50 protein-coding genes (1 of these 50 running past the window's edge) are annotated in these 57671 nt (G+C 70.2%); 29 read left to right on the top strand and 21 right to left on the bottom strand.

Annotated features, from left to right (window positions below; translation table 11 throughout):
* The 5 genes from SSP08S_RS22440 to SSP08S_RS22420 form a co-directional block, all read right to left on the bottom strand.
* A protein-coding gene (locus SSP08S_RS22440) for an MMPL family transporter (protein WP_019069879.1) crosses the window boundary here: on the bottom strand, positions 1-1723 show its 5' portion. 377 nt of this gene lie to the left of the window's left edge; the window shows 1723 of its 2100 coding nt (coding positions 1-1723); it begins with the start codon at positions 1721-1723; its stop codon lies off the left edge, out of view.
* 142 nt (positions 1724-1865) lie between these two features.
* Positions 1866-2537 (bottom strand): response regulator, encoded by a 672-nt coding sequence (locus SSP08S_RS22435; RefSeq protein WP_026178731.1) that lies wholly within the window; start codon positions 2535-2537, stop codon positions 1866-1868.
* Positions 2534-3727, bottom strand: a complete 1194-nt coding sequence (locus SSP08S_RS22430) for a sensor histidine kinase (RefSeq protein WP_019069877.1) — start codon at positions 3725-3727, stop codon at positions 2534-2536. The genes SSP08S_RS22435 and SSP08S_RS22430 overlap by 4 nt, the downstream gene beginning before the upstream one ends.
* A gap of 100 nt (positions 3728-3827) precedes the next feature.
* Complete coding sequence (locus SSP08S_RS55680) at positions 3828-4625, bottom strand: IclR family transcriptional regulator (RefSeq protein WP_019069876.1); 798 nt, start codon at positions 4623-4625, stop codon at positions 3828-3830.
* 22 nt (positions 4626-4647) lie between these two features.
* Positions 4648-5073, bottom strand: coding sequence for a MarR family winged helix-turn-helix transcriptional regulator (locus SSP08S_RS22420; protein WP_019069875.1), 426 nt, complete (start codon positions 5071-5073; stop codon positions 4648-4650).
* Between the two features lie 231 nt (positions 5074-5304).
* Here SSP08S_RS22420 and SSP08S_RS22415 point away from each other — a divergent pair, with 231 nt between their 5' ends.
* From SSP08S_RS22415 to SSP08S_RS22400, 4 genes are read left to right on the top strand one after another with little or no spacing between them, the layout of a single operon-like run.
* The gene (locus SSP08S_RS22415; protein WP_019069874.1) at positions 5305-6222 is read left to right on the top strand and encodes an SDR family NAD(P)-dependent oxidoreductase; all 918 of its coding nucleotides are present in this window, start codon (positions 5305-5307) and stop codon (positions 6220-6222) included.
* Between the two features lie 20 nt (positions 6223-6242).
* Positions 6243-7112: a 4-hydroxyphenyl-beta-ketoacyl-CoA hydrolase gene (locus tag SSP08S_RS22410; protein WP_019069873.1), complete on the top strand. Its 870-nt coding sequence runs from the start codon at positions 6243-6245 to the stop codon at positions 7110-7112.
* A 10-nt stretch (positions 7113-7122) separates the two neighbouring features.
* On the top strand, positions 7123-8691 hold the full coding sequence (locus SSP08S_RS22405) for an acyl-CoA synthetase (protein WP_019069872.1): 1569 nt from the start codon (positions 7123-7125) through the stop codon (positions 8689-8691).
* Positions 8692-8705: 14 nt separating this feature from the next.
* Positions 8706-9161 carry a MaoC family dehydratase gene (locus tag SSP08S_RS22400; RefSeq protein WP_019069871.1) on the top strand — a complete coding sequence of 152 codons (456 nt, stop codon included), beginning with the start codon at positions 8706-8708 and terminating at the stop codon, positions 9159-9161.
* 24 nt (positions 9162-9185) lie between these two features.
* Here SSP08S_RS22400 and SSP08S_RS22395 read toward each other — a convergent pair whose 3' ends face one another.
* From SSP08S_RS22395 to SSP08S_RS22360, 8 genes are all read right to left on the bottom strand, one after another.
* On the bottom strand, positions 9186-10028 hold the full coding sequence (locus tag SSP08S_RS22395; RefSeq protein ID WP_019069870.1) for a hypothetical protein: 843 nt from the start codon (positions 10026-10028) through the stop codon (positions 9186-9188).
* Positions 10028-11701 carry a PHP domain-containing protein gene (locus SSP08S_RS22390; protein WP_019069869.1) on the bottom strand — a complete coding sequence of 558 codons (1674 nt, stop codon included), beginning with the start codon at positions 11699-11701 and terminating at the stop codon, positions 10028-10030. The genes SSP08S_RS22395 and SSP08S_RS22390 overlap by 1 nt, the downstream gene beginning before the upstream one ends.
* A 27-nt stretch (positions 11702-11728) precedes the next feature.
* On the bottom strand, positions 11729-13582 hold the full coding sequence (locus tag SSP08S_RS22385) for a LamG-like jellyroll fold domain-containing protein (RefSeq protein WP_019069868.1): 1854 nt from the start codon (positions 13580-13582) through the stop codon (positions 11729-11731).
* A gap of 69 nt (positions 13583-13651) precedes the next feature.
* Positions 13652-16576 carry a glycoside hydrolase family 2 TIM barrel-domain containing protein gene (locus SSP08S_RS22380; protein ID WP_019069867.1) on the bottom strand — a complete coding sequence of 975 codons (2925 nt, stop codon included), beginning with the start codon at positions 16574-16576 and terminating at the stop codon, positions 13652-13654.
* Positions 16576-17439 (bottom strand): carbohydrate ABC transporter permease, encoded by an 864-nt coding sequence (locus tag SSP08S_RS22375; RefSeq protein ID WP_019069866.1) that lies wholly within the window; start codon positions 17437-17439, stop codon positions 16576-16578. The genes SSP08S_RS22380 and SSP08S_RS22375 overlap by 1 nt, the downstream gene beginning before the upstream one ends.
* A gap of 14 nt (positions 17440-17453) precedes the next feature.
* Positions 17454-18413 carry a carbohydrate ABC transporter permease gene (locus tag SSP08S_RS22370; RefSeq protein WP_019069865.1) on the bottom strand — a complete coding sequence of 320 codons (960 nt, stop codon included), beginning with the start codon at positions 18411-18413 and terminating at the stop codon, positions 17454-17456.
* Positions 18413-19699 (bottom strand): ABC transporter substrate-binding protein, encoded by a 1287-nt coding sequence (locus SSP08S_RS22365; protein ID WP_019069864.1) that lies wholly within the window; start codon positions 19697-19699, stop codon positions 18413-18415. Before SSP08S_RS22365 ends, SSP08S_RS22370 begins: the two co-directional genes overlap by 1 nt.
* Before the next feature lie 99 nt (positions 19700-19798).
* Positions 19799-20815: a carbohydrate kinase family protein gene (locus tag SSP08S_RS22360; RefSeq protein ID WP_019069863.1), complete on the bottom strand. Its 1017-nt coding sequence runs from the start codon at positions 20813-20815 to the stop codon at positions 19799-19801.
* A 149-nt stretch (positions 20816-20964) separates the two neighbouring features.
* Between SSP08S_RS22360 and SSP08S_RS22355 the strand changes: the two genes are divergently transcribed.
* The 4 genes from SSP08S_RS22355 to SSP08S_RS22340 all read left to right on the top strand — a co-directional run bounded on the left by SSP08S_RS22355 (position 20965) and on the right by SSP08S_RS22340 (position 27564).
* On the top strand, positions 20965-21729 hold the full coding sequence (locus SSP08S_RS22355; RefSeq protein ID WP_019069862.1) for a DeoR/GlpR family DNA-binding transcription regulator: 765 nt from the start codon (positions 20965-20967) through the stop codon (positions 21727-21729).
* Entirely contained in the window at positions 21726-23063 is a 1338-nt protein-coding gene (locus SSP08S_RS22350) for a 6-phospho-beta-glucosidase (RefSeq protein WP_019069861.1), read from the top strand. The genes SSP08S_RS22355 and SSP08S_RS22350 overlap by 4 nt, the downstream gene beginning before the upstream one ends.
* A 102-nt stretch (positions 23064-23165) precedes the next feature.
* Positions 23166-26225: an alpha-mannosidase gene (locus SSP08S_RS22345; protein WP_019069860.1), complete on the top strand. Its 3060-nt coding sequence runs from the start codon at positions 23166-23168 to the stop codon at positions 26223-26225.
* A gap of 88 nt (positions 26226-26313) precedes the next feature.
* Complete coding sequence (locus tag SSP08S_RS22340) at positions 26314-27564, top strand: alpha-L-fucosidase (protein WP_026178730.1); 1251 nt, start codon at positions 26314-26316, stop codon at positions 27562-27564.
* 7 nt (positions 27565-27571) lie between these two features.
* Here the strand turns inward: SSP08S_RS22340 and SSP08S_RS22335 are convergent, their stop codons facing one another.
* The 3 genes from SSP08S_RS22335 to SSP08S_RS22325 all read right to left on the bottom strand — a co-directional run bounded on the left by SSP08S_RS22335 (position 27572) and on the right by SSP08S_RS22325 (position 31687).
* Positions 27572-28312 carry a hypothetical protein gene (locus SSP08S_RS22335; protein ID WP_019069858.1) on the bottom strand — a complete coding sequence of 247 codons (741 nt, stop codon included), beginning with the start codon at positions 28310-28312 and terminating at the stop codon, positions 27572-27574.
* Positions 28313-28450: 138 nt separating this feature from the next.
* The gene (locus SSP08S_RS22330) at positions 28451-30136 is read right to left on the bottom strand and encodes a carbohydrate binding domain-containing protein (protein WP_019069857.1); all 1686 of its coding nucleotides are present in this window, start codon (positions 30134-30136) and stop codon (positions 28451-28453) included.
* A 402-nt stretch (positions 30137-30538) separates the two neighbouring features.
* Complete coding sequence (locus SSP08S_RS22325) at positions 30539-31687, bottom strand: ATP-grasp domain-containing protein (RefSeq protein ID WP_019069856.1); 1149 nt, start codon at positions 31685-31687, stop codon at positions 30539-30541.
* Positions 31688-32006: 319 nt separating this feature from the next.
* Between SSP08S_RS22325 and SSP08S_RS22320 the strand changes: the two genes are divergently transcribed.
* Positions 32007-32915 carry a metallophosphoesterase family protein gene (locus SSP08S_RS22320; protein ID WP_019069855.1) on the top strand — a complete coding sequence of 303 codons (909 nt, stop codon included), beginning with the start codon at positions 32007-32009 and terminating at the stop codon, positions 32913-32915.
* Positions 32863-33543 (top strand): 4'-phosphopantetheinyl transferase family protein, encoded by a 681-nt coding sequence (locus SSP08S_RS22315; RefSeq protein ID WP_019069854.1) that lies wholly within the window; start codon positions 32863-32865, stop codon positions 33541-33543. The genes SSP08S_RS22320 and SSP08S_RS22315 overlap by 53 nt, the downstream gene beginning before the upstream one ends.
* 7 nt (positions 33544-33550) lie before the next feature.
* On the opposite strand, the gene SSP08S_RS22310 is transcribed toward SSP08S_RS22315, so the two are convergent.
* Positions 33551-33778 carry a hypothetical protein gene (locus SSP08S_RS22310; protein WP_019069853.1) on the bottom strand — a complete coding sequence of 76 codons (228 nt, stop codon included), beginning with the start codon at positions 33776-33778 and terminating at the stop codon, positions 33551-33553.
* A 218-nt stretch (positions 33779-33996) separates the two neighbouring features.
* Here SSP08S_RS22310 and SSP08S_RS22305 point away from each other — a divergent pair, with 218 nt between their 5' ends.
* A complete protein-coding gene (locus tag SSP08S_RS22305) occupies positions 33997-35022 on the top strand; it encodes an alpha/beta fold hydrolase (RefSeq protein ID WP_019069852.1) in 1026 nt (341 codons plus the stop codon).
* Between the two features lie 33 nt (positions 35023-35055).
* Here SSP08S_RS22305 and SSP08S_RS22300 read toward each other — a convergent pair whose 3' ends face one another.
* Positions 35056-35712 (bottom strand): helix-turn-helix domain-containing protein, encoded by a 657-nt coding sequence (locus tag SSP08S_RS22300; RefSeq protein ID WP_019069851.1) that lies wholly within the window; start codon positions 35710-35712, stop codon positions 35056-35058.
* A 223-nt stretch (positions 35713-35935) separates the two neighbouring features.
* Here SSP08S_RS22300 and SSP08S_RS22295 point away from each other — a divergent pair, with 223 nt between their 5' ends.
* On the top strand, positions 35936-36598 hold the full coding sequence (locus SSP08S_RS22295) for an MmyB family transcriptional regulator (protein WP_019069850.1): 663 nt from the start codon (positions 35936-35938) through the stop codon (positions 36596-36598).
* 76 nt (positions 36599-36674) lie between these two features.
* Here SSP08S_RS22295 and SSP08S_RS22290 read toward each other — a convergent pair whose 3' ends face one another.
* Together SSP08S_RS22290 and SSP08S_RS22285 are read right to left on the bottom strand one after the other, a co-directional pair.
* A complete protein-coding gene (locus SSP08S_RS22290) occupies positions 36675-37436 on the bottom strand; it encodes a cache domain-containing protein (RefSeq protein WP_019069849.1) in 762 nt (253 codons plus the stop codon).
* A gap of 39 nt (positions 37437-37475) precedes the next feature.
* Positions 37476-38219 carry a FadR/GntR family transcriptional regulator gene (locus SSP08S_RS22285; protein WP_019069848.1) on the bottom strand — a complete coding sequence of 248 codons (744 nt, stop codon included), beginning with the start codon at positions 38217-38219 and terminating at the stop codon, positions 37476-37478.
* A gap of 113 nt (positions 38220-38332) precedes the next feature.
* Between SSP08S_RS22285 and SSP08S_RS22280 the strand changes: the two genes are divergently transcribed.
* From SSP08S_RS22280 to SSP08S_RS22200, 17 genes are all read left to right on the top strand, one after another.
* The gene (locus SSP08S_RS22280) at positions 38333-39370 is read left to right on the top strand and encodes an ABC transporter ATP-binding protein (protein ID WP_019069847.1); all 1038 of its coding nucleotides are present in this window, start codon (positions 38333-38335) and stop codon (positions 39368-39370) included.
* Between the two features lie 58 nt (positions 39371-39428).
* Entirely contained in the window at positions 39429-40625 is a 1197-nt protein-coding gene (locus tag SSP08S_RS22275; protein WP_019069846.1) for an ABC transporter substrate-binding protein, read from the top strand.
* A gap of 3 nt (positions 40626-40628) precedes the next feature.
* Positions 40629-41492 (top strand): ABC transporter permease, encoded by an 864-nt coding sequence (locus tag SSP08S_RS22270; RefSeq protein ID WP_019069845.1) that lies wholly within the window; start codon positions 40629-40631, stop codon positions 41490-41492.
* 47 nt (positions 41493-41539) lie between these two features.
* Positions 41540-42355, top strand: a complete 816-nt coding sequence (locus SSP08S_RS22265; RefSeq protein ID WP_019069844.1) for an ABC transporter permease — start codon at positions 41540-41542, stop codon at positions 42353-42355.
* 49 nt (positions 42356-42404) lie between these two features.
* Positions 42405-42758 carry a VOC family protein gene (locus tag SSP08S_RS22260; RefSeq protein WP_019069843.1) on the top strand — a complete coding sequence of 118 codons (354 nt, stop codon included), beginning with the start codon at positions 42405-42407 and terminating at the stop codon, positions 42756-42758.
* 109 nt (positions 42759-42867) lie between these two features.
* Positions 42868-44022 (top strand): NAD(P)/FAD-dependent oxidoreductase, encoded by a 1155-nt coding sequence (locus SSP08S_RS22255; protein ID WP_026178729.1) that lies wholly within the window; start codon positions 42868-42870, stop codon positions 44020-44022.
* Entirely contained in the window at positions 44019-44327 is a 309-nt protein-coding gene (locus SSP08S_RS22250) for a (2Fe-2S)-binding protein (protein ID WP_019069841.1), read from the top strand. The genes SSP08S_RS22255 and SSP08S_RS22250 overlap by 4 nt, the downstream gene beginning before the upstream one ends.
* A complete protein-coding gene (locus SSP08S_RS22245; RefSeq protein ID WP_019069840.1) occupies positions 44320-45726 on the top strand; it encodes an NAD(P)/FAD-dependent oxidoreductase in 1407 nt (468 codons plus the stop codon). Before SSP08S_RS22250 ends, SSP08S_RS22245 begins: the two co-directional genes overlap by 8 nt.
* Positions 45727-45757: 31 nt before the next feature.
* On the top strand, positions 45758-46654 hold the full coding sequence (locus tag SSP08S_RS22240) for a dihydrodipicolinate synthase family protein (protein ID WP_019069839.1): 897 nt from the start codon (positions 45758-45760) through the stop codon (positions 46652-46654).
* Between the two features lie 36 nt (positions 46655-46690).
* The gene (locus SSP08S_RS22235; protein WP_019069838.1) at positions 46691-47692 is read left to right on the top strand and encodes a proline racemase family protein; all 1002 of its coding nucleotides are present in this window, start codon (positions 46691-46693) and stop codon (positions 47690-47692) included.
* Positions 47693-47750: 58 nt separating this feature from the next.
* On the top strand, positions 47751-48443 hold the full coding sequence (locus SSP08S_RS22230; RefSeq protein ID WP_019069837.1) for a GntR family transcriptional regulator: 693 nt from the start codon (positions 47751-47753) through the stop codon (positions 48441-48443).
* Positions 48444-48529: 86 nt separating this feature from the next.
* Complete coding sequence (locus tag SSP08S_RS22225) at positions 48530-49528, top strand: LacI family DNA-binding transcriptional regulator (RefSeq protein WP_174479404.1); 999 nt, start codon at positions 48530-48532, stop codon at positions 49526-49528.
* Positions 49529-49637: 109 nt separating this feature from the next.
* Complete coding sequence (locus SSP08S_RS22220; RefSeq protein ID WP_019069835.1) at positions 49638-50984, top strand: ABC transporter substrate-binding protein; 1347 nt, start codon at positions 49638-49640, stop codon at positions 50982-50984.
* A 4-nt stretch (positions 50985-50988) separates the two neighbouring features.
* Positions 50989-51945 carry a carbohydrate ABC transporter permease gene (locus tag SSP08S_RS22215; RefSeq protein ID WP_019069834.1) on the top strand — a complete coding sequence of 319 codons (957 nt, stop codon included), beginning with the start codon at positions 50989-50991 and terminating at the stop codon, positions 51943-51945.
* Positions 51942-52817, top strand: coding sequence for a carbohydrate ABC transporter permease (locus tag SSP08S_RS22210; RefSeq protein ID WP_019069833.1), 876 nt, complete (start codon positions 51942-51944; stop codon positions 52815-52817). Before SSP08S_RS22215 ends, SSP08S_RS22210 begins: the two co-directional genes overlap by 4 nt.
* A 39-nt stretch (positions 52818-52856) precedes the next feature.
* Entirely contained in the window at positions 52857-54458 is a 1602-nt protein-coding gene (locus SSP08S_RS22205; RefSeq protein ID WP_019069832.1) for a glycoside hydrolase family 13 protein, read from the top strand.
* 205 nt (positions 54459-54663) lie between these two features.
* On the top strand, positions 54664-56844 hold the full coding sequence (locus SSP08S_RS22200) for a discoidin domain-containing protein (RefSeq protein ID WP_019069831.1): 2181 nt from the start codon (positions 54664-54666) through the stop codon (positions 56842-56844).
* Here SSP08S_RS22200 and SSP08S_RS22195 read toward each other — a convergent pair.
* A complete protein-coding gene (locus SSP08S_RS22195) occupies positions 56813-57640 on the bottom strand; it encodes an ABC transporter ATP-binding protein (protein ID WP_026178728.1) in 828 nt (275 codons plus the stop codon). The two genes, SSP08S_RS22200 and SSP08S_RS22195, sit on opposite strands and share 32 nt — an antisense overlap.
* Positions 57641-57671: the final 31 nt, after the last annotated feature.

The raw sequence follows: 57671 nt of genomic DNA, 5'->3' as shown, positions 1-57671 counted from the left end.
AGGCGATCGCAACGATCAGCGGCGGCGCCGTCAGGCTCAACGCGCCCAGCCCCTGCACCCCGAGGGCGCCCGCGAGATGGCCGTCCTGGAAGACCCACACCACCGCGCCGAGCGCGGCCCCCAGGCTGAGGAGGGTGGTCGCGATCGTCCGCAGCGGGATCAGCACCGAGCCGGTGAAGGCGAACAGGAGGAGGAAGATTCCGGCCAGGACGGTCGCGGCGGCCCACGGGGCGCGGTCGGCGAGCATCGTACGGAAGTCGACCAACCGGGCGGCGGTACCGGTGACTTGGACCGGTCCACTGCCCCGCGTCTCCCGGACCTGGCGGACGAGGTCGGTGGCCGCGCTGCCGTCGGCGCTGCCGGGCGGTTGCAGGGACACGACCGTGCCGCCGCCGGGCAGGGCACGGGACGTGGCGTTCGGGGAGAGGGCGCGGATACGGTCGGCGGTCGCGGCGTCCGTGCCCGGTCGCAGGACGACCGTCACGGGGGAGACCCCGGTCCCGGCCGGGAAGTGCGCGTCGACCGTGTCGTACAACTGCCGTGCCTCGGTGTTCTTCGGGAGTTGCCGGGCGTCGCCGATGCTGATCCGCAGGCCGGTGACGGGCAGCGCGAGGACGAGCAGGGCCGGGACGACGACGGCCAGGACGGCGATGCGGCGGCGCGTCGCGAAGCGGGCCAGCCGGGCGAAGACCCGCCCCTCCTCGGCCTCGGGCCTGGCCCGTGCCGGCGCGATCCCGGCGCCGAACCGGGCCAGCAGCGCGGGGAGCAGCGTGAGCGCGGCCAGCATGTCGACGACGACCACGGCCGCCACCGCGAGGCCCATGCTGCGCAGGAACGTGCTCGGGAAGACGAGCAGACCGGTCAGGCTGACGGCGACGGTCAGCCCGGAGAACAGCACGGTACGGCCCGCCCGGGCCACCGTGCGGTGCACGGCCTCCACCACGTCCGCCGTGTCCCGGCGTTCCTCGCGGAAGCGGACCAGCATCAACAGGGCGTAGTCCACGGCGAGTCCGAGTCCCAGCATGGTGGTCACCTGGATCGCGTACACCGAGATGTCGGTGACCTGGCTGAAGGCGAACAGCGCCAGGAACGCCCCCGCGATCCCGCTGACCGCGATCACCAGTGGCAGCGCGGCGGCCCGCAGACCGCCGAACACGACCAGCAGCAGGGCGAGTACGACCGGCAGCGAGACCAACTCGGCGCGTTGCACGTCCTGTTGGGCCCGCTCACCGAGCTGCTTGCCCAGCAACGGACCGCCGCTGACATGGACTTCGGGCGCGTCGATCTCCCGGATGCGGTCGGCCGCCGCGTCCACCGCGTGCTCCTCGGCGTCGTCGCCCAGCCCGCCCTTGAGCGTGACGGGGATCAGCAGCGCCCGCCCGTCCCGCGAGGTGAGGCCGGGTGTGGTGTACGGGTCCGGTACGGCGGCGATTCCGGCGAGGGCGCGGACGTCGGCCACGGCCCGCTCGACCCGGTGGCGCAGGGCGGGGTCGGAGACCGCGACGCCCGCCACGACACCGGTCATGGTCTCGCCGGTCGGATCGACCCGGTCGAGATACTGCGCGGCCGACTCGGACTCGGTGCCCGGGACTTCGGGCACATTGTCGGACAGCCGCCCGAACACGCCCGTCCCGAGCCCGAACCCGAGCAGCAGGAAGAGCACCCAGACGGTGATCACGGTCAGCGGACGGCGGGTCGCCGCCCGGGCGAGTGAGACGAGCACGGTCCCTCCCGGCGGGGCATCGGATGACATGCCTCCCAGGCTGCTGCGGGAGGGGGTGCCGCCGGATCGCCGGGACGTGCGGTTTCGGGGACTCGGTCGTACGGGGGAGGAGGGGGCCGTTCCTCGCCCGTGCGGGGGAGGACTAGGAGGCCGCCCCCGGCGTCACCAGCCCCGTCTCGTACGCGCAGATCACCGCCTGCACCCGGTCCCGCAGCCCCAACTTGCCCAGCACATTGCTGACATGGGTCTTCACGGTGTGCTCGCTGACGAACAGGGTGGTCGCGATCTCGGCGTTGGACAGGCCCCGGGCGAGCAGCCGCAGCGTCTCCTCCTCGCGGGCGGTCAGGACCTCCAGGCGGCGGGGCGCGACCTCGGCGGCGGCCTCCGCGCGGCGGCGCCGCACGATGTCCGCGACCAGCCGCCGGGTCACCGCCGGAGCGAGCAGCGAGTCGCCGGCCGCGACCACCCGCACCGCGTGCACGAGGTCGTCTCGGCGAACGTCCTTGAGGAGAAAGCCACTTGCGCCCGCGTACAGCGCCTCGTACACGTACTCGTCCAGGTCGAACGTGGTCAGCATGACCACCCGGCACGCGGACTGCGCGCACACCCGACGGGCCGCCTCCAGGCCGTCCATCACCGGCATCCGGATGTCCAGCAGCAGTACGTCGGGCGCGTGCCGGCGCACCGCGGCGACCGCCTCGGCACCGTCCCCGGCCTCCGCGACCACCTCGATGTCCTTCTGCGCCTCCAGGATCATGCTGAAGCCGCTGCGCACCAGCTCCTGGTCGTCGGCCACCACCACCCGGATGCTCACCCCAGCGCCGCCTGCCGGTCGGTGGCCACGGGCAGACGTACGACGACCCGGAAGCCGCCGTCGGGTCCGCGCCCGGTCTCCGCCGTGCCCCCGCAGGCGGCCGCCCGCTCCCGCAGTCCGATCAGCCCGTGCCCGCCCACGGTGCCTGCGGGCCCTCTTCCGTCGTCCGTCACCGTCAGCACCAACTCGTCCTCCGTCCAGTCGAGTTCGACCGTAGCGGCGGAGGCGTGCGCGTGCTTGACGGTGTTGGTGAGCGCCTCCTGCACGACGCGGTAGACGGCGACCTCGGTGTCCGGGGGCAGCGGGCGCGGCTGCCCGACCGTTCTCAACTCGACGCGCAGACCGGCCGATTCGCCGACCTGGTGCACCAGACCGGGCAGCGCGGCGACCCCCGGCTGCGGCCGGTGCCCCGAACTCCCGTCCCGCTGCTCCTCCTTGAGCACCCCGAGGATGCGCCGGAGTTGGGCCATCGCGTCCCGTCCCGCCCCCGCGATCGCGTCGAACGCGGCCTCGGCCCGCTCGGGATCACTGCGGACGACCACCGGACCGGCCTCCGCCTGCACCACCATCAGACTCACGGCGTGGGCCAGGATGTCGTGCATGTCCCGCGCGATCCGGGCCCGTTCCTGTGCCATGGCCCGCGCGGTGTCGGCGGCCCGCTCGCGTTCCAGGCGCCGGGCGCGGTCCTCCAGGGCCGCGGTGTAGGCGCGTTGGACCCGGGCGAGGGACCCGAAGCCGTAGGCGCACAGCAGGCTCAGCAGATGGAAGGCGTACTCGAAGGGCTGGGCGTGCTCCTTGTGCTGCATGACCACGGACACGCCGGCCAGCCAGCCCGCGAGCATCAGCCGCCGCTGCCAGGGAAGGCACCGCGCGGCGACGGTGTACAGGACGACGAGACCGCCGTACATCACGTCCGGCGGCGGGGAGTGATACACCGCCATCGCCGGGGTGGCCGCCGACACCACCCACGCCGTCGCGAACGGCGCCGCCCGCCGCCACACCAGCGGCACCGCCGTACCGGCCCCGAGCAGCCAGCCCTGCCAACTGAGCGGATCGCCGCCCTCGTCGGGGAAGAGCCACTGCAACGACACCGCGAACAGGACCAGCGCGGCCAGCGCCGAGTCGACGGCGTACGGATTGGCGGTCCTGAACCGGGCGACGACCGGCGCGAACCAGTGCTGCACACGCATGAGCGGCTCCTCGGGGCAAGGGCCGTTCCAGTATCGCGACGTCACACCGGCGGGGCCTCGCCGGTACGGGGGATATCCGCGCCGGACACGGCGGACCCCGTCACGGCTCCGGCCGCCACCCCAGCGCCCGCGAGATCCCCCGTGCGGCGAGCCGCACCGCCGGGATCAACGCCGGTACCTGGGCGCCGACTTGGGGCACCACGACCGACACGGCCGCCACCACGGCACCGCCCGGCCCGCGCACCGGAGCCGCCACCGACAGCGCGTCGTCCGTTACCTGACGGTCGCTCACCGCCATACCGGTGCGCCGCACTTCGGCCAGCACCCGCCGCAGCCGTACCGGATCGGTGATCGTGTACGGCGTGAAGGACGTCAACTCGCCCGCGCAGTAGGCCTCTTGGAGGTCCGGTCGGTCGTGGGCCAGCAGGGCGAGGCCGACACCGGTGGCGTGCAGCGGCCAGCGGGCGCCCACCCGGATGTGCACGCCGACCGCCGAACGGCCCGAGATCCACTCGGTGTAGACGACCTCCGTGCCGTCCCGCACCGCCAACTGCACGTTCTCGTGCGTCGATTCGTACAGGTCCTCCAGGTACGGCAGGGCCAGCTGGCGCAGGGCGAGGCCGCGGGGCGCCAGCGCCGCGATCTCCCACAGCCGCAGTCCCACGTGGTAGACGCCGGACGCGTCCCGCTCCAGCGCGCCCCACTCGGTGAGGGCGCCCGCGAGCCGGTGCGCGGTGGTCAGGGTGAGGCCGGCCCGGCGGCCGATGTCGGACAGCGACAGGGCCGTGTGCTCGTGGTCGAAGGCGGCGAGCACGGCGAGCAGCCGGTCGGGAGCGGAGCGGGCGGTGCGCTCGGTGTGTGTGGACCGCGCGGTCGTCTCCGGCCGGGTGCTGGTCATCGCCGTATCTCCTTGTCCGGCGTCAGGCGAGTCCGTCCTCGGCGACCCGCTGCAACAGCGTGTGCAGGGTCTCCCGCTGGGCGGCGTCCAGCGGGCCGAGGAGTTCGTTCGTCACGCGCAGGCCGGCCTCGTCCGTGTCGCGCAGGAAGCCGCGGCCGTCCTGTGTCAGGACCACGATGCGGCTTCGCCGGTCGTCGGGGGAAGGGCGGCGCTCGGCGAATCCCAGCTTCTCCAGGTCGTCGACCAGGCCGACGATCGCGCTCGGGTCGTAGCCCAGCCGCGTGCTCAGCTCGCGCTGGAGGGCGCCCTCGGACGTGGCCAGGAAGCGGAGCAGCGCGTAGTGGCGCAGGCGCAGGCCCGACTCCTGGAGGAACGTGTTGAAGAGCTGGCCGGAACGCAGGCCCAGCCGGTACAGGAGGTAACCGGTGTCCGCGTGCAGCCCGCGCATCCACGGCTCGTGCGCGTCGATCGGGGGGTTCGCGGCGTGCTGCTGGCGGGCGATGGCGGGCTCCCTGGGTCGAGGCCCCGGGGTGGGGCGTGCGGTGGTACGGGGCCAGTGTGACGCACCTGGTCTGTCGGCAACAACTATTGACGTCAACAATTATTGCTCTTAGCTTCGATCTCGCGGCCGCACTCCGGTGGGGCCGGCAGCCGCATCGCCTTGTGAAGGGACTCGCTCGTGCCCAGCATCGATCTGACCGGCAAGGTCGCCGTCGTCACCGGCAGTGGCCGGGGCCTCGGCCTCGCCTACGCGCACGCCCTGGCCGCCCACGGCGCGTCCGTGGTCGTCAACGACATCGACGAGGCGGTGGCCGACCAGGCCGTGAAGTCGATCGCCGAGGCGGGCGGCACCGCCGTCGCCGAGGTGGTCCCGGTCGGTACGGCCGAGGCCGCCGAACGGCTGGTGAACCGTGCCGTCGAGGAGTTCGGGCGGCTCGACGTCCTGGTCACCAACGCGGGCATCCTGCGCGACAAGGTGCTGTGGAAGATGACCGACGAGGACTTCGACGCGGTGATCACCACCCACCTCAAGGGCACCTTCACCTGCGCCCGCGCCGCCGCCGTACGGATGCGCGAACAGGGCGAGGGCGGCAGCCTGATCCTGGTCGGCTCCCCGGCCGGCCAGCGCGGCAACTTCGGCCAGACCAACTACTCCGCCGCCAAGGCCGGCATCGCCGCCTTCGCCCGCACCTGGTCGATGGAACTCGGCCGCGCCGGCATCACCGTCAACGCGATCGTGCCGGTCGCCGCGACCGCGATGACCGAGACGATCCCGGCCTTCGCCCCCTACATCGAGGCCATGAAGAACGGCGATCCGCTGCCCGACTTCCTCCGCAAGGGCGAGGGCTTCGGCACCCCCGAGGACTGCGCCGCCCTCGTCCCCTTCCTCGCCTCCGAGGCCGCGCGCTCCATCACCGGCCAGGCCATCGGCATCGGCGGCGACAAGGTGGCACTCTGGTCCCACCCGCAGGAGATCAGCGCGGCCTACGCCGACGGCGGCTGGACCCCCGACACCCTGGCCGCCGCCTTCCCCACCTCGGTCGGCGCCGAACTCCAGTCGGTCGGCATCCCCGCACCGAAGCTGCCGGAGGCGTGATGGCACCCCCCAAGGCTCCCATGGACATCGGCGAACTCGTCGCCATCGACGTCCACACCCACGCGGAGGTGTCCTCCAAGGGCCACTCCTCCCTGGACGACGACCTCCACGACGCCTCCTCCGCCTACTTCAAGGTCGAGGGCAAGCGGAAACCGACCCTGGAGGAGACCGCCGCCTACTACCGCGAGCGGAAGATGGCCGCCGTGATCTTCACGGTCGACGCCGAGTCCGCGACCGGCACCGAGCCCGTCCCGAACGAGGAGGTCGCCGAGGCCGCCGCCGCCAACGCCGACGTCCTCATCCCCTTCGCGTCCATCGACCCGTTCCGGGGCCGAGCGGGCGTGAAGCGGGCCCGGCGGCTGGTCGAGGAGTACGGCGTCAAGGGCTTCAAGTTCCACCCCAGCATCCAGGGCTTCTTCCCCAACGACCGGGCCGTGGCCTACGACCTGTACGAGGTCATCGAGGAGACGGGCGCCATCGCCCTCTTCCACACCGGCCAGACGGGTATCGGCGCGGGGGTACCGGGAGGCGGCGGCATCCGCCTGAAGTACTCCAACCCCCTCCACGTGGACGACGTGGCGGCCGACTTCCCGCACCTCAAGATCATCCTTGCGCACCCGTCCTTCCCCTGGCAGGACGAGGCACTCGCCGTCGCCACCCACAAGCCCGGCGTCCACATCGACCTCTCCGGCTGGTCGCCGAAGTACTTCCCGCCACAGCTCGTGCAGTACGCGAACACCCTGCTCAAGGACAAGGTCCTCTTCGGCTCCGACTACCCCGTCCTCACCCCGGACCGCTGGCTCGCCGACTTCGAGAAGCTGCCCATCAAGGACGAGGTCAGACCGAAGATCCTCAAGGACAACGCCGCCCGCCTCCTCGGGCTGACGTAAGGGGCACCGGATGCGCAACGAGGGACTGGGCTCATGGCCCGCACGCCGGGCCCGCAAGACCCCGCACCGCACGGCTTTGGTCTACGGCGGACTGTCGACGGTCGACAGTGGATCGTCGACGGGTAGCAGCGGCTCGTCGACGGGCGGCAGCGGCTCGTCGATGGACTACGGCACACTGCATACACGCACCACCCGCCTCGCCCACGCTCTGCGCGCCCGGGGCGTCCGCCGCGGCGACCGCATCGCCTACCTCGGCCCCAACCACCCCTCCTACCTGGAGACCCTCTTCGCCGCCGGCACTCTCGGCGCCGTCTTCGTGCCCCTCAACACCCGCCTCACCGCCCCCGAGATCGCCTACCAGCTCGCCGACTCCGGCGCGAAGATCCTCGTCTACGGCCCGACGCACACCGCCCTCGTCGCCGGACTGCCGGGCAGCACCGACGTCCGCATCTACGTCGAAGTCGGCCCCGAATACGAGGAGTTGCTCGAAGCGGCGGCCACCGAGCCGATCGACGAGCCCGTCACCGCCGACGACACCTGCATCATCATGTACACCTCGGGCACGACCGGCCGCCCCAAGGGCGCCATGCTCACGCACGGCAACCTGACCTGGAACGCGCTCAACGTCCTCGTCGACACCGACCTGATCGCCGACGAACGCGCCCTGGTCTCCGCCCCGTTGTTCCACACGGCCGGCCTCAACATGCTCACCCTGCCGGTGCTCCTCAAGGGCGGCACCTGCGTCCTGGTCGAGGCCTTCGACCCGGACGCCACCTTCGACCTGGTCGAACGGCACCGGATCACCTTCATGTTCGGGGTGCCGACGATGTTCGACCAGATCGCCCGGCACCCCCGCTGGGCCGGCGCCGACCTGTCCTCGCTGCGCATCCTCACCTGCGGCGGCTCCCCGGTCCCGTCCCCGCTGATCGCCGCGTACCAGGAGCGGGGCCTGACCTTCCTCCAGGGCTACGGCATGACGGAGGCCTCGCCCGGAACCCTGTTCCTGGACGCCGAACACGCGGTGAGCAAGGCGGGTTCGGCGGGCGTACCGCACTTCTTCAGCGACGTACGGGTCGTACGGCCGGACCTCACCCCCACCGACGTCGGAGAGACCGGCGAGGTCGTGGTGCGCGGACCGCATGTCATGCCCGGCTACTGGGGGCTGCCCGAGGAGACGGCCGCGGTCTTCGCCGACGGCTGGTTCCGCAGCGGGGACGCGGCCCGGACCGACGACGACGGCTACGTGTACATCGTCGACCGTATGAAGGACATGATCATCTCCGGTGGGGAGAACATCTACCCCGCCGAGATCGAGGACCTGCTCCTGACGCACCCCGACGTTGTCGAGTGTGCGGTCATCGGGGTCGCGGACGACAAGTGGGGCGAGGTGCCGAGGGCGGTCCTCGTACCGCGCGAGGGCGCCTCGCTGGACCCCGACGAGGTACTGGCCTCGCTGGTCGGCCGTCTGGCCAAGTACAAGATCCCCAAGTCGGTGGTGGTCGCGGACGAACTCCCGCGCACCGCCTCGGGGAAGCTCCTCAAGTCCCGGGTGCGCAAGCGCTTCGGCACCAACTCTTAAGTAGGGAAAGCGATATGGGCATCACCGTCAACGGCCTCGACGAACTCAAGAAGCTCGCGGGCAGCGACCTGGGCACCAGCGAGTGGATCGAGATCACCCAGGAACGCATCAACACGTTCGCCGACGCGACCGGCGACCACCAGTGGATCCACGTCGACCCGGAGAGGGCCGCGGCCGGCCCCTTCGGCGCACCCATCGCGCACGGCTATCTCACCCTCTCCCTCTTCATCCCGCTCTTCACCGAGCTGCTGGACGTCGAGGGCGTGTCCACGAAGGTCAACTACGGCCTGAACAAGGTGCGTTTCCCCGCACCGGTGAAGGTCGGCTCGCGCATCCGGCTGGTCGCCAAGCTCGCGTCGGTCGAGGACGTACCGGGCGGGGTGCAGATCGCCGTCGACGGGACGATAGAGATCGACGGCGGGCCGAAGCCCGCCGCCGTCCTGCAGAGTCTCTCGCGGTTCTACGCCTGACCTCCAGCCGCAACTACCGCTTGCCTACTGCTGCTTGTACGAGTACACGCTGGTCGACACCACGCACACGCCCGGCTGGACCACCTCGGCGCGCAACGTCCCGCTGTTCACGTCGTAGTCGACGCCCTCGGCCTCGAACGTGCCCGTGCAGATGCTGCGTTGGGGCAGCGCGAACAGGCTCGTGACCGTGCCGGTGATCGGCCGGCCGTCCAGCTTGTGCGGCAGGTCGACCTGGAGGAGCGGGCGGATCTCGGGGAACTTGGTCCCCGACGCGTCGTCCGAGACGCACACCAGCCGGGTGTCCGTCACGAAGTCGCAGCCTTGGATGTCGTTGACCGTCCTGTCCAGGGTGATCTGCCCGGCCTGCGGCAGCGTGCCGCCCGTCGCCGGAGTGGACGGGTTGAGCAGGGGAGTGGGGAAGACCTGGAGTCTGGACTGGTCGCCCCACTCGCCCGACACCATCCACTGCGTGTCCGGCGAGATGGCGTCGAACGAGTTGTTGATCTTCTCGCCCGAGTCGAGCGGGTGGACGTACGTGTAGCGCGTCCCGGACGGCGTGGTGACCGCGAACATCTTCGACGTGCCCGTGTCGGCGGCCTGGTAGGCGTCGAAGACGTAGCCGTTCGCGATGTCGGGGTCACCGATGTGGTTCCAGCCCTGGACGCGCAGATCCAGCGGAATGGACGCCAGCCCGCGGTACAGCAGCGAGCCGTCCGCACGGGACGCGACGCCCTCACCGCCGCCGAGACTGTCGGTGTAGGCCGTGCCGGTCTCCGCCCAGGTGGTCGCGGCGGCGGCCGAGGAGATGCTCACGCCGAGCGTGAAAGCACCCAATAAGGCGGCGAGGACGGTGAGTTGACGCTTCATCAGTTACCTGCCAGGTCGACGAAGATGGGGTTGGAATAGAACCATGTGTCGGCCCACGGGTCACCGTTTCCGGGCTCGTGGGGGATCGGGCCGTGCGGGTCGACGGAGGCGCCGAGGTAGCCCGCGCCGTGCCGCTCGCCGTCGCTGCCGCGCAGCCGCAGGTAGAACGGCTCGTCCCCGACTGTCACCGGGATGCGCAGCGTGTACGTCCCCTTGCGGCCGCTCACGTCGGCCGTACGCACGACCTTCGTGTCCGGTGCCCGCCACGCGTCCCGGTCGGACACCGCGCCGCGCACCGCACCCCGGATCACGTCCACGTGCGCCAACTCCGGGAGGATTCCCTGGGCGTTGGGCCGCGAGGCCGTCGTCACGGTGACGTTCAGCGTGAGCCTCTCGCCCTTGCGGACCCGCAGGCGGCCGCCCAGCGTGACACCCCGGCCGCCGTCGCAGTCCCGCTTCAGACGCACGTCGAGCCCGTCCAGCAGATGCCCGTGGTCGACCCAGACCCGGCCCGCGCGCATCCCCGCCATCACCGCGCCGTAGCCGTAGCGGGTCACGCCCACATGCGTGCGGCTGAACTCGCCGGGCCAGAAGTCGCTGCCGGGCTGCGGGGTCCCGGTCTGCACCGGGTCGGGCAGCTTCCCGGTGTTGTCGAAGTTCTGCCCGGCGGGCCAGGCGCCGTTGGCCCAAGTGTCGTAGACCGTACGGTGGTTGTCGGAGTTGGTGGTGATCGAGAACAGCCGGCCCTCGGCCAGCATCGAGTCCCACAGCCCGCCGACGGTAGCCGTCGCCCAGTCGAACCCGCCGTACGTCACATACGCGTCCGCCGGATAGCCCGCCCAGGACTGCGCCGACGGCTTGTTCTCGTACTCGCCGCGGATGGACGTGGCGCCACGCCAGCCGGGGAGGGCCGCGCCCTGGGCGCCGGGCGCGCCCTCCATGCCGATCATGATCTCGGGGGCCGCGTCCCGCCAGGCCCGCATCTCGTGCGGGGAGTCGATGCCCAGGCGCAGCGGGTGGTTGGCGAGCACGAGGATGTCGTCGACGTAGCCCGAACGACGTTGCTCCGCAAGCCACTTGATGGCCTTGACGGCGTGGGCCTCGTTGCGGGCGGTGTCCGTGGCACCGGCCGAGCCCTCGGTGTAGCCCAGCAGCTTGCCGTCGTAGGCGAGTTCGAACTGCGTGAGGAGATCGACCTCGTGGCGGCCGGGCGCGGCGAAGATCGTGCAGTGCTCGGCGGCCGGGATGTACCACTCCAGGCCCTGGAAGATCAGCTGGCGCGGGTTCTCGGCGCGGGCCTTGAGGATCTCGGCGTGCTCCAACTCGGCGCCGTAGTTGGCGTGTCCGAAGTTGGAGTGCTCGTTGAACACCATCCAGTCGAGGCCGTACTGCGCGGCGGCCTTCGCCTGCTGGGAGAACGTGTACTTGGCGTCGTGGCTGTACACCGAGTGCACGTGGTGGTCGCCGACGAGGTAGGCGAGGCGCGGGTCGTTGCCGCCGTAGCCCCGCCCGGCCGCCACCGCGGGCGTGGCGAGCGGGCCCGCGCCGAGGGTGAACGCGGCGCCGAACAGGCCCGCGCGGCGCAGGAGTTGGCGGCGGGAGACGCCCTGCGCGTCGAGGGCGGCGGGGGAGACGGACGGGTCGGCCCAGGTGGGCAGCTGCTGCTCGGTCATGATCTTGGGGAGTCCTCTGGAGGGCTGTCAGTGGGTCATGAAGGAGGTCACGGGCAGCGCCCGGGAGACGATCCGGACGTCGCCGAGGCGGCCGTGCAGGATCTGGTCGATCTTGTCCGCGTACTCGTAGCCGCCGAGCAGCCACGGCTGTCCGGAGGAGGCGATGCCGATCGCGGGGGCGTGCGGGTTGCGGGCCACAGGGCAGCCCTGGACGTACATCGTGGTGTGCCGTCCGTCGTTGACGACGGCGAGGTGCCACCAGATCTCGGGGTCGGTCTCGTCGCCCCAGTTGGTGGCCAACTGCTGCTGGTTCAGGGGGTGTACGGCCCACTGCGGGCCCGGCCCGTCGGACAGCGACAGGGTCGCGAGCGGCTCGTCGGGGTCGTCCGTCACCGTGCCGACCGAGCCGTTGCGGCCCGTGCGGCTGACCAGACCGGCCCAGGCGTTGTGCGAGGCGTTCCAGTCCGCGGGCAGCCAGTAGAACGCCTCGATGGTGTAACCGTCCCTGAACGTCGCCGAGTTGAGCGGCGCGCCGTCGACGGTCCGCAGGTACGCGCCCTTGAGCGGGGACTTGTAGCCCGTGAACTCCAGGCTGCCGTGGCCCGGTTGGTCGGGGTGGTGGTCGGCCGACCAGCCGAGGGTGCCGCCGTTCACGGAGACCACGGTGAGGTCGTTGCCGCGGCCGGACAGGTCACGGACGGTGCCGGAGCCGGAGACCGGGGACTCGAAGCGCCAGTAGGCGGCCGTGCCCGGGATCAGCATCTTGGACGCGGGGCGCGCCGCGCGGACCGGCACCGGGTCGAAGCCCGCGAAGCGGTCCGCGAAGTCGATGTCGACGGAGAACCGGTCGGCGTCGCCGCTGAGTTCGATCTCCTGCCGCTCCAGCTCGTTGAGGCCCTTCGCCGCCCGGCCCAGGATCCACGGCGACACCGTCTCCACGTCGATGACGTCGCGGTCCAGGTCGAAGTGGTAGAGGCGGATCATCGCCGCGCCGCCGAAATACCGGTTCTGATAGTTCGTCAGATGCAAGTGGACGTCGTTGCCGGCCGTGTTCTTGCGCGTCGCCCGACGGGCCGGCCAGTAGTGGCCGTTCAGGGTCAGGAAGATCTGGTCGTGGTCCGCGATGAGCTGGTCCCACAGCTTCTGCCCGTAGTCCGACAACGTGTCGTCGTCCACGACCAGTTCGTGCGTGGTGAGGATCACCGGCGTCTTCGGGTGCTGCGCGATGACGTCCTTCGCCCACGCGTAGCCCTTCGCCGACAGGCGCCAGTCCAGCGCCAGCACGAGCCACTCCCGACCGGCCGCCCGGAACACGTGGTACGTGTTGTAGCCGTCCGAAGAGGCCCCGCCGAACGTGGACTTGTTCTTGAACCGCTGAGGGCCGAACGCGTCCAGATAGGGCGACGCCCCGCGCTGGTCGTCCGTCGACGACTTGATGTCGTGATTGCCCGCCAGCACGCTGTAGCCGACGCCCCGCCGGTCCAGCAGCCTGAACGCCTCCCCGATGGCGGCGAATTCGGGCACGGCCCCGTTCTGCGTCAGGTCGCCCAGGTGGGAAAGGAAGACGATGTTGTCGTCCTTGCCGTGCTCCAGGAGATAGCGCAGCGAGGCCTCGATCGGCGCCTTGTCGATGCTCGGCCCGTCGAAGAGGTACTGGGTGTCCGGCATCACGGCGAGCGTGAAGCGCCGGCTGTCGGTGTCGGGCCGCCAACTGGCCTTCGTGGAAGCCGAGTTCGGTGCCGCCTCGGCGACGCCCGGCAGCGCGACACCGGCCGTGGCGGCCGCACCGAGCAGCGCGGTGGCCCGCAGGAAGTTGCGTCGCCCGGCACCGGCCTGGGCGCTCTCGCACTGTTCGTCGTCGTGGTCATGCGAAGTACACACGTGTGCTCCGTGGGTAAGTGCTCGTGAAAGCTGGGGAGTTCGAAGCCGGGAAGTTCCGAACCGATGGGTTCAGAGAACGCGCAGGGTCCAGCTCCAGCGATGGACACCCGGTGCGACGAGGTACTGCGGTGTGGTGTCGGGCCCGCACGAGGCCGTGCCCAACCCCCGGTGTGCCGCGTCGAGTTGCACCACGCAGGAAGCGCGCGGCACCAGCTCGTCGTGATGCCGTACGGCGGCCAGGTCCTCGGCGCGGTGGCGGGTCACCGAGACCTGGCGGGGCTCGTCGAGGTCGACCGTGAGTCCGGTGGCGTCCGGTGCCGACAGCGTGAACCGCCGTACCCCGTTGCGGCCACCGCTCTCCTGCGGGCGCAGATACGGGGTGAACAACTCGTCGACGGGGACCGAGTGGTGGCCCACGGGCGCGCCCGCGGCGCGGTCGGGGTACGACTCCCACGGACCCCGGCCGAACCACTCCAGCAGATCAAGACCCGGCACCGTCTCGAACACGGTGCCCACCCGCGCCACGTCGTCGAACTCCTCGGGCAGTTCGGCCGATTCCTCGACCCGCACCCCGCCCGCGACCGGGGTGAACACCTGACAGTGCCGGACCACCCCCGTGGCCCCCGCGTACTCGCCGACCGTCGTCACCCGCTCGCCGTCCCGCCGCACCGAGACGACCTTGCGGACCAGCGAGTCCAGCCCCCAGGCCCGCCAGCGCGCCGCCATCCCGCCCAACTCGTCGTTGTCGGTGGGCGCCCGCCACAGCGACAGCGTCGGCGCGACCGTCAGCAGCGGGTGGATCAGCAGACCCTCGCCGTCGACCTCGATCCGACCACCGCCCGCCGCATAACCGGCCACGGGCTCCGCCGCCCGCAGCAGCACCTGGGGTGCGCACACCTCCGTGCCGCGCGCCGCCCACACCTGGTCCTCGGCCGTGGTCACCCGCAGCGTCAGCCAGGCCTCGCCGCCGTCCTCCGGCAGGGCGAACGGCAGCGGTACGGCCGCCGTCTCGCCCGGGCACAGGGCAGGCAGCTCGGCGTGAGCGGTCAGCGTACGACCGTCCGCTAGCGCCAACTCCCAGGTCCCGGCGAGCCATTCGAGGCCCCGGAAGTGCTGGTGGTTGCCGAGGACGATGCCCTCGTGCCGGAAGCACTCGATACGCACCGGCGCCGCGATCTCCCGGTGCTCGAACATCACCGGCTTGGGCGTGCGGTCGGGAAACACCACGCCGTCCGCGATGAACGCGCCGTCGTGGATCGTCTCGCCGAAGTCGCCGCCGTACGCCCAGCGTTGACCGGGCGCGGCGACACCGTTGTCATACAGTCCGGCGCCCGCGCGGCCGGTGGGTCTTCCGTCGCTCACACGCTGCAGGATTCCGTGGTCCCAGAACTCCCAGATGAAGCCGCCCTGAAGACCCGGGGTTGACTCGATGGCAGCCCAGTGGTCCGCGAGGGTCCCGTTGCTGTTGCCCATCGCGTGCGAGTACTCGCACTGGATCAACGGCTTGGTCTGCTCGCCGGACAGCGCGTGCGCGACACAGTCCTCCAGCGGCGCGTACATCGGACACGCGATGTCGGAGGCCAGATCCGGATCGGCCCAGCCGCGCTTGGCGGCACCCTCGTACTGGATCGGCCTGGTCGGGTCGTGCCTGCGGACCCAGCCGGCCGCCGCGTCGTGATTGGCGCCGTAGTCGGACTCGTTGCCCAGCGACCAGACGATGATCGACGGGTGGTTCTTGTCGCGCAGCACCATCCGCGAGACCCGGTCCACGAACGCGTTCAGATAGCGCGGGTCGTCGGCGATCTCGTGCGCGTGGTCGTGCGACTCGATGTCCGCCTCGTCGACCACATACAGTCCGAGCTCGTCGGCGAGGTCGTACAGCGCCGGGTCGTTCGGATAGTGCGAGGTGCGCACCGCATTGAACCCGAACCGCTTCAGCAGCACCAGATCCGCCCGCATGTCGTCGTACGACACCGTCCGGCCGGTCAGCGGATGGAAGTCGTGCCGGTTGACGCCCCGGATGAACACCCGCTCGCCGTTGACGAGCAGATCCCGCCCGACGATCTCCACGTCACGGAACCCGATGCGCCGGTACGACGTGTCGGCGACCGTTCCGTCGGCCCGGTGCAGCCGGACGGTGAGGCCGTACAGCTCGGGCGTCTCGGCGTTCCAGGTGCGCACCTCGGGGACGGTGGCCCTGATCCGGGCCTCGCCGAGGAAGTCGGAGACCCGGTCGTCCTCGGTGTTGAACCGGTCGAACTCCGCATCCTGGGCGAGGAGTTGCCCGTCGAGATCACCGCTGATCCACCACCCGGCGGGCAGCGCCCCGCCCGCGTCCCGCACCTGGCAGTCGACCTGCAGCTCGCCGTCGTAGCCCGCTCGCACGGTCAGGTCCGCGAGATACAGCGGGTCGGTCGCGTACAGCAGCACCGACCGGGTGACGCCCCCGTGCCACCACTGGTCCTGGTCCTCGAGGTGCGAGGCGTCCGACCACTTGACCACGGTCAGCCGTACGGTGGCCCGCGCGCCGGGACGTACGACGCCCGACAGGTCGAAGTCGGCGGCGAGGTGGGAGTCCTTGGAGATGCCGACGGGCCGCCCGTCCACGTGCACGAGCAGCACGCTCTCGGCGGCCCCGACCTGGAGCACGATGCGCCGGCCTGCCCACTCGGAGGGGATGTCGATCTCCCGCTCGTAGACACCCGTCGGATTGTCGGCGGGCGACAGTGGCGGGAATTCCGCATACGGCATACGGACGTTCGTGTACTGCGGAAGGTCGTCCGTATCCTGCATCGTCCATACACCCGGCACGTATGCCATGGACCATACGTCGTCGGCCGCCGGCGCGTCGGGCGACGGCAGCAACTGGAAACGCCACTCCCCGTCGAGGGAGACCGCATCCGGTCGACGGTCGACCGCGGACATGGGCAACCGCCCCCAGGAGGTCACCTCGGGTGACTCCCAGGGGCGGAGCGCGAAGAGCGGGTCGGTCATCAGCGGATGGCTCCCTTGCCGAGGTCGCCGATGATCTGCTTGGCGCCGACCGCGAACACGATCAGCAGGGGGACGAGGGCGAGGAGCGCGCCGGTCATGACCATTCCGTAGTCGGTGGTGCCATGGGTGCCGTTGAGCTGGGACAGGGCCACCTGGAGGGTGACGTTGTTGGGGTTGGTGAGGGCGATCAGGGGCCAGGCGTAGTCGTTCCACTGGCCCATGAAGGTGAAGATGCCGAGGAAGGCGAGGCCCGGGCGGACCACCGGGAGGGCCACGTGCCAGTACTGGCGCAGGAAGCTCGCGCCGTCGATGCGGGAGGCGTCGAGGAGTTCGTCGTGGATCGCGCTCTTCATGTACTGGCGCATCCAGAAGATGCCGAACGCGTTGGCCGCCGCCGGCACGATCAGCGCGGTCATCGAGCCGATCCAGCCGAGCTTCGCCATGATCACGAACTGCGGGATGGCGGCCAGCTGGGCGGGCACCATGAAGATGACCATCAGCAGCGCGAACAGCACGTTCTTGCCGGGGAAGTGGAACTTGGCGAAGACGAACGCGGCCAGCGAGTCGAAGAACAGGACCAGGAAGGTCACCGACCCCGCCACGAGTACCGAGTTGAACATCGAGCCGAAGAAGTCGATGTTGTCGAAGAGGCTGCGGACGTTCTCCAGGAAGTGCGAGCCCGGCAGCAGCTTCGGCGGGTAGGAGAAGATCTCCGACGAGGTGTGCGTCGACATGATCACGGCCCAGTAGAACGGGAAGGCCGAGAGCAACACGCCCAGGATCAGGGAGACATGGAGTGCGATGCCGCGGCTCCGGTCGCCCCGGATGCCCTTCGGTCGCCGTGTGCCTTGGAGGAATGCCATGGTGACCGAACTCCCTAGTCTTCGCCCCGGCGCTGCACCAGGCGCCAGTTGACGATGGAGAAGAGGATGACGACGAGGAAGATGCCCCAGGCCACGGCGGCGCCGTAACCGAAGTCGTTGTTGTCGAAGGTCTGTTGGAAGAAGTACAGGACCATCGTCTGGCCGGAGTGGCCCGGACCGCCCGCGAACGTCGAGTCGTTGGAGGTGTTCTGGAGCAGCACCTGCGGTTCGGAGAAGCTCTGCAGACCGGTGACCGTCGAGATGACGAGCACGAACAGCAGCACCGGGCGCAGCATCGGCAGCGTGATCCGGAAGAAGGTCTGGACCGGTCCCGCGCCGTCCATCCGTGCCGCTTCGTACAGTTCGCTCGGGATGGTCTGGAGACCGGCGAGGAAGATGATCGCGTTGTAGCCGGTCCACTGCCAGGTCATCAGCGTCGCGATGGCGATCTTGATGCCCCACGGGGTGTTCAGCCAGGCGATCTGGTCGATGCCCACCGCCTGCAACAGGGCGTTCACCAGGCCGAAGTTGGTGGAGAACACCGAGCCGAAGACGATCGCGATCGCCACCACCGAGGTGACGTTCGGGAGGAAGTAGGCGAAGCGGTACACGTTCTTGAAGCGGACCGCCGAGTTGAGCATCACGGCCGTGATCATCGCGAGGAAGATCATGGGGAACGTCGCCAGCGCCCAGATGATCAGGGTGTTGCCGATCGAGTTCCAGAAGTCGGTGTCGCTCAGCAGGTACTTGTACTGCGACAGACCCGCCCACTCCATCGAGCCGAGGCCGTCCCAGCGGTGGAAGGACAGATAGAGCGAGAACCCGACGGGGATCAGCCCGAAGCAGAGGAACAGCAGATAGAACGGGGAGATCGCGGCATACAGATGCCAGTACTTGCGGAAGCCGCTCTTCGGTTGCGAGGAGGTGGACGGACTGCCCACGGACACGGGGGGTTTGTCGAGTGCGGTGGCCATCAGTAGCTCACCCCCAGGTGGTCCGCGATGCGCCGGCACTTGCTCATGGCGTCACTCCAGGCCTTCTTGGGGTCCTTGCCGAGGACACCGACGTTCTTGATCTCGTCCTTGAGGGGCTGCCCGAGCGCGATGTCGAACGGGCTGTTGTAGGCGACCGTGATCTTCTGCGCGGCGGGCCCGAAGATGTCCATCGTGTCCTGCCCGCCGAAGAACGGGTCCGGCGCGCGCAGCGTCTTGAGGCCGTACGAGGCCGGGGTGGACGGGAACAGGCCCGCGTCCACGAAGCCCTGGGCCTGGTTGGCCGCGTTCATCATCCAGGTGATGATCCGGAACGCCTCTTCGGGCTCCCGGCACGCCTTGGTGATCGACAGGAACGAACCGCCGTTGTTGGCCGGCCGCACCGGCATGTCGGCCACCCGCCAGCGGCCCTTGGTCTTCGGCACCCCGGTCTTGAGGTCACTGGTGGCCCAGGAGGCGCCCAACTGACTGGGCAGCTTGCCGTCCTCCACCGCCGAGAGCTGGTCCGGCGTGCCGCTGACGAGGTTCGAGACGATCTTGCGCTGCTTGGCCTCCACGGCGAGTGCCCAGGCCTGGCGCACATGCTCCTCGCCGCCGATGAAGTGGCGGTCCTTGTCGACGTACCGCTTGGAGCCCTGGTTCACCACGTTCTCGAAGATGCTGTTGACGTCGGTGACCAGCGAGCTCCCGGGGATCCGCTTCCGGAGCTGCTCGCCCGCCGCGAAGAACTTCTCCCAGGTGTTCAACTCCGCTGAGACATCGGCCGGTTCGTACGGCAGCCCCGCCTTGCGGAACACGCCGTACTGGTAGAAGTGCGCCACCGGACCGCAGTCGATGGGGAAGCCGACCATCGTGCCGTCGTCGGCGATGCCCTGCTCCCACTTCCAGGTCAGGTACTGGCTCTTGTACTTGTCCGCGCCGAGTGTCCTGAGGTCCACGAACTGGTCGGAGTTGGGCAGGTAGGACGCCATGTCCTCGCCCTTGAGGCCGGCGATGTCGGGGATGTGGGCCCGGCCGGCCATCGTGGTGATCAGCTTGGACCGGTAGTAGCCGCCGATCTTGATCGCCTGGAGGTCGACCGTACTGTCGTAACGCGCCTTGGCGTTCTTGACGACCGTGTCGCCGAGGCCGCCGTCCCAGTACCACAGGACCATGTTCCGGCCGGTGGAACCGGTCGGTACGGCGCAGCCGGACGCCAGGCCGCCGAGCGCCGTGGCGGCCGTACCGGCCAGGCCCGCACGGAGCAGGCCTCTTCGTGAGAGCCGCACAGCTCCCACCGCCTTTCGGATCTGTTCGATCTGTTCGGGTCGTGCATACGAGGGGCTGAAGTGGGGGGCTTACAGGGGGACTTGCAAGGTGATGGGGGGTTACTGCCGTGCGGGGGGAGTGACGGGTGCATACGCGACGGGCGGGCCGGGGTCCGCCGGGATACGGTCGACGAGGAAGCCGTATGCACGTCGCAGTTCGGGATCGCGGACCGTATGCAGCCAACGGTCGACGCCGTACCAGCCCGGCGCCGCCAGCGCGCCGCTGGGATGCTGGACGGACAGCCCGGCCGCGAGCACCGCGAACCGCAGCCGTTCCTCCAGCGGCCAGCCGCCGAGCGAGGCCGCGACGAAGCTCGCGCCGAACACGTCACCGGCGCCCGTCGCGTCCAGGACGTCCACGGCCAGGGCCGGAACCTCCGCGTACTCGCCGGTCGTCTGGTCGACGGCGATCGCCCCGTCGCCGCCCCGCGTGATCACCGCGACCGGCACCAGCTCGGTGAGCGTGCCGAGCGCCGCGACCGCGCTGTCGGTGCGGGTGTACGCCATCGCCTCGGCCTCGTTCGGGAGGAAGGCGTGGCACAGGGCGAGCTGCTCCAGGAGGTCCGTGGACCACTGCTGGGTGGGGTCCCAGCCGACGTCGGCGTAGATCTGCGTGCCGTTCGCGGAGGCCTTGGCGAGCCAGGCGCGCGGTTCGGCCTCGATGTGCACCAGTGCCGTCCGCGCCTCGGGCGGGTCGCCCATGAGCACGTCCTGCGAGTACGGCGGTTCCTGGCCGTGGGTGACCAGGGCGCGGTCGTCGCCGTGGGCGAGCGAGACGGTGACGGGGGTGTGCCAGCCGTTCGCGGTGCGGGACAGGGAGAGGTCGACGCCCTCCTGGCCGGCGAGGATCTCGTGGCAGTAGGCGCCGTAGAAGTCGTCGCCGAAGACCGTGGCCAAGGACGTCCTCAGGCCGAAGCGGGAGGCGGCGACCGCGAGGTTCGCGATGCCGCCGGGGCCGCAGCCCATGCCGGACGTCCAGATCTCCTCGCCCGGCGTCGGCGGCTGCCCCAGACCCGTGAGGACGAGGTCGTAGAAGAGCAGCCCGGTCAGCAGCACATCGGGCCGGTCGTCGTCCACGCGCACATCCTCTCGTCGGCACGTCAGCTGGAGTTCGTCAAAACTCTTCATTTCGGTGACCGGAATCGTGCGCTGCTCGACGAGATTGGTCAATACCCAAGCAGAACTGAGCATAGAAATGATTGAAGATGACGAGTAGTGTTCGCGACGTGCTGGCAGAACGACGACATCAACTCATCCTGCGGGCCCTGCGCTCCGGGGGCCCCGCGGCCGTGACCGATCTCTCCGAGCAGCTGGGTGTGAGCCCCGCCACGATCAGGCGTGATCTGCTCAAACTGGAGGAGGACGGACTGCTCACCCGGGTCCACGGCGGCGCCGTGGCCGACGAGGGCGACCAGCCCTTCGCCGAGGTCGCCGAGGTGCGGGTGGCCGAGAAGGACGCGATAGCCGCGCGCGCCGCCGCCATGGTGGCCGACGGCCAGTCCGTCCTCCTCGACATCGGCACCACCGCCTACCGGCTCGCCCGGCAGCTGCACGGCCGCCGCCTCACCGTCATCACCAGCAACCTGGTCGTCTACGAGGAGCTGGCCGACGACGAGGGCATCGAACTGGTGCTGCTCGGCGGCATGGTCCGGCGCGAGTACCGCTCCCTGGTGGGCTTCCTCACCGAGGACAACCTGCGCCAGCTGCATGCCGACTGGCTCTTCCTCGGCACCAGCGGCGTGCGGCCCGGCGGACAGGTGATGGACACGACGGTCGTCGAGGTGCCGGTCAAACGGGCCATGATCAAGGCCGGCGAGAAGGTCGTGCTGCTCGCCGACGCGCAGAAGTTCCCGGGTACGGGCATGGCGAAGGTGTGCGGTCCCGAGGACCTCGACGCGGTCGTGACGAACGCCCCGGTCGACCCGGCGACCCGCTCCTCCCTGGAGGAAGCGGGCGTCGAGGTCGTCGTGGCAGGAAAGGTGAAAGCGTGAAGCTGACGATTCTGGGCGGCGGCGGATTCCGCGTGCCGCTCGTGTACGGAGCACTGCTGACCGACCGCGGCGAGGGCCGGGTCACCGAAGTGGTGCTGCACGACCTCGACGACAGCCGACTGTATGCGGTCGCCCGTGTACTGGCCGAACAGGCCGCCACCGTCCCCGACGCCCCCAAGGTCACCGCCACCACCGACCTCGACGAGGCCCTGCGCGGCGCCGACTTCATCTTCTCGGCGATCCGCGTCGGAGGCCTGGAGGGTCGCGCCAACGACGAGCGGGTGGCCCTTGCGGAGGGCGTCCTCGGCCAGGAGACGGTCGGCGCCGGCGGTATTGCCTATGGTCTACGAACCGTCCCCGTGGCCGTCGACATCGCGCAGCGCGTGGCCCGCCTCGCCCCAGACGCCTGGGTCATCAACTTCACCAACCCGGCCGGCCTGGTCACCGAGGCCATGTCCCGCCACCTCGGCGACCGCGTCATCGGCATCTGCGACTCCCCGGTCGGCCTCGGCCGCCGTATCGCCAAGGTGCTCGGCGCCAACCCGCGCGAGGCCTTCATCGACTACGTCGGCCTCAACCACCTCGGCTGGGTGCGCGGCCTGCGCGTCGCCGGCCGCGACGAACTCCCGCGCCTGCTCGCCGACCCCGACCTGCTCGGCTCCTTCGAGGAGGGCAAGCTCTTCGGCACCGAGTGGCTCCAGTCGCTCGGCGCCATCCCGAACGAGTACCTGCACTACTACTACTTCAACCGCGAGACCGTCCGCGCCTACCGTGAGGTCGAGCGGACCCGCGGCGCGTTCCTGCGCGACCAACAGGCCCAGTTCTACGACGAGATGAAGCGCCCCGACGCCTCCGCGCTGACCGCCTGGGACCGCACCCGCGCCGAGCGCGAGGCGACCTACATGTCGGAGAACAGGGAGACCGCCGGCGCCGGCGAACGCGACGCCGACGACCTCTCCGGCGGGTACGAGAAGGTCGCCCTCGCCCTGATGCGGGCCATCGCCCGCGACGAGCGCACCACCCTGATCCTCAACGTCCGCAACCAGGGCGCGCTGTCGGTCCTCGACGCGGACGCCGTCATCGAGGTGCCGTGCCTGGTCGACGCCAACGGCGCCCACCCCGTCGCCGTCGACCCGCTGCCCGACCACGCCACCGGCCTGGTCTGCGCGGTCAAGGGCGTCGAGCGCGAGGTCCTCGCGGCCGCCGAGAACGGCTCCCGCACGACGGCGGTGAAGGCCTTCGCGCTGCACCCGCTGGTCGACTCCGTGAACGTCGCGCGCCGCCTGGTCGAGGGCTATACCGAGGTCCACCCGGGCCTGGCGTACCTTAAGTAGGCACCGCCCCGGTAAGCGCTTTCCCCCGAGATCTCGGCAGCGAGTTCTCACCAGCTCCCAAGCTCTCAGCAGCTCAGCTCCCTGGTTCCCTGGAGACCTCCCATGCACGACGAACGCAGCCGGATCGAGGAGCGCGTCCAGCGCGCCCATGACCAGCGGATCAAGCCCGCGATCTACGCGGCCACCGCGCCCTTCACGGTCGAGGCCTGGCAGGCCCCCGGCGAGCCGGTCTCCTTCGAGGAGGCCGCGGCGGCGCCGTACACGCCGTTCGCGATGGACACCCCGTGGGGTCCGCCCTGGGGCACCACCTGGTTCCGGATGCGCGGACAGGTGCCCGCGGAGTGGGCCGGGAAGCGCGTCGAGGCCGTCATCGACCTCGGCTTCACGGGCGACTGGCCGGGCAACCAGGCCGAGGCCCTGGTCCACCTCGCGGACGGGACCCCGCTGAAGGCGGTGAACCCGCTCAACCAGTACGTGGCGATCGCCAACCCGGCGACGGGCGGCGAGGTGATCGACTACCTGGTCGAGGCGGCCTCCAACCCCGACATCCTCGCCAACAACTTCTCCGAGCCGACCCCCCTCGGCGATGTACTGACGGCAGGCGACCGTCCACTGTATACATTCCGCCGTGCCGACCTCGCCGTCCTCGACGAGGAGGTCTTCCACCTCGACCTCGACGTCCAGGTGCTGCGCGAACTGATGCTGGAACTGGGCGAGCACGACCCCCGCCGGCACGAGATCATGCACGCCCTCGACCGGGCCATGGACCTCCTCGACCTGGACGACGTCTCCGGTACGGCCGCCGAGGTCCGCGCCGCGCTCAAGCCGGTGCTGTCCAAGCCCGCCAACGCCAGCGCGCACATCGTCTCCGGTGTCGGGCACGCGCACATCGACTCGGCGTGGCTGTGGCCGATCCGCGAGACGAAGCGCAAGACGTCCCGCACCTTCTCGAACGTGACGTCGCTGGCCGACGAGTACGAGGACTTCATCTTCGCCTGCTCGCAGGCCCAGCAGTACGAGTGGGTGCGCGACAACTACCCGCAGGTGTGGGCCCGTATCCAGGAGTCCGTCAAGCGCGGCCAGTGGGCGCCGGTCGGCGGCATGTGGGTCGAGTCCGACGGCAATCTGCCCGGCGGCGAGGCCATCGCCCGCCAACTCATCCACGGCAAGCGCTTCTTCATCGAGCACTTCGGCGTCGAGACCAAGGGCGTCTGGCTGCCGGACTCCTTCGGCTACAACGCGGCCTACCCGCAGCTCGCCAAGCTCGCCGGCAACGAGTGGTTCCTCACCCAGAAGATCTCCTGGAACCAGACCAACAAGTTCCCCCACCACACCTTCTGGTGGGAGGGCATCGACGGCACCCGCATCTTCACCCACTTCCCGCCGGTCGACACCTACAACGCCCGCTTCAGCGGCGAGGAGATGTCCCGCGCGGTCCGCAACTACCAGGAGAAGGGCAGCGCGACCCGTTCCCTCGCCCCGTTCGGCTGGGGCGACGGCGGCGGCGGCCCCACCCGCGAGATCATGGAACGGGCGCGCAGGCTCGCCGACTTGGAGGGCTCACCGAAGGTCGTCGTCGAGCACCCCGACGAGTTCTTCGCCAAGGCCCGCGCCGAGTACCCCGACGCCCCGGTCTGGGTCGGCGAGCTCTACCTCGAACTCCACCGCGCCACCTACACCTCCCAGGCCCGCACCAAGCAGGGCAACCGGCGCAGCGAACACCGCCTGCGCGAGGCCGAGTTGTGGGCGACGACGGCCGCGCTGCACGTACCGGGCTACGCCTACCCGTACGAGAAGCTCGACCGGCTGTGGAAGACGGTCCTGCTGCACCAGTTCCACGACATCCTGCCGGGCTCCTCGATCGCCTGGGTGCACCGCGAGGCGGAGGCCGAATACGCGCGTGTGGCAACGGAGTTGGAGGAGCTGACGGCGGCGGCCGTGGCCGCGCTGGGCGGCGGCGGCACCACCGTCTTCAACACCAGCCCCTACGACCGCGCCGAGGTCATCCGCACGGCGACCGGTGTGCCGATGTACGCGACGGTCCCCGCGAACGGCAGCGCCCCGCTGGCCGCCGAGTACGTCCCGCAGGCGGTCACCGTCACCGACCGCGTCCTCGACAATGGCATCGTCCGCGTCGAACTCGCCGACGACGGCACCCTCGCCTCCGTGCGCGACCTGCGCCACGGCGGCCGCGAAGTCCTCGCCGACCAGGGCAACCTGCTCCGTCTGCACACCGACCTGCCGAACTACTGGGACGCGTGGGACGTCGACAAGCACTACAAGAACCGCTTCACCGACCTCCTGACCGCCGACTCCATCACGGTCGTCGAGCAGGACCCGCTGCTCGGCGCGATCCGTGTGGAACGGTCCTTCGGCAAGGGCTCGAAGATCGTGCAGACGATCACCGTCCGCGCCGGCAGCGCCCGGATCGACTTCGAGACCGACATCGACTGGCACGAGGCCGAGAAGTTCCTCAAGGCCGGCTTCCCGGTCGACATCCGCGCGGCGCACTCCTCCGCCGAGATCCAGTTCGGCCACATCCAGCGGCCCACGCACACCAACACCAGCTGGGAGGCGGCCCGTTTCGAGGTCTCCGGCCACCGCTGGGTGCACCTCGCCGAGCCCGGCTACGGCGTCGCCGTCATCAACGACTCGACGTACGGCCACGACGTCTCCCGCACCGTCCGCGAGGACGGCGGTACGACGACCACGGTCCGCCTCAGCCTGGTGCGCGCCCCGCGCATCCCGGACCCGGGCGCCGACCAGGGCAGGCACCGCTTCGTCTACTCGCTGCTGCCCGGCGCGAGCATCGAGGACGCGGTCGCCGAGGGCTACGCCCTCAACCTCCCGCTGCGGGTGGCCGATTCGGGCGGCGCCCCGCAGCCGGTCGTCTCCGTCGACGGCGACGGCATCACCGTCGAGGCCGTCAAGCTCGCCGACGACGAGTCCGGCGACGTCGTGGTCCGGCTCTACGAGTCGAACGGCGGCCGAGCCGAGGGCACTCTGCGCACGGGCTTCCCCCTCGCGGGCGCCCGGATCACCGACCTGCTGGAGCGCCCGCTGGAGGACGACGTCTCCTTCGACGGGGGCTCGGTCGCCGTCGCCCTGCGGCCCTTCCAGATTCTGACGCTCCGTCTGAAGCGGGCGGACGCGGGCCAGTAGAACCCCAGGGGGCGGGCCCGGTCGTCGCACGCCGGGCCCGCCCCCTGGCACATCCCCAACTGACCTTGTACGCAACAGGAGTTCAGCCGTGCCCATGCAACCGTGGTTCACCGACGCCAAGTTGGGGATCTTCGTCCACTGGGGGATCTACGCCGTCGACGGCGTCCAGGAGTCCTGGTCGTTCTACGACGACATCGTGCCGCACGACCAGTACATGTCCCAGCTCGACCGGTTCACCGGAGCGAAGTACGACCCGCGCGCCTGGGCCGACCTGTTCGCCCGCGCCGGCGCCAAGTACGCCGTCCTCACCAGCCGCCACCACGACGGAGTGGCCCTGTGGGACACCGAGTTCGGCGATCTCAACCTCGGCAAGGACTACCTCACCAGTTACGCGGACGCGCTCCGCGAACAAGGCCTCAAGGTCGGCCTCTACTACTCGCACTCCGACTGGAACCACCCCGACTACGCCACCACCCGCAAGCCGGGCCGCCCGCCGGAGCAGGAGGACAACCGGTACTCCGAGTGCTCGGCCGAGGACGAGGACCTCGCGGCCTGGGAGCGGTTCATCGCCTACCGGGACGGCCAGATACGGGAGTTGGCCTCCCGCTACCGCCCCGACCTGATGTGGTTCGACGGCGAGTGGGACCGCAGCGAGGAACAGTGGCGCATCAAGGAACTCGCCGCGCTGATCCGCTCGTACTCACCGCACGTCGTCTTCAACGCCCGCATGCTCAGCGAGGGCGACTACGCGACACCGGAACAGGGCGCCCCCATCGAACCCCCGGACGGGCCCTGGGAGTTGTGCCTCACCATCAACGACTCGTGGGGGTATCAGCACCACGACGACAACCACAAGTCGCTGAGCCAGCTGGTCCGTTACTTCACGGAGACGATCGGCGGGGGCGGCAACCTCCTCCTCGACGTCGGCCCGACGGAGGACGGCACCATCCCGCAGCCGCAGGTCGAGCGTCTCGAAGGCCTGGGGGAGTGGATCCGCAAGCACTCCGACGCCGTGTACGGCACGGTCCGCGGTCTCCCGGCGGGGCACCACTACGGGCCGAGCACCCTCTCCGCCGACGGCCGTACCCTCTATCTCACCCTGTTCGACGTCCCACGCGCCGAGATCGGCGTCCGGGGACTGGTCACCCCGGTCCGCCGGGTCACCGTGCTCGGCACCGGCACCGAACTCGCCCACCGGGTGATCGGCGGGCTGCACGAGGCGGTCGGCGTGCTGTGGATCGACCCGCCCGCAGGCGCCGACCTCGACCCGCACGCCACGGTCCTCAGGGTCGAACTCGACGGGGAGTTGGAGCTCTACCGCGGCTCCGGCCGATTCTGACGGTCGGTCACAGATAACCGTCCCGCTCTCCGTCCGTGCTTCCGTCACGCTGCGGTCCGCGCGCCCGCCAGGATTCCCGCCGGGCGCGCAGCAAGGGGGCCAGCCTGCCCCAGCACGCGACGAACACTCCGGTGATCGTCACCAGGGCGGCGGCGATTCCGCCCCAGGTCCCCACCGAGTCCAGCGTCGAGTTCCAGCGGTGCGACCAGGTGTCGCGCACTCTCAGGTGGACGGTGAGGGGCGGCGTCAGTGTGTCGAGGGCGAGGTCCGACCGGCCCTGATAGGTGGTGACGGTGAGCGCGAGATCGTAGTCGCCGGGTTCGCTCGCGGAGACGCTCCACCGCCAGGCGGCTCTGTCTCCCGGCCGAGCGATGACCTGCTCGGATTTCCGGTCGCCCCGCAGGACCAGCCGCACGTCCTGGCTCGCCGAGGTCAGCGCGGCGCCCTCGACCCCGCCCACCCGGAAGGCACGGGTCGCCGCAACGGGCCGTGCGGTGCCGTGCGACACGTTCTTCGCCCGGGCGGTGAGGCGGACGTCGTAGGTCACGGTGTCGTCGACGGACACCACGACCGAGGTGGCGTACGAGAGGGATCCGGCGAAGAGGTGTTCGCGGTCGTCGAGGACCGAGGCCCGTAAGTCCGCCTGGCTCGGCGGGGGTTCGGCGGATCCCCGGTCACCGCCCGTGCCGCAGGAGGCGAGGAGCAGGAGGAGCGACAGGCATCCGGCGACAGCGGCTCCGTTCCTCATCGTCCAGCTGTCCTCGGCACGAACTGCTCCCGGATTCCGTGTCGTTGAGCCACGGAAGGACCCCCGCGGCGGATCGGGTCAAGATTCTTCCCGCCGCGGGGGTCCGGCACCAGTCCCTTCTTCAGCCGCTCACCCTTTTCAGCCGGTGAAACCGGCCGTGATGGACGTGAACTGCCAGGTGTTCTGGCTGATCCCGGAGCAGTTGCTCACCACTCCGCCGCCGGCACACCCGCGGTCGCGGTTGACCGACCAGAACGCGAGCCGTGCGATGTGGTGCGAGTTCGACCAGTCCTTGATCGAGGTCCAGATCGCCGGCGTGGTGGTCTCCGACTGGTCGGAGAGACCGTTCATGCCGGAGATCCCGATGTGCGAGTAGGCCGTCGCGTCGTCCCACCCGAAGGTGGACTTCAGCTTGGTCTTCAGGCCCTCGGCCGCGGCGACGGTGTTGCCGTACATGTCGGCGCCGCCGCCGAAGTCGAACGGCATGATGGTGAAGACGTCGATGTTGGCGTTGAGCGACTGTGCCTGCTCGATCAGCCGGTTGCCGTAGTACGTCGGGCCCGTGGTCGAGGTGCCGAAGGTGACGATCGTCCGCAGGCCGGGGTTGTTGGCCTTGACGGTCTTCAGCGCGGTCAGGATCTTCGCCTGGACGGCCTCGTTCTCGAACTCGTCCGTGTTCTCGATGTCCATGTCGATCGCCTTGAGGCCGTAGGCGTCGATCACCTTCTGCAGCGCCCCGGCGAGCGCGCTCGCGGAGGAGCAGTTGGCGCCGAGCTTGCTGCCCTGCCAGCCGCCGAACGACGGCACGATGTCACCGCCGGCCGCGCGGATCTGGTTGATGGCGGTCTGGTCGACGCCACCGGTCAGGGCCCGGCTGCCGTCCCAGGCGGGGGTGCAGCCGCCGGAGTCCAGCACGAACGCCATCGTGAACCACTTGATGCCGGTCGCGCTCATCACCGTGCTCGGGCTCGGGGGATCGCCCCAGCCCTCGTACAGGTAGGGCGCGGCCTGCGTGAAACCGGTGCCGCCGCCGGTGCCGGCACTCGTCGTGACGCTCACCGCGTTGGAGGCAGCAGAGGAGTTCCCGGCCGCGTCCCGCGCCTTCACCGTGAACGTGTAGGCGGTGCTGGCCGAGAGCCCGCTGACCGTGGCGCTCGTACCGGAGACGCTGAGGACCTGGTTCGCGCCGCTGTAGATGTCGTACGCCGTGACACCCACGTTGTCGCTCGAGGCGCCCCACGACAGGGACACGCTGGAGGACGTCTTGCCCGTGGAGGTCAGTCCGGTCGGCGCGGTCGGCGCCTGGGTGTCGCCACCGCCACCGCCACCGGGACCGTCGAGGCTGATGTCGTCCGCGTAGTAGGTGCCCTGCGCGTACCAGCCGTGGACGTAGATGGTGGCGCTGGTCTGCGAGGCGCCGGTGGTGAACGACGTCGTCAACTGCGCGTACGCCGACGGGGACGAAGTCCACGTCGAGGAACCGCCGTTGACACCGAGGTAGACGTAACTGCCGCGCACCCAGCCGCTGAGCGAGTACGCCGTGTTCGGTTGCACGGCGACCGTCTGGGAGCACTGTGCGGTGTCGCTCGAACTCACCGCGCCCGCAAGGGCCTTGTAGCCGCCGTGCACCGGTGAGGAGACCACCGAGCCGAGGTTTCCGGTGCAGGACCAGGGGGACAGGGAACCCGACTCGAAGCCGGGGTTGGTCAGGACGTTGGCCGCCTGCGCGGTACCGGGCAGCGCGATGGCCCCGGCCATGGCCAGGGCTGCGGTACCGAGCAGAGCGAGGAGGCGACGTCTGGAACGTCTGAGTGTGTCGCGCACGCGATCTCCCTGAAGGAATGGGGGTGTTCGGGAGTGCTGGAAGGTGCGCAACCAATTTGGTCTGGACCAATCACGGTGTCAAGATGCTGCTCCATGATTGGCCCAGACCGGTATGAAGTTGTGGTGCGAGGGAGGAAAGGGAGACCCGGGAGGCCTGGGGCCCGTCCGGCGGATCATGCCGGAGACGCGGGGTGTGGCACGCACTCCCCCACTGCCTTAAAGGCGTGGGGGGACCCCCAGCGGCGTTGTCGTCGGTCGCCGACGCCCCCCCGGCCTTCGGCCGGGAGGTGCCCCCACCGCGTCGACTTCCTCCTCCGCCTTGCAGCTGCACGCACCAGACCCCGCTCACCCGTGCTGATGAGGCGCCGCTGCTTTCCTCCGGCCTGATCCGCCGGTCAGGCCCTAGGCGCGGGCCGCCGCGCGGCTGCCCAGCTCCGGTGCGAGGGTGCTCTCCGGCTCCGCCTCGCTCTGTGCGGGCACCGTCGGGAGCAGCGGCTCCGACTCCTCCGCGCGCTGGTGCGGGAGCGTCACGGGACGCAGCTGACGCGGGCCCGAGACCACCGCGTAGTCCGCGCCCAGGAACGGCGGCTCCATCGTGCCCGGGTCCTCGCCGAGCGCCAACTGCACTGCCGCCCAAGGGGCGTTGACCCCGCACAGCGACAGCTGGTGCAGGCCGCCCGCGGGACGGGTGTTGACGTCCATCAGCACCGGCTGGTCGCCGAACATCCGGAACTGGATGTTGGACAGGTAGTGCAGCCCGAAGCCCTCCGCGATCCGGCGGGCCGGCTCCAGCCACTGCTCGTGCAGGGTGAAACCGCGCCGGCGGCCGTTCTTCGTGCGGCCCACGGCGAGCCGGACCAGGTTGTCGGGACCGGTCAGGCAGTCCACCGACACCTCCGGCTCCTCCAGGCGCGGCATGACGAGCCAGTCGACCTGCTCGTCGGCCTGCTCCAGCGCCTCGACGACCGTGTCGAGCGGGACGTAGGGGCTCGGGAATCCGTTGAGGTGCATGAGCGAGAAGGGGGCGCGCGTGACCACGCGGAAGCCCACCCCGCCCGCACCGGACGCCGGCTTGAAGCACGCCTTGTGCCCGGCGGCCTCCAACTCCTCGACGGCCGCGACGAGTTCGGGCGCCGTGCGGACGCGCCACCACGGCGGCACGGGCACGCCGATCGCCTGGACCGCCTCGTAGGCGATCACCTTGTCGTGGAAGACGGCGACGGCCTCGGGGGTCGGCGCCAGCAGCGCCGTGCCCACCGCCTCGAAGTCCGCGCGGTGCGCCACGATCTCCGACTGGTGCAGCCGGGGCACGAACACGTCGATGCCGCGGCGGGCGCACTGGTCGAGGGCGTACTCGACGTAACCGGCCGGGGACAGGCCCTCGGGCTCCAGGTCGGCGGTGTCGGCGGCAGCCAGTACGGGGGAGTCCGCGTCGCCGTGCGTGGCATGGATCTCGACGGCCCGATCGCTGGGATTTCTCCGCAGCTGATCCATGAAGAACACGTTCTCCGCGTACGTGCGGTTGAGCCAGACGCGTACGCGAGAGACCATGCAGGGCCGTCCTTTCGGGTTCGCGGGCACGGCGGAGCGAGGCCGTGCCCGGCCAGGGTGGTTGGAGGGACACCAAACCGCCCTCGGCGAAGAGGCGTTCGTGGCGGTGGTGTTGGGGCGATCATACGGCTTTCAAGGGGTGCCGCGTGCAACGCCCGTGTTACGGATTTCCCGATCCTGCCCACCCGGCACATGAACTCCCGTCACAAGACCGCCCCGGGCGCCGTCCGGACCGCGCCCCGGGCGGCCTCGCCGTCTTGTCGCGGAACGGCGGGATGTGATCTCGTGGCCTCATTCGTGCGCGCGGAGGGGGCGAGGGGTGGAGTCGACGGCCGGCGGTGCCGGACAGCTGCTGGCCATCAGCGACCTGCACATCGGGTACGCCGAGAACCGCGCCCTGGTCGAGAACATGCGCCCCCACACGGACGAGGACTGGCTGATCGTGGCCGGCGACATCGCCGAGACCGTGGCCGACATCCGCTGGGTCCTCGAACTCCTCGCCGGCCGCTTCCGCAAGGTCCTGTGGTCCCCCGGGAACCACGAACTGTGGACCCACCCCAAGGACCCCGTCACCCTGCGCGGCGTCGCCCGCTACGACCACCTCGTCGCCCTGTGCCGGGAGCTCGGCGTCCTCACCCCCGAGGACCCCTACCCGATCTGGGACGGCCCCGGCGGCCCGGTCGTCGTGGCCCCGCTCTTCCTCCTCTACGACTACTCGTTCCTCCCGCCCGGCTGCGCCACCAAGGACGAGGGACTGACCTACGCGCACGGCACCGGCATCGTCTGCAACGACGAGTTCCTGCTGCACCCCGACCCCTACCCCAGCCGCGAGGCCTGGTGCCGGGCCCGGGTCGCCGAGACCGAACGCCGGCTCACGGAGATCCCCGACACCCTGCCCACGGTCCTGATCAACCACTACCCCCTGGACCGGCACCCCACCGAGGTCCTGTGGTACCCCGAGTTCGCCATGTGGTGCGGCACCACCCTGACCGCCGACTGGCACCGCAGATTCCGCGTGGACACCATGGTCTACGGCCATCTCCACATCCCGCGGACCACCCACCACGAGGGGGTCCGCTTCGAAGAGGTGTCCGTGGGATACCCCCGCGAGTGGCAGAAGCGCCCGGAACCCCCGGGACGACTGCGCCGCATCCTGCCGATGGAGGTCGGAGCCGGTGATCGAGGAGCTGCTCCCGGAGTCCGTGGTGACCGTGGAGACACACGGTGACGAGGGGTTCCAGGACGCCCCGCTGTACCCCGGGGAAGAGGCCCGGGTGGCCCGCGCGGTGCCCAAGCGGCGGCGCGAGTTCACCGCCGTACGGGCCTGTGCCCGGCGCGCCATGGAGAAGCTCGGCGTGCCTCCGCAGCCGATCCTGCCCGGTGCCCACGGCGCGCCGACCTGGCCCGCCGGACTCATCGGCAGCATGACCCACTGCGACGGCTACTGCGCCGCCGCGCTGGCCCGCGCCACCGACCTCGCCTCGCTCGGCATCGACGCCGAACCCCACGCCCCGCTCCCCGACGGCGTCCTCCCCTCCGTCTCCCTGCCCGCCGAACAGGAACGGCTGACCCGGCTCGCGGCCCAGCTGCCCGCCGTGCACTGGGACCGGCTCCTGTTCAGCGCCAAGGAGTCCGTCTACAAGGCATGGTTCCCCCTCACCGGAAAGTGGCTGGACTTCTCGGAGGCCGACATCGAACTCTTCGCCGACCCCGGCGAGGAGACGCGCGGCGGCCTGCGCGCCCGTCTCCTCGTCCCCGGCCCGGTGGTCGACGGCGAGCGCCTGGACACCTTCGAGGGCCGCTGGACCGTACGACGGGGACTGGTCGCCACCGCGATCACGGTCCCGCATCCCTGACCCCTCGTCACCCCTCCGGGCACCAGCTCTCCAGCAGCCGGAAGAACGCCTCCTCGTTGCCCGCGAGTCCGGCGTCCGTCAGGGCCTGGTCCGCCTCTGCAAGTACCGAGGGTGGGACCAGGACGGGGCGTGGGTCGCCCGGAGGGCCGTCGAAGGCGGCTCTGACCGTGTGCAGCAGTCGTAGATAGGCCTGGACGGCGGCGCGCTCGCGGTCGGTCATCACTGCGGTCTGCATAGGACGGCTCTCCCCTGATCGGCGTCGTGCGCCTCCGCACGGCGGTGGCACGACTCCAGCTTGCCGCGTGCCACTGACAATCCCGTTTTCCCCAGCGTGGGTTCGCCCGCTTAGCGGAGGCGAAACGTCCTCGAAACGCCCGGTGGGACAGCGGCCCTACGCTGGGAGGAAGGGTTTTCGGCCGTCCGCGGGCGGCCGGGTGAACGGGAGGTGAGCGGGTGGAGGACGTCCCGGCTCGGCACCCGGCGCGCGCCGCACGGCTGCGCCCGGTGGGCGACGCGGAACTCACGCTCCAGTACCGCGTCGTGCACGGATACCGCCGTGCCTTCCGCATGGCGGGCGAGGGCCCGGCGCTCGTCCTCATCCACGGGATCGGCGACTCCTCGGCCACCTGGGCCGAGTTGATCCCGCAGCTCGCCCGCACCCACACGGTGATCGCCCCCGACCTCCTCGGCCACGGCGCCTCCGACAAACCGCGGGCCGACTACTCGGTCGCCGCCTACGCCAACGGCGTGCGCGATCTGCTCACCACCCTCGGCATCGAGTCCGCGACCCTGCTCGGGCACTCGCTGGGCGGGGGAGTGGCGATGCAGTTCGCCTACCAGTTCCCCGAACGCACCGAACGGCTCGTCCTCGTCAGCGCCGGTGGTGTGGGTCGCGAGGTCAACCCCGTGCTGCGGCTCATCACCCTTCCGGGCTCCCATCTCGCCCTGTCCGCGCTCCGGTTGCCCGGCATGCGCCTCCAAGTCGGCCTCGCCGTGGGCCTGATGAGGCTCCTGGACACCGACCTCGGCCGGGACGCCCCCGAACTCCTCACCCTCGTCGACGCGTTGCCCGACGAGACCGCCCGCAACGCCTTCATCCGCACCCTGCGCGCGGTCGTCGACTGGCGCGGCCAGGTGGTGACCATGCTCGACCGCTGCTATCTCACCGAGGGCATGCCGACGATGCTGCTGTGGGGCGACCGCGACAGCGTGGTGCCGGTACGGCACGCCCACGGCGCCCACGAGGCCATGCCGGGCAGCCGCCTGGAGATCTTCGAGGGGGCGGGACACTTCCCGTTCCACACCGACCCGGCCCGATTCCTCGCCCTGGTCACGGAGTTCACCCGCACCACCACCCCGGCCCACTGGAGCCGCGAGCACTGGCGCGACCTCCTGTGCGAGGGCCGGCCCGGCGTGACGGCCCAGGGCGACGCGACCGAACGGGACCTGCGGGAGGCGAGCGAACGCAGCGCGACCTGACGAGACGTCAACTCCCGTGTCCGCGGCCCCGGATCACGCCTCGGGACGCTTCACGCTCTCCAGGAGCATGTCCAGCCACTCGGCGACCTTGTCGCGGTGCTGGTCGGTCGGCAACTGCGCGGCACGCCAGGCGATTCCGCGCACCCCGTGGTCCTGCAGCAGCCGCTCCAGCGGGTCCCCCGCGGCCTCGGCCGCCGCCCGATCGCGGTCGGCGAGCTTCTGCAACAGCTCCTGCTCGGTGCGCTGGAGGGCGCCCGCGAGGGCCTCGGGGTCCTCGGCGGTGAGGAATCCGGCGTGCACCCGGAAGAAGCGCTGGAGCGCGTCGCAGTGCTCCATCGTGGGACGCCGGTCGCCGTTGATGAGCGCGCCCGCCTGCTGACGCGACATGCCCGCGCCGTCGGCGATCTCCTGCTGGGTGTACTTGCGCCCGTTGGGCTTGAGTCTGGTGCGGCGCAACAGGTCGAGGCGCTGCAGGAACCGGGCCTGCACATCGGGCTCGCCCGCCGGACGGCCGCTCAGCAGGGCCCTGACCACGGGGTCCGGCACACCGGAGGCCACGGAGAGCCGGCCCACGTGGAAGACCTCGGCCTGCGGAACGTCGAGCCGCTCGGCGAGCGCGGTGACGCGGTCGACGACGGCGGGCAGCACGGCACTCGCCGTCGCGCCCGGTACCTCGAAGCCATCCGACACCGACAGATCTCCTACGTCTCTCACAGGCTTCTCACAAACGGTGGCCGTGAACATCCCGGAGGGTAGCGGTTCGTTCGAACTCGCATCCAGGTCTCGCCACAACTGTGGCCAATTTCAGCCGTCAACAAGCATGAAATGCCACGATAGTTGACACGGCAAGAGTCGGGGCAGCAGGATCAGGGCGCCGCGAGAAGGCCGCATAGGCAAGAGGGGTGACCTCCCGATGGCGTACCAGGCAGGTGGGCAGCGGTCCGCACCGCGGCCCGCCCCCGAGAGTCCCGAGGCCCAGGCGTATCTGCTGGACTACGCCACGCTGCTGGAGGCCGTCCCCTTTCCCTCCGTCGTCATGGACCACCGCTGGGACGTGGTGCTGGCCAACGGTGCGTTCAAGTCACTTTTCCGGGCGGTCGGTCCGCATCCGACGGCCATGCCGGGCGACAACTTCCTTCGTTTCGTGCTTTTCCACCCCGACGCGAGCACGGTTCTCGGTGAGCACGAGTCGAGTTGGTGCCTGCCGATGCTGGCCCACTTCGCCTCCGTCGTGGAGAGCCACGGCCACGACCACGGCCTGCAGGCGATCCGCCGCGACATCGCCCAGGACCCGATCATGGAGGCCGCCTACCGGCAGGGCCTGCCGCACTGGATCCGCGCGGTGGGCGAGGAGGCCGTGGAGCACGACGGCGCGGTCCGCCCCGTACTGCACCCCGACCCGCGCTGGGGCGTCACGGACTGCCGGCTCGTCGGCGAGACCCCCAAGACCCTTGAGAACATGGGCTATACGCGACTGACCCTGGTCCTGCGCGAGGCCCGCCGCACCCCGCCGCCCAGGATCCGCAGGCCGGGCCGCGGCGCGGGACACCTGAGGGTGGTCCCGGCGGCCGAGTGAGCACCACTCCAACTCGCCTCACGACGACGCGAGTTCGGCCACCACCCCAACTGGCGCCACCACCGTGCGAGTTCGGTCACCGCTCGGCGACGACCAGCACCAGCGGCACCCCGTCGCACGGCACCAGCCGCAGCCCGCGCGCATACCCCGCCCGGCCTGCCGCCAGCGCCTCCGCGAAGTCCGGTCCCTTGCTGAGCGAACCGACCAGCTGACGCGGGTCGGTGGACGCCGCGACCCGGCCGCGCGCGTTCACCAGCCGTGCAGGACCCGGCAGTTGACGCAGCATCGGCATCACGGCCGCCTCGAAGTGCCGTAGATACACGTCCGCCGCGGCCACCCCCGCGAACCGTCCCTCCACGTGCACCGGCGCGGACAGGGTGAGGCTGTACTCGTCCGAGCAGAGGTAGTCGACGTACGGTCCGGCGACCGCCCGCTCCCCGGTGTCGCGGGGCAGCGCGAACCAGTCCCAGTGCGTGTAGTCCGCGTACGCCGAGTGCTCGGGATCGAGGTCGAGCAGCAGCGGCCGGATGCCCCCGTCGGAGGTGGTCTGCCACCACTCCAGCCACGCCGGTACGTCGCTCAGCAGGCCCGGCGCGGCGACGAAGCCGACGCCGGACACCAACTCCTGCCGGGCCAGCCGGAGATGGAGGCCCGGGCGCAGTGCCGCGAGGTCGACGGTCGCGGGGCGGCGGCCCTGTGCGGCCACCTTGGCGAGCAGCGCCGTGGTGTCGGCGCGGGTGGCGGCCACGGCGTCGAACACGGACTCCAGGGCCGAGCGCACCCCGGACGCGACGGACTGCTCGGGTGCCGTGGCCGGCGGTGCCGTCGCGAGGCTCATGCGTGCCCTCCAGCAGACGGGGAGCGGACGCGGTGCCGGCTACAGGGCCAGCCGCTCGGCGATCAGCCGCGCCGTGGATTCCTGCACGCACCGCTCGGCCAGCTCCCTGGCCGAATCGTGGGCCCCATCTTGCACGGCCGAGATTACGGAGCGGTGACGGTCTGCGGCTTCTTCACGATATTCGTCGCTGCCGAGCACCAGACACAGCAGCGCCCCGACCTCGGTCTGCAACGCGACCTGCTCCCGGGTGAGCCGCGCCGACTGCGCGGCGGCGGCCAGCTCGACGTGGAACCTGCCGTACACCCGGCCGCGCGCCGCCGCGTCCTCGGCCCGCGTCAACTCCTCGGCCGTACGCCGGAGTTGTACGAGATCCTCGGGCTCGGTGCGCTCCGCGGCGAGCCGGGCCGCGGTGCCGGACAGGGCGGCCCAGTGGTCGCCGAGGTCGCGCAGCTCCTCGGTGCTCCAGGCGCGCAGCCGGACCTTCAGCCGCTCCTCGCCGGGGACCTCGGGCAGGGACACGAAACTGCCGCCGCCGCGTCCGCGCCGGGTGGTGACCAGCCCCTGCTGGCGCAGCGCCATCAGCGCCTCCCGCAGGGTCACCGTGGACACACCGAGCTGCCCGGCGAGCTCGCTCTCGCCCGGCAGCTGCTCGCCGTCGGCGAGCAGTCCGAGCTCGATGGCGTCGCCGAGCCGGCTGACGACGGCGTCCACCCGCGCCCGGTTGTCGACCGGGGCGAAGACGGCTTTTCGGGCGCCGCCGTTGCTGTGCTGCTGCTGGTTCACGGCCACCACCTTGCACGTTGACTCAAGCTTTACCCTAAGGGGGCCTTGAGCTTTGAACTATGACTTCATATGTTTCCGTGCAACGTCACAGAGCACCAGAAAGGTTCCCGCCCATGGAGGGGATTGCGATCCGGCTGCGGGATCTGCGGAAGTCGTTCGGCGAGACGACCGCCGTGGCCGGCGTCGACCTGGAGATCAGGGACGGCGAGTTCTTCTCGATGCTCGGCCCTTCCGGCTCGGGCAAGACGACCGTGCTCCGCATGATCGCCGGCTTCGAGAGCCCCACCGGCGGCACCATCGAACTCGCCGGCCAGGACGTCACCGGCCTCGCCCCCTTCGAGCGGGACGTCCACACCGTCTTCCAGGACTACGCCCTCTTCCCGCACATGACCGTCGAGCAGAACGTCGCCTACGGCCTCAAGGTCCGGGGGGTCCCCAAGTCCGAACGGCTCGCCCGCGCCCGGCAGGCCCTCGCGGAGGTACGCCTGGAGGGCTACGGCGCCCGCCGCCCCGCCCAGCTCTCCGGCGGTCAGCGGCAGCGCGTCGCCCTCGCCCGCGCCCTCGTCGGCCGTCCCCGGCTGCTGCTGCTCGACGAACCGCTCGGCGCCCTCGACCTGAAACTGCGCGAGCAGATGCAGGTCGAACTCAAGGCGCTCCAGCGGGAGGTGGGCATCACCTTCGTCTTCGTCACCCACGACCAGGAGGAGGCCCTGACGATGAGCGACCGCATCGCCGTCTTCGACCAGGGCCGCATCCAGCAGGTCGGCACCCCCGCCGAGGTCTACGAACGCCCCGCGACCCCGTTCGTCGCGTCCTTCGTCGGCACCTCCAACCTGCTGGCCGGCGAGGCGGCCGAGCGGATCGTCGGCACCACCGGCACCTACAGCATCCGGCCCGAGAAGATCCGCGTCCTCAAGGACTCCGAGGGGGCCGGCGAACCGGACCACGAGAGCGCCGCCGGCACCGTCGCCGAGGTCGTCTACCTCGGGGACTCCACCCGCTTCCTCGTCGACCTCGACGCCGGCGGCCGGCTCACCGCCCTCCAGCAGAACCTGGAGACCTCCGCCGAGGACGTGGCCGCCTACCGCGGCAGCCGGGTGCGACTGCGATGGCACCGGCGCCACACGGTGCACGTCCCCGACCCCCGCTGACCCCGCCCGCTCCTCCACCCATGTCCTCCACTCCTCTCCTCCACCCATGGAGAACGCCGTGCGTCTCACCCGAACCCTCCAGGTGACGGCCTGTGCCGCCGTCCTGCTCGCCGCCACCGCCTGCGGCTCCTCCGACTCGTCGGGCGGCTCGTCCGGCGGCCTCAACCCCCCTGACCTCAAAGCCCAGTCGAAGCTCGGCAAGAGCGAGGGCGAGGTCAACCTGATCGCCTGGGCCGGCTATGTCGAGGACGGCTCCAACGACCCCAAGGTCAACTGGGTCAGCGACTTCGAGAAGCAGACGGGCTGCCAGGTCAACTCCAAGGTCGCGGCCAGCTCCGACGAGATGGTCAAGCTGATGAAGACCGGCGAGTACGACGCCGTCTCCGCCTCCGGCGACGCCTCCCTGCGCCTCATAGCCTCCGGTGACGCAGCCCCCGTCAACACCAGCCTTGTCCCCAACTACAAAGACATTTTCCCGGACTTGAAGCTCCAGGCCTGGAACTCGGTCAAGGGCAGGGCCTACGGCATCCCGCACGGCCGCGGCGCCAACCTGCTCATGTACAACACGCAGAAGGTCACCCCCGCCCCGACCTCCTGGGCCGCGGTCTTCGACGACGCCTCGAAGTACAAGGGCCACGTCACCGCGTACGACTCGCCGATCTACATCGCCGACGCGGCCCTCTATCTCAAGGCCACCAAGCCCGAGTTGAAGATCAAGGACCCCTACGCGCTCGACCAGAAACAGTTCGACGCCGCCGTCGCCCTGCTGAAGAAGCAGAACGCGGACATCGGCGAGTACTGGAGCGACTACCTCAAGGAGATCTCCGCCTTCAAGAGCGGCGACTCCGTCGTCGGCACCACCTGGCAGGTCATCGCGAACCTCACCGCCGACGAGGGCGCCAAGATCAAGGCCTTCGTACCCGAGGAGGGTTCGACCGGCTGGTCCGACACCTGGATGATCTCCGCCAAGGCCAAGCACCCCAACTGCGCCTACAAGTGGCTCAACTGGATCGTCTCCCCGAAGGTCAACGCCCAGGTCGCCGAGTACTTCGGCGAGGCCCCCGCCAACTCCAAGGCCTGCGAGGAGACCAGCGACAAGAACTTCTGCACCACCTACCACGCCGCCGACACCGCGTACTGGAAGAACATCGCCTTCTGGAACACGCCCATCCAGCAGTGCCTCGACGGCCGCACCGACGTCAAGTGCGTGCCGTACGCCAAGTGGGTACAGGCCTGGACCGAGATCAAGGGCTGAGGCATGTCCCTGCTCAACCGGACCGCGGGGGCGCTCTACCGGCGCCCCCGGCTGCGGCTCTCCCTGCTGCTCACCGCGCCGCTGCTGTGGCTCGCGGTGCTCTATCTCGGCTCGCTGAGCGTGCTGTTCGTCTCCGCGTTCTGGACGACGGACTCCTTCACCTCCGAGGTGGTGAAGGTCTGGTCGACCGACAACTTCCACGAGCTGTTCACGGTGCCCGTGTACCGGCAGGTCGTCCTGCGCAGCATCGGCGTCGCACTCGCGGTCACCGTCCTGTGCGCCGTGATCGCGTTCCCGCTCGCCTTCTACACGGCCCGGGTCGCCAGGCCGAAGTGGCGCCCGCTGCTCGTGGTCGCCATCCTCACCCCGCTGTGGGCCAGTTACTTGGTCAAGGTCTACGCGTGGCGGCTCATCCTGTCCCAAGGCGGCCTGGCCGACTGGATGTTGAAGCCGTTCGGCCTGAGCGGGCCCGGGTTCGGACTACCGGCGGCCGTCCTCACACTCACGTACCTCTGGCTGCCGTACATGGTGCTGCCGATCCACACGGCGCTGGAGCAGTTGCCCGCCAACCTCCTTGACGCGTCGGCGGACTTGGGCGCGCGGGCCGGGCGGACCTTCCGGTCGGTCGTGCTGCCGATGGTGCTGCCGTCCGTCGCCGCCGGGTCGATCTTCACCTTCTCGCTCAGCCTCGGCGACTACATCACCGTGCAGATCGTCGGCGGCAAGACCCAGCTCATCGGCAACCTCGTCTACTCCAACATCGAACTCAACCTGCCCATGGCCGCCGCTCTTGGAACGGTCCCCGTCGTCGTGATCGTCGTGTATCTGCTCGCGATGCGCCGCACGGGCGCGCTCAGCAGCCTGTAGCAACCCGCAAGAACACCTTCGACCGCCTCCGAAGGGGGTGACATGTCATGCAGCTCTCCCGTTCCGCGCGCATCGCCCTGCGCGTGGCCGCCGGGTTCGGCTTCGCGGTGATCTACGTCCCGCTCCTGCTCGTCCTCGTCAACTCCCTGAACCCGGACCGCAGCGCGAGCTGGCCGCCGTCGAGCCTGACCCTGCACTGGTGGTCGGTCGCCTGGCAGAACTCGGGTGCCCGCGCGGCACTTTGGGTTTCCGTGAAGGCCGGGCTCGGCGCCACCGCGATCGCCCTGGTGCTCGGCACCCTGATCGCCTTCGCGGTCGCCCGGTACCGCTTCTTCGGCCGCGGCGCCATCTCCTTCGTGGTCGTGCTGCCGATCGCGCTGCCCGGCATCGTCACGGGCATCGCCCTCAACTCGGCGTTCAGCACGGTACTTCAGCCGCTCGGCGTGGGCCTCGGCCTGTTCACGGTGATCGTCGGACACGCCACCTTCTGCATCGTCGTCGTCTTCAACAACGTCGTCGCCCGGCTCCGGCGCACCTCCGGGTCGTACGAGGAAGCCGCGATGGACCTGGGTGCCGACACCTTCCGTGCCTTCGTCGACGTCACCTTCCCGCTGGTGCGCTCGGCGCTCCTGGCGGGCGGGCTGCTCGCGTTCGCGCTGTCCTTCGACGAGATCGTGGTGACCACCTTCACCGCCGGACCCGGCATCGAGACCCTCCCGATCTGGATCTTCAACAACATGACCCGGCCCCAACAGGCGCCGGTCGTCAACGTGGTGGCCGCGGTGCTCGTCCTGCTCTCCGTGCTCCCGATCTACGTCGCCCAGCGGCTGTCCGCCGACACGGCCACGGGCAGCCGGGTCTGAGGCCCTGAGCACCTGTTTTCCGGGGCGTGGACCGGTCTAAGCTCTGCGGATGACCTTGGAATGGGAACAGGTAATCGTGCACTCGGAGGACCCGGCGGCCCTGGGCCAGTGGTGGGCCACGGCTCTCGGCTGGGTGGTCGTCCACTCCGACGAGGACGAGTTCGAGATCCGTCCGACGCCGGACCGCATGCCGGGGATCGACTTCGTGCGGCTCGCCGAGAGCAAGAAGTCCAAGAGCCGACTGCACCTCGACTTCAGGCCCGACGACCAGGCCGCCGAGGTGGCCCGTCTGGAGGCCCATGGCGCCCGGCGGGTCGACATCGGCCAGGGCGAACAGTCGTGGGTCGTCCTGGCGGACCCCGAGGGCAACGAGTTCTGCATCCTCGGGCAACGGCGCCAGTAAGCACCCCCGAGTGGGGTTGTCCCCGGTCTGTTCCGGCTCACCGTCCTCGCGGCGGCGACATTCACGCGGGGACATACTCAGCCAGAGAGGTATGTGACATAGTACTGATGTGAGTAAGCGACTGACCTGCGATGTCGTGGTCGTCGGCGCCGGAGTGGTGGGCGCCGCCTGCGCCCTCTACGTGGCCCGGGCAGGCCTCGACGTCGTCATCGTGGATCGCGGCCCGGTGTCCGGCGGCACGACCGGCGCCGGCGAGGGCAACCTGCTCGTCTCCGACAAGGAACCCGGCCCCGAACTCGACCTCGCCCTCCTCTCCGCCCGCCTGTGGACGCAACTCGCCGAGGAGCTGGGGGAGTTCATCGAGTACGAGGCGAAAGGCGGCCTCGTTGTCGCCTCCACGCCCGGCGGGCTCACCGCCTTGGAACGCTTCGCCGGGGAACAGCGCGCCGCCGGAGTCGTCGCCGAACCGGTCCACGCCGAGGCCCTGTACGAGCTCGAACCCCGCCTCGCCCCGGACCTCCCGGGCGGCGTGTACTACCCCCAGGACCGCCAGGTGATGCCCGCCCTGGCCGCCGCCCACCTCGTCCGGGCCTCCGGCGCCCGCCTGCTCACGGGCCGCACGGTGACGGCCGTACTCCGCAAGCCGGATGGAACGGTCCAAGGCGTACGCACCGTCCCGGGCGACATCCTCGCCCCGACCGTGATCAACGCCGCCGGCACCTGGGGCGGCGAACTCGCCGCCCTCGCAGGCGTCACGCTCCCCGTCCTCCCGCGCCGCGGCTTCGTCCTCGTCACCGAACCGCTCCCGCGCCTGATCCACCACAAGGTGTACGCCGCCGACTACGTGGCCGACGTGGCCAGCGACTCGGCCGCCCTGCAGACCTCGCCCGTCGTGGAGGGCACGGCCGCCGGGCCCGTCCTCATCGGCGCCAGCCGTGAACGCGTGGGTTTCGACCGGGAGTTCTCGCTGCCGGTCGTACGGGCATTGGCGGCGGGCGCGACCCGGCTGTTCCCGTTCCTGGCCGATGTGCGGGCGATGCGCTCCTACCTCGGCTTCCGCCCCTACCTGCCGGACCACCTCCCCGCCATCGGCCCCGACCCCCGGGTCCCTGGCCTCTTCCACGCCTGCGGGCACGAGGGCGCAGGCATCGGACTCGCCACCGGCACCGGGCACCTGATCGCCCAACTCCTCGGTGGCAAGACGCCCGACCTCGACCTGGCACCCTTCCGCCCCGACCGCTTCCCCGACGAGGAGGGCGAGTGAGCCCAGGATCCCCGCAGAACCTCGCCGACGCCCACCCGGAACCGGCCTTCACGGTCACCCTGGACGGCCGCGAGATCGTGGCAGTCCCCGGCCAGACCGTCGCCGCCGCACTCTGGTCGGCGGGCGTGACGTCCTGGCGCACCACCCGGGTCGGGGCAACACCGCGCGGCGTCTTCTGCGGCATCGGGGTCTGCTACGACTGCCTCGTCACCGTCAACGACCGCCCGAACCAACGCGCCTGCCTGGTGCCCTTGCACCCCGGCGACGCCATCCGCACCCAGGAGGGAACGGGCCACGATGACTGAGCGACCGCACCTCGCCGTGATCGGCGCGGGCCCGGCGGGACTCGCCGCCACGGTGGCCGCCGCGGCACACGGCGTCCGGGTCACGCTGCTCGACTCGGCGGCGCGGGCGGGCGGCCAGTTCTACCGGCAGCCCGCCGCCGAACTGAACGCCCGCCGCCCGCAGGCCCTTCACCACCAGTGGCGGACGTGGGAGCGGCTCCGTGACTCCCTCGCCCGACACGTAGATGCAGGCCACGCAACACACTTGACGGACCATCATGTCTGGTTCGTGGAGCGCCGTTCGGACCACTTCACCGTGCACGCCCTGGTCGGTCCCGCACAGGAGGACCCGGTCGAAGTACGCGCCGACGCTGTCCTCCTCGCCACCGGCGGCTACGAGAAGGTCCTCCCCTTCCCCGGCTGGACCCTCCCCGGAGTCCTCACGGTGGGCGGCGCCCAGGCCATGCTCAAGGGCTCCCTGGCTGTCTCCGGACGAACCGCCGTGGTCGCCGGGACCGGTCCACTCCTCCTCCCCGTGTCGACCGGCCTCGCGGCGGCGGGCGTGGACGTGGTCGCACTCGTCGAGTCCGCCGACCCCAAGGCGTTCCTACGACGGACCCGCGCGTTCGCCGCGCAGCCCGGCAAGGTCGCCGAAGGTGCCCAGTACGCGGCCCAACTCCTGCGCCACCGTGTCAAGTTGCTCACCCGGCACACCGTCGTCGAGGCGCACGGCGACAAGCGGCTGGAAGCGGTGACCGTCGCCGCGCTCCACACCGACGGGCGGGTCCGCCCCGGCACCGAACGGCGTCTCGCCTGCGACACCCTCGCCGTCGGCCACGGCATGCTCCCGCACACCGACCTCGCCGAGACCCTCGGCTGCCGGCTCGAAGGTCTCCACGTCCACGTCGACGACGAACAGCGCACCGACGTCCCCGGCGTCTGGGCGGCCGGCGAGACCACCGGCATCGGCGGCGCGGACCTCGCCCTCGCCGAAGGACACATCGCGGGACGCTCAGTCGCCGCCCGCCTGACAGGTGCCGTTCCCGACCCGCGCGGGTGGGCGACGGCCGCCAAGTCCCGTACGCGATTGCGGGAGTTCTCCGCCGCACTCGACTCCGTGTACGTGCCGCCCGCCTGTTGGACCGATCTCATCACCGACGACACCGTCGTGTGCCGCTGCGAAGAGGTCACCGGAGGCGCGATCCGCAAGGCCGTGACCGGGCTCGGCGCCGGTGACGTACGCACCGTGAAACTGCTGACGCGGGCCGGGATGGGCTGGTGCCAGGGGCGGATGTGCGGGCCCGCGGTCGCGGGACTCGCCGGATGCGAACTCACCCCGTCCCGGCGGCCGTTCGCGCGGCCCGTGCCGCTCGGCGTGCTGGCGCGCGCCGGTGAGGCCGAGGACGACGAGCATCGATGACATGTCCCACCCCATTGAGATGAGGCGTTCCATGACCACCACCCCGAACCGTCCCTGGCGCGGCGTCCTCGTCGCCACCGCGCTTCCGCTGACCGACCAACTCGCCGTCGACTACGACAAGTTCGCCGAGCACTGTGCCTGGCTGGTCGACAACGGCTGTGACGGCGTCGTACCGAACGGCTCGCTCGGCGAGTACCAGGTGCTCACCCCCGAGGAACGGTCCAAAGTCGTCGAGACGGCTGTCGCCGCGATCGGCGGTACGCGGGTGATGCCCGGGGTCGCCGCCTACGGTTCCGCAGAGTCCCGCCGCTGGGCCGAGCAGGCCCGCGACGCCGGCTGCGCCGCCGTGATGCTGCTGCCGCCCAACGCCTACCGCGCCGACGAGCGTTCGGTCCTGGCGCACTACGCGGAGGTCGCGAAGGCGGGTGTGCCGGTCGTGGCGTACAACAACCCCATCGACACCAAGGTCGACCTGGTGCCGGAACTCCTCGCCAAGCTGCACGGCGAGGGGTACATCCATGCCGTGAAAGAGTTCTCCGGCGATGTCCGCCGCGCCTATCAGCTCGCCGAACTCGCCCCGGAACTCGACCTGTTGATCGGCGCCGACGACGTCCTGCTGGAGCTGGCGCTCGCGGGTGCGAAGGGGTGGGTGGCCGGCTACCCGAACGCGCTGCCCGCCGCGTCCGTCGAGCTCTACCACGCGGCCGTGGACGGCGACCTGGCCACCGCGAAGAAGCTGTACGAACAGCTGCACCCGCTGCTGCGCTGGGACTCCAAGGTCGAGTTCGTGCAGGCCATCAAGCTGTCCATGGACATCGTCGGACGATACGGCGGTCCGGTGCGTCCGCCGCGCGTTCCGCTGCTGCCGGAGCAGGAGGCCGTCGTGCGCGCCGCCACCGAGAGGGCGGTCGCGGCCGGACTCGCGTAAGTACCCTCGCATCGGCACCGATCCACCAGGAGCGTCATGCGCAGCAAACTCGTCCTGCACGCCGTCGACTCGCACACCGAGGGCATGCCGACCCGGGTGATCACCGGCGGCATCGGCACCATCCCCGGCGCCACGATGAACGAGCGGCGGCTGTACTTCCGCGAACACCGCGACCACATCCGGCAGTTCCTGATGAACGAGCCGCGCGGCCACTCCGCGATGAGCGGTGCGATCCTCCAGCCGCCCACCCGCCCCGACTGCGACTGGGGCGTCGTCTACATCGAGGTCTCCGGCTATCTCCCGATGTGCGGGCACGGCACGATCGGCGTGGCCACCGTGCTCGTCGAGACGGGCATGGTCGAGGTCGTCGAGCCGGTCACCACGATCCGGCTGGACACCCCGGCGGGACTGGTCGTCGCCGAGGTCGCGGTCGAGGACGGCGCCGCGAAGAACGTCACGCTCAAGAACGTCCCGTCGTTCTCCGTGGGTCTGGACCGCAAGGCCACCCTCGCCGACGGGCGGACGGTGACATACGACATGGCGTACGGCGGCAACTTCTACGCCATCCTGCCGCTGGACCAGTTCGAGCTCCCCTTCGACCGCACCCGCAAGGACGACATCATCAAGGCGGGCCTGTCCCTCATGGAGGCGATCAACGACCGGGACGAGCCCGTCCACCCGGAGGACCGGTCCATTCGCGGTTGCCATCACGTCCACCTGTACGCGCCCGGCGCGACCGCCCGGCTCTCGCGGCACGCGATGGCCATCCACCCGGGCTGGTTCGACCGCTCGCCCTGCGGCACGGGCACCAGCGCCCGCATGGCGCAGCTCCACGCGCGCGGCGAACTCCCGCTGCACACCGAGTTCGTGAACGAGTCCTTCATCGGCACCCGGTTCACCGGACGGCTCCTCGGTACCACCGAGGTCGCCGGCGTGCCGGCCGTACTGCCCAGCTTCACCGGCCGTGCCTGGATCACCGGAACCGCGCAGTACTCGCTCGATCCCACCGACCCGTTCCCGGGCGGGTTCATCCTCTAGCCCGGGGATAATGGCGGGTCACGCGTGACATTGCACCACTTGTACACCAGGAGACTCGATGGCCGTCCAGCGCACCGGCGCCCCGCCCACCACTGCACCGGATCTGCCGACGCTGGGCGGGAAGAGCAGTTACCGCGAGCGGGTCGCCGACGCGCTCAGGGCCGCGATGGTCGCGGGGGAGCTGCGGCCCGGCGAGGTGTACTCCGCGCCGACGCTCGCCGCCCGCTTCGGCGTCTCGGCCACACCGGTGCGCGAGGCCATGCTCGACCTCGCCAAGGAGGGGCTGGTCGACACCGTCCCGAACAAGGGGTTCCGGGTCACCGCGGTCTCCGAGAAGCAACTCGACGAGTACACCCACGTCCGCGCCCTGATCGAGATCCCCACGGTGGTGGGGCTGGCCGGGACCGCCGACCCCGTCTCGCTGGAGGCGCTGCGGCCCGCCGCCCGGGAGATCGTTCACGCGGCCGTGGCCGGTGACCTCATCGCGTACGTCGAGGCCGACACCCGCTTCCATCTCGGGCTGCTCGCCCTGGCCGGCAACACCCATCTCGTCGAGGTCGTCGGTGATCTGCGGGGGAGGTCCCGCCTCTACGGGCTCACCGCCCTCGTCGAGGAGGGACGCCTGCTGGCCTCGGCCCAGGAGCACCTGGAGCTCCTGGACGCGCTGTTGGACCGTGACAAGCGGGCCGTGCGTGAGATCATGACCCGCCACCTGGGACATGTCCGCGGTCTGTGGGCCGCACACGACTGACATCGGGGTCGTGACGCCATGAACCAGTTCCGGTCAGTTGCTCGATAGCGCAAACCGCTTGCGTCACTTGCGCTATTCTTGCGCACATGACGCGACGACTTGCTGAGGTGGCGAAGAAGGTCGGGGTCAGCGAGGCCACGGTCAGCCGGGTACTCAACGGCAAACCCGGAGTCTCCGACTCGACCCGGCAGTCGGTGCTGTCCGCCCTGGACGTCCTCGGCTACGAGCGGCCCACCCAGCTGCGCGGGGAACGCGCGCGACTGGTGGGCCTGGTGCTGCCCGAGCTGCAGAACCCCATCTTCCCCGCCTTCGCCGAGGTGATCGGCGGCGCGCTCGCCCAACTCGGCCTCACCCCCGTGCTCTGCACCCAGACCAAGGGCGGGGTCTCCGAGGCCGACTACGTGACGCTGCTGCTGCAACAGCAGGTCTCCGGCGTCGTCTTCGCCGGCGGTCTGTACGCCCAGGCGGACGCGCCGCACGACCACTACCGGCTGCTCGCCGAGCGCAACATCCCGGTCGTCCTGCTCAACGCGGCCATCGACCACCTCGGTTTCCCCGCCGTCTCCTGCGACGACGCGGTCGCCGTCGAGCAGGCCTGGCGCCACCTCGCCTCCCTCGGCCACGAGCGCATCGGGCTGGTCCTCGGACCCGCCGACCACATGCCGTCGGCACGGAAGCTGGCCGCCGCGCGGGCCCTGTCCCCGGATCTGCCCGACGAGTTCGTGGCGCGCGCCATCTTCTCCATCGAGGGCGGCCACGCCGCGGCCTCCCGGCTGATCGACCGCGGTGTCACCGGCATCATCTGCGCCAGCGACCCGCTCGCTCTCGGCGCCGTAAGGGCCGCCCGCCGCAAGGGACTTGACGTCCCGTCACAGATTTCCGTCGTCGGTTACGACGACTCCGCGTTCATGAACTGCACCGAGCCCCCGCTGACCACCGTCCGCCAGCCCATCGAGGCCATGGGCCGGGCCGCCGTCGAGCTTCTGAACTCTCAGGTCGGCGGCTCCGTCGTACCCGCCGAAGAACTCCTCTTCGAACCGGAACTGGTAGTCCGCGGTTCCACCGCGCAAGCCCCGCGCAGCTGACAGGCGCCCTGCTGTCGAATAATTACAGATTCTGCGCGACATCTTGCGGAGAGATGTCGGCGGTGCTTGAGTGTGGGCGCCCACCGCTCCTGCCCAGAGGGGTCCACCGATGAGAAGCACCGGGTTCCGCCGTACCTTCGCCGCGATCGGCGTCTGTTCTCTCGCGCTCACCGCCGCCGCCTGCGGGTCCGGCGACGACTCGGCGAGCGGCAAGACACGCATCACGGTCAACTGCGAGCCGCCCAAGAGCGCCAAGGTCGACCGGGGATTCTTCGACTCCGACGTCGCGGCCTTCGAGAAGAAGAACCCCGACATCGACGTCGTCACGCACGACGCGTTCCCCTGCCAGGACCCGAAGACCTTCGACGCCAAACTCGCCGGCGGCCAGATGGAGGACGTGTTCTACACGTACTTCACCGACGCCAAGCACGTCGTCGACATCAACCAGGCGGCCGATCTCACCCCGTACATCAAGGAGTTGAAGAGCTACGACACTCTTCAGCAGCAGCTGCGCGACATCTACACCGTCGACGGCAAGATCTACGGCATCCCGCGCACCGGCTACTCGATGGGCCTGCTCTACAACCGCAAGCTCTTCCAGCAGGCCGGCCTCGACCCCGACAAGCCGCCGACGACCTGGGCCGAAGTCCGCGCCGACGCCAAGAAGATAGCCGCGCTCGGCAACGGCACCATCGGCTACGCCGACTACAGCGCCCAGAACCAAGGGGGTTGGCACTTCACCGCCGAGATGTACTCACAGGGCGGCGACGTCGTCAGCGCCGACGGCAAGAAGGCCACCATCGACACCCCGCAGGGCCACGCCGTGCTGCAGAACCTGCACGACATGCGCTGGACCGACAACTCGATGGGCAGCAAACAGCTCCTCGTCATCAACGACGTGCAGCAGCTGATGGGTTCGGGCAAGCTCGGCATGTACCTCTCCGCCCCGGACAACATCCCGATCCTGGTCAAGGAGAAGGGCGGCAACTACGACGACCTCGCCCTCGGCCCGATGCCCGGCGGCCAGGGCACGCTCATCGGCGGCGACGGCTACATGTTCAACAAGCACGACACACCCGCCCAGATCCGCGCCGGCCTCAAGTGGCTCGACAGCATGTTCCTCACCCCGGGCAGCGGCTTCCTCGGCGACTACGCCCGCGCCAAGAAGGCCAACGCCCCCGTCGGACTGCCCGAACCGCGCCTGTTCACCGGCGCCGCCGACGCCAAGGACCAGCAGGTCAAGAAGGCCAACTCCAACGTCCCGGTGCAGAACTACCAGACCTTCCTGGACGGCAACGCGCCCCTCCAGAAGAAGATCGAGCCGCCGGACGCCCAGCAGATCTACTCCGTCCTCGACTCGGCCGTCTCCGCCGTCCTCACCAAGAAGGACGCGAACATCGACCAACTCCTCAAGGACGCCTCCGGAAAGATCGACGGCATCCTGGCCCGGGGCTGACCCGATGACCCGGACGGCCACCCGGAACCCCGTCGAGACGACGGCGGTACGACAGGTCGAGGCGCCGCCCCCGGTAGGGGGCCGGGGGCGGCGCCGCCTCCTCGACCAGGCCCGCGCCTACGCCTTCCTCATCGGCGGCCTCATCTGCTTCGCCCTGTTCTCCTGGTACCCGGCGATCCGCGCGGTCGTGATCGCCTTCCAGAAGTACACGCCCGGCTCCTCGCCCGAGTGGGTCGGCACCGCCAACTTCACCCGCGTCTGGCACGACCCCGAGTTCACCGCCGCCTGGCGCAACACCCTCGTCTTCACCCTGCTGGCCCTGCTCATCGGCTTCGCGATCCCCTTCGTACTCGCCCTGGTCCTCAACGAGTTGAGGCACTGGAAAGCCTTCTTCAGGGTCGTCGTCTACCTCCCGGTGATGATCCCGCCGGTGGTCACCGCCCTGCTGTGGAAGTGGTTCTACGACCCGGGAGCCGGCCTCGCCAACGAGACGCTGCGCTTCCTGCACCTGCCCACCTCGAACTGGTCCAACGGCACCGACACCGCCCTCATCTCCCTGGTGATCGTGGCGACTTGGGCCAACCTGGGCGGCACCGTCCTCATCTACCTGGCCGCACTCCAGTCCATCCCCGGCGAGCTCTACGAGGCCGCCGAACTCGACGGCGCGAGCCTCCTCCAGCGCGTGCGGCACGTGACGATCCCTCAGACCCGCTTCGTCATCCTGATGCTGATGCTCCTTCAGATCATCGCCACGATGCAGGTCTTCACCGAACCCTTCGTGATCACGGGCGGCGGCCCGGAGAGCGCGACCGTCACCGTCCTCTACCTGATCTACAAATACGCCTTCCTCTACAACGACTTCGGCGGCGCCTGCGCCCTCAGCGTGATGCTCCTCGTGCTGCTCGGCGCCTTCTCCGCCGTCTATCTGCGGCTGACCCGCTCCGGAGAGGACGACCTGTGAGCACCCGCACGCTGCTCTCCCCGGCCGCGCTCGCCCGGCCCCGCGGCAGGGCCGTCTACTGGACCGTCTTCACCGGCGTCGTCGTGCTCTTCGCGCTCGCCTTCCTCTTCCCCGTCTACTGGATGGTCACCGGCGCCATGAAGTCGCCGGACGAGATCGCGCAGACCCCGCCCACGATCATCCCCAAGCACTGGCACCTCAGCGGCTACACCGACGCCTGGGACCTGATGCAGCTCCCGGAGCATCTGTGGAACACGGTCGTCCAGGCCGCCGGCGCCTGGGCGTTCCAGCTGGTCCTGTGCACGGCCGCCGCCTACGCCCTGTCCAAACTCAAGCCCGCCTTCGGCAAGTTGATCCTCGGCGGCATCCTCGCCACGCTGATGGTCCCCGCGCAGGCCCTGGTCGTACCGAAGTACCTGACCGTCGCCGACCTCCCGCTGATCCACACCAGCCTGCTCAACGACCCCCTCGGCATCTGGCTGCCGGCCGTCGCCAACGCCTTCAACCTGTACCTCCTCAAACGGTTCTTCGACCAACTCCCGCGCGACGTCATGGAGGCCGCCGAGATCGACGGCGCCGGAAAACTCCGCATCCTGTGGTCCATCGTGCTGCCCATGTCCCGGCCCGTCCTCGGCGTCGTCTCGATCTTCGCCCTGGTCGCCGTGTGGCAGGACTTCCTGTGGCCGCTGATGGTCTTCTCCGACACCGACAAACAGCCGATCAGCGTGGCACTCGTCCAGCTGTCGCAGAACATCCAACTGACCGTGCTCATCGCCGCGATGGTGATCGCGAGCATCCCCATGGTCGCCATGTTCCTGGTCTTCCAGCGCCACATCATCGCCGGGATCAGCGCGGGCAGCACGAAGGGCTGACACCGCCCCTCGACGCCCTCCGACAGAAAGGCCAGCACAGTGGGACAGCCCACCCATGCCCAAAGCCACGACGACTGGTGGCGCTCGGCGGTCATCTACCAGGTGTACGTCCGCAGCTTCGCGGACGGCGACGGCGACGGCACCGGCGACCTCGCGGGCGTCCGCTCCAGACTGCCGTATCTCGCCGAACTCGGCGTGGACGCCCTGTGGTTCACCCCCTGGTACCTGTCGCCGATGAAGGACGGCGGCTACGACGTCGCCGACTACCGTGCCATCGACCCGGCCTTCGGCTCGCTCGCCGAGGCCGAGAAACTCATCAGCGAGGCACGGGAGTTGGGCATCCGCACGATCGTCGACATCGTGCCGAACCATGTCTCCGACCAGCACCCGTGGTTCCGTGCCGCCCTCGCCGGCGGCCCCGAACGCGACCTGTTCCACTTCCGCCCCGGACGCGGCGCACACGGTGAACTCCCGCCCAACGACTGGCCGTCCCAGTTCGCCGCCTCCACCGAACCCGTGTGGACCCGTCTCCCCGACGGCGACTGGTACCTCCACCTGTTCACCCCCGAGCAGCCCGACCTCAACTGGGCCCATCCGGCGGTGCGTCAGGAGCACGAGGACATCCTCCGCTTCTGGTTCGAGCGCGGGGTCGAAGGGGTCCGTATCGACTCGGCGGCGCTGCTCGCCAAGGACCCCGCACTGCCCGACTTCGTCGAGGGTCGCGACCCGAACCCCTTCGTCGACCGCGACGAACTCCACGACATCTACCGCTCCTGGCGGGCCGTCGCCGACGAGTACGGCGCCGTCTTCGTCGGCGAGGTCTGGCTCCCCGACACCGAACGCTTCGCCCGCTACCTCCGCCCCGACGAACTCCACACCGCCTTCAACTTCGCCTTCCTGTCCTGCCCCTGGGACCCGGACCGGCTGCGCACCTCGATCGACGAGACCCTCGCCGAGCACGCCCCGATCGGCGCCCCCGCCACCTGGGTCCTCTGCAACCACGACGTGACCCGCACGGTCACCCGCTACGGCCGCGCCGACACCGGCTTCGACTTCGCCACCAAGGCCTTCGGCACCCCGACCGACCTCGCCCTCGGCACCCGGCGCGCCAGGGCGGCGGCGCTGCTGTCGCTGGCCCTGCCGGGCGTCGTCTACCTCTACCAGGGGGAGGAGCTGGGACTGCCCGAGGTCGAGCTCCCGGTCGACCGGATACAGGATCCGATGTACCTCCGGTCGGGCGGCACCGACCCCGGCCGCGACGGCTGCCGGGTACCGCTGCCGTGGGTGGCCGACGCGCCGTACGCGGGCTTCGGCTCGCGCGGCGAGCCCTGGCTTCCACAGCCGGCCGGCTGGGCATCGTATGCGGTCGACCGTCAGCAGGGGACCGCCGACTCCATGCTCAACCTCTACCGCGAGGCGATCCGCCTCCGGCCGGCCTTCGGCGACGGCCCCCTCGCCTGGCTGCCCGCCCCCGACGGCGTCCTCGCCTTCGCCCGGGCCGACGGTGCGACCTGCGTGGTCAACCTGTCGGACACGCCCGTCGACCTCCCGCCGCACACCCGGCTCCTGCTGACCAGCGGCCCCCTGGACGACCAGGGCCGGCTGCCGCAGGACACGGCGGCCTGGCTGCACACCGCGTAAAGACGACGGGCGACTGCCGACTGCCGACGGTCGGCGATCAACGGTCGGCGATCAACGGTCGACCGCAGACAGCCGACCGCAGGCAGCCGACCGTGGCCGGTCGCCGGTCGCCGGTCGCCGGTCGCCAGTCGCCGCGGCCAGTCGCCGGCCGACCGTCACCCCGCATCCCGCTATCCCCGCACCCCCACCTCGAAGGGATCAGCACATGCACAGCACCATGTTCAGAACTGTCAGGCGCATGTCAAGTATCGGTGCGGCCGTCGCGCTCGCCGCGGGCATGCTCGTCGCCCTGACCCCCGCCGCCGCCCACGCGGCCTCCGGCGCCTCCCTCCCCTTCACCTCCGTCGAGGCCGAGTCCGCCACCACGACCGGGACCAGGATCGGCCCCGACTACACCCAGGGGACACTCGCCTCCGAGGCATCCGGGCGGCAGGCAGTACGGCTCACCTCCGGACAGCGCGTCGAGTTCACCGTGCCGCGCGCGGCCAACGCCGTGAACGTGTCCTACAACGTCCCGGACGGGCAGAGCGGCAGCCTCGACGTGTACGTCAACGGCACCAGGATCGCCAAGACGCTCGCCGTCACGTCCAAGTACTCGTACGTCGACACCGGGTGGATCGCGGGCGCCAAGACGCACCACTTCTTCGACAACTCCCGGCTCATGCTCGGCCAGAACGTGCAGCAGGGCGACAAGGTCGCGTTCGTCGCGACGGGCACCCAAGTCACCGTCGACGTCGCCGACTTCGAGCAGGTCGCCGGGGCCGCCGCGCAGCCGGCCGGATCGGTGTCCGTGGTCTCCAAGGGCGCCGACCCCAGCGGTGCGGGCGACTCCACGCAGGCCTTCCGGGACGCCATCTCCGCCGCCCAGGGGGGAGTGGTGTGGATCCCGCCGGGCGACTACCGGCTCACCTCCTCCCTCAGCGGCGTACAGAACGTGACCCTGCAGGGTGCCGGTCAGTGGTACTCGGTCGTGCACACCTCGCGCTTCATCGACCAGTCCGGCTCCTCCGGCGGCGTCCACATCAAGGACTTCGCGGTGATCGGCGAGGTCACCGAACGCGTCGACTCCAACCCGGACAACTTCGTCAACGGGACGCTCGGGCCCGGGAGTTCGGTCTCCGGGATGTGGATCCAGCATCTCAAGTGCGGCTTCTGGCTGATGGGCAACAACGACAACCTCGTCGTCGAGAACAACCGCGTCCTCGACACCACCGCCGACGGCCTCAACCTCAACGGCACCGCCCACGGTGTGATCGTCCGCAACAACTTCCTGCGCAACCAGGGCGACGACTCCCTCGCCATGTGGTCGCTCAACTCCCCTGACACCAACAGCAGTTTCGAGAACAACACGATCTCGCAGCCGAACCTCGCCAACGGCATCGCGATATACGGCGGCACGAACATCACGGTCCGCAACAACCTGGTCTCCGACACCAACGCCCTCGGCAGCGGCATCGCGATCTCCAACCAGAAGTTCCTCGACCCCTTCTACCCCCTCGCCGGCACCATCACGGTCGACGGCAACACCCTCGTCCGCACCGGCGCGATCAACCCCAACTGGGGCCATCCGATGGGCGCGTTGCGCGTCGACTCCTACGACAGCGCGGTCAACGCGACCGTCAACATCACCAATACGACCATCACCAACAGCCCTTACAGCGCCTTCGAGTTCGTGTCCGGCGGCGGGCACGGCTACTCGACCGGCAACGTCAACGTCAGCGGTGCGACCGTGCAGAACACCGGCACGGTCGTCGTCCAGGCGGAGGCGCAGGGCGCGGCGAAGTTCAGCAACGTACAGGCCACCGGCGTCGGCGCGGCCGGCATCTACAACTGCCCTTATCCGTCCGGCTCCGGCGCCTTCACCCTCACCGACGGCGGCGGCAACTCCGGCTGGAGCAGCACCTGGTCGGACTGCTCGACCTGGCCGCAGCCCGGCCAGGGCAACCCGCCCCCGGACCAGAGCACCAACCTCGCCAAGGGCCGCCCGGCCACCGCGACCGGCTCCCAGGACGTCTACACGCCCGGCAAGGCGGTCGACGGCGACGCGAACACCTACTGGGAGTCCACCAACAACGCCTTCCCGCAGGCCTGGACGGTAGACCTCGGCGCCAACCAGGCCGTGCGCAGGCTGGTGCTGAAGCTGCCGCCCGCTTCCGCGTGGAGCGCGCGCACGCAGACCGTCACCGTGCTGGGCAGCACCGACGGCGCCACCTACTCGACCGTCGTCGGCTCCACCGGCTACCGCTTCGACCCGGCGACCGGCAACACCGTCACCGTGGCCCTGCCCAGCAGCACCAACCTGCGCTATCTGCGGCTCAACGTCACCGCCAACTCCGGATGGCCGGCGGCCCAGTTCAGCGAAGTGGAGGCGTATCTGTCTTCGTGAGCCGGTCCTGTACCGGGAGTGTCCCGCGCTTCGCCGCCTGGATCTGCTCGTACACATGGGTCCGCAGTTCGGCGAAGCGCGGGGCGACCCGGGTGTGCAACTGGTCGCGTTCCACGGGCAGATCGACCTTCAGCTGCTCCTGCACGACGGTCGGCGACGCGGACAGGACGACCACCCGCTCGCCCAGGTAGACGGCCTCGTCGATGTCGTGGGTCACGAAGAGGATCGTGATGCCGCGCTCCCGCCACAACCCCCGTACCAGGTCCTCCAGATCGGCCCGGGTCTGCGCGTCGACCGCCGCGAACGGCTCGTCCATCAGCAGGACTTCGGGCTCGTACGCCAGCGCGCGGGCGATCGCGACCCGCTGCTGCATACCGCCGGACAGCTGCCACGGATACGCCCCGGCCGCATCCGCCAGCCCCACCGACTCCAGCGCGTCGGCGACCAGTTCACGCCTGCGCGCCTTGCTCAAGGCCTTCTGTTTCAGAGGGAGTTCGACGTTCTCGCCGACCCGCATCCAGGGGAACAGGCTGCGCCCGTACTCCTGGAACACGAATGCCATCCCGGGCGGCGGACCGCTCACCTTCCGCCCGCTCAGCAGGACTTCGCCCGCGGTCGGGGTGAGCAGTCCGCCCATGCACTTGAGCAGGGTGGTCTTGCCGCAGCCCGACGGGCCGACGAGACAGACGAGTTCGCCGGCGTCGACGGTGAAGGTGAGGTTCCGCACCGCCTCCACCCGGCGGCCGGAACCCTCGTAGACCTTTTTGAGGCCGGATACGTCGAGTAGCGCGTGCATGGACCGCCCTTTCACGATGTTCACGGGGACC

Source organism: Streptomyces hokutonensis (genome assembly GCF_000376565.1).
GTDB lineage: Bacteria > Actinomycetota > Actinomycetes > Streptomycetales > Streptomycetaceae > Streptomyces > Streptomyces hokutonensis.
Note: the sequence above shows the minus strand (reverse complement) of the source record. Positions and strands in the feature narration are given on the sequence as shown.

Coding starts and splice junctions, on each gene's coding strand:
- SSP08S_RS22430 (WP_019069877.1), bottom strand. CDS start 3,727: ATGCGTGTGCAGCACTGGTTCGCGCCGGTCGTCGCCCGGTTCAGGACC.
- SSP08S_RS55680 (WP_019069876.1), bottom strand. CDS start 4,625: ATGACCAGCACCCGGCCGGAGACGACCGCGCGGTCCACACACACCGAG.
- SSP08S_RS22420 (WP_019069875.1), bottom strand. CDS start 5,073: ATGCGCGGGCTGCACGCGGACACCGGTTACCTCCTGTACCGGCTGGGC.
- SSP08S_RS22410 (WP_019069873.1), top strand. CDS start 6,243: ATGGACATCGGCGAACTCGTCGCCATCGACGTCCACACCCACGCGGAG.
- SSP08S_RS22405 (WP_019069872.1), top strand. CDS start 7,123: ATGCGCAACGAGGGACTGGGCTCATGGCCCGCACGCCGGGCCCGCAAG.
- SSP08S_RS22400 (WP_019069871.1), top strand. CDS start 8,706: ATGGGCATCACCGTCAACGGCCTCGACGAACTCAAGAAGCTCGCGGGC.
- SSP08S_RS22395 (WP_019069870.1), bottom strand. CDS start 10,028: ATGAAGCGTCAACTCACCGTCCTCGCCGCCTTATTGGGTGCTTTCACG.
- SSP08S_RS22390 (WP_019069869.1), bottom strand. CDS start 11,701: ATGACCGAGCAGCAGCTGCCCACCTGGGCCGACCCGTCCGTCTCCCCC.
- SSP08S_RS22380 (WP_019069867.1), bottom strand. CDS start 16,576: ATGACCGACCCGCTCTTCGCGCTCCGCCCCTGGGAGTCACCCGAGGTG.
- SSP08S_RS22375 (WP_019069866.1), bottom strand. CDS start 17,439: ATGGCATTCCTCCAAGGCACACGGCGACCGAAGGGCATCCGGGGCGAC.
- SSP08S_RS22370 (WP_019069865.1), bottom strand. CDS start 18,413: ATGGCCACCGCACTCGACAAACCCCCCGTGTCCGTGGGCAGTCCGTCC.
- SSP08S_RS22345 (WP_019069860.1), top strand. CDS start 23,166: ATGCACGACGAACGCAGCCGGATCGAGGAGCGCGTCCAGCGCGCCCAT.
- SSP08S_RS22335 (WP_019069858.1), bottom strand. CDS start 28,312: ATGAGGAACGGAGCCGCTGTCGCCGGATGCCTGTCGCTCCTCCTGCTC.
- SSP08S_RS22325 (WP_019069856.1), bottom strand. CDS start 31,687: ATGGTCTCTCGCGTACGCGTCTGGCTCAACCGCACGTACGCGGAGAAC.
- SSP08S_RS22310 (WP_019069853.1), bottom strand. CDS start 33,778: ATGCAGACCGCAGTGATGACCGACCGCGAGCGCGCCGCCGTCCAGGCC.
- SSP08S_RS22295 (WP_019069850.1), top strand. CDS start 35,936: ATGGCGTACCAGGCAGGTGGGCAGCGGTCCGCACCGCGGCCCGCCCCC.
- SSP08S_RS22290 (WP_019069849.1), bottom strand. CDS start 37,436: ATGAGCCTCGCGACGGCACCGCCGGCCACGGCACCCGAGCAGTCCGTC.
- SSP08S_RS22280 (WP_019069847.1), top strand. CDS start 38,333: ATGGAGGGGATTGCGATCCGGCTGCGGGATCTGCGGAAGTCGTTCGGC.
- SSP08S_RS22270 (WP_019069845.1), top strand. CDS start 40,629: ATGTCCCTGCTCAACCGGACCGCGGGGGCGCTCTACCGGCGCCCCCGG.
- SSP08S_RS22265 (WP_019069844.1), top strand. CDS start 41,540: ATGCAGCTCTCCCGTTCCGCGCGCATCGCCCTGCGCGTGGCCGCCGGG.
- SSP08S_RS22260 (WP_019069843.1), top strand. CDS start 42,405: ATGACCTTGGAATGGGAACAGGTAATCGTGCACTCGGAGGACCCGGCG.
- SSP08S_RS22245 (WP_019069840.1), top strand. CDS start 44,320: ATGACTGAGCGACCGCACCTCGCCGTGATCGGCGCGGGCCCGGCGGGA.
- SSP08S_RS22240 (WP_019069839.1), top strand. CDS start 45,758: ATGACCACCACCCCGAACCGTCCCTGGCGCGGCGTCCTCGTCGCCACC.
- SSP08S_RS22235 (WP_019069838.1), top strand. CDS start 46,691: ATGCGCAGCAAACTCGTCCTGCACGCCGTCGACTCGCACACCGAGGGC.
- SSP08S_RS22230 (WP_019069837.1), top strand. CDS start 47,751: ATGGCCGTCCAGCGCACCGGCGCCCCGCCCACCACTGCACCGGATCTG.
- SSP08S_RS22225 (WP_174479404.1), top strand. CDS start 48,530: ATGACGCGACGACTTGCTGAGGTGGCGAAGAAGGTCGGGGTCAGCGAG.
- SSP08S_RS22220 (WP_019069835.1), top strand. CDS start 49,638: ATGAGAAGCACCGGGTTCCGCCGTACCTTCGCCGCGATCGGCGTCTGT.
- SSP08S_RS22215 (WP_019069834.1), top strand. CDS start 50,989: ATGACCCGGACGGCCACCCGGAACCCCGTCGAGACGACGGCGGTACGA.
- SSP08S_RS22200 (WP_019069831.1), top strand. CDS start 54,664: ATGCACAGCACCATGTTCAGAACTGTCAGGCGCATGTCAAGTATCGGT.
- SSP08S_RS22195 (WP_026178728.1), bottom strand. CDS start 57,640: ATGCACGCGCTACTCGACGTATCCGGCCTCAAAAAGGTCTACGAGGGT.